Source organism: Sphingomonas pollutisoli (assembly GCF_029167165.1).
Taxonomy (GTDB): Bacteria; Pseudomonadota; Alphaproteobacteria; order Sphingomonadales; family Sphingomonadaceae; genus Sphingomonas; species Sphingomonas pollutisoli.
The window spans coordinates 399,529-455,953 of sequence record NZ_JARFNJ010000004.1; the positions used below are offsets into that span (position 1 = coordinate 399,529).

Sequence of the window (56,425 nt, forward strand, 5' to 3'; positions counted from 1 at the left end):
GCGCATGATCTCGTCGGTCGGCCTGCCCTCCCGCAGATGCGCGAAACGCTCTGATGTCGCCTCGATCCGCGCCATGATCTTCTGCACCCTGGCTTCGCGATCCTCCACCGGCTTGCGGATCACCGTTTCGCCCGCCGTGTTGCGGTCGAACTCGACGGGTTCGCCGGGCTTCAAACCTAGCGCATCGCGGACGTCCTTCGGGATCGTCACTTGCCCCTTTTGCGTGAGGTTGCTCAGCTTGCCCATGTCTCGAGTATTACCATCCAGAGGTAATACCTGTCTATCGGCGTCTTCGCCTGAACAATGGGTGGCGTTCTCGCTTAACCGGGCAAGGTGGCGGCAGCGGCGTATTTCGGCGACGCGCAGGAGCGTCATTACGGCGTTTCAGGAGCCGTTCCGCGACGATTTGGACGACATCCACAGCCAGTTCCAACAGGTCCGGCCAAATCGACACGGCGGCTGCCTACTCGCCGCTTACCACCACGCCTCCGGCCGCGCCACGAACCCCGCGCGCTGCTCGATCGCCAAGCCCGCGTTCAGAACACCTTGCTCGTCCAGCGGGCGGCCGATGATCTGCAACCCGAGCGGCAGCCCCTGCGCGTCGAGACCGCCCGGTACGCTCATCGCGGGTAGGCCGGCCAGCGAGGCCGGTACGGTAAACACGTCGTTGAGATACATCGCGATCGGATCGGCCTGCTTCTCGCCGAGCGCGAACGCGGCCGACGGCGCGGTCGGCGTGAGCAGGTAATCGCACTGTTCGAACGCCCGCTCGAAATCGCGCGCGATCAAGGTGCGGACCTTCGAGGCCTGGGTGAAATACGCGTCGTAGAAGCCCGCCGACAGCACATAGGTGCCGATCATGATGCGGCGCTTCACCTCGTCGCCGAAGCCGGCGGCGCGAGTCGCGGCGTACATTTCCTGCAGGTTCGCGCCCTCGGGCAGATCGCGCAGCCCGTAGCGCACGCCGTCATAGCGCGCGAGGTTGGACGAGGCCTCGGCGGGCGCGATGATGTAATAGGCCGGGAGCGCGTATCTGGTGTGCGGCAGCGACACTTCGATCACCTCGGCGCCGGCGTCCTTCATCCAGGCGATGCCCTGCTGCCAGAGCGCGTCGATCTCGGGCGGCATGCCCTCGACGCGATACTCGCGCGGGATGCCGATGGTCTTGCCGCGCAGATCGGCGGACAGGCCCGCTTCCCACGCCGGCACCGGCAGATCGAGCGAGGTCGCGTCCTTGGGGTCGAAACCGGTCATCGCCTCGAGCATGATCGCGCAGTCGCGCACGTCGCGCGCCATCGGCCCGGCCTGATCGAGCGAGGAGGCAAACGCCACCACGCCCCAGCGCGAGCAGCGGCCGTAGGTCGGCTTGATCCCCGCAATGCCGGTGAACGCAGCCGGCTGCCGGATCGAGCCGCCGGTGTCGGTGCCGGTCGCGCCCGGGCACAGCCGCGCCGAGACAGCCGCCGCAGAACCACCCGACGAGCCGCCCGGCGTCAGCGCGGCGTTGCCGCCATCGTTGCGCTTCCACGGCGAGATGACGTTGCCGAACGCACTCGTCTCGTTCGACGAGCCCATCGCGAACTGGTCCATGTTGAGCTTGCCGAGCATCCCCGCGCCCGCCGCGAACAACTTGCCCGAGACGGTCGACTCATAGGTCGGCGTGAAGCCGTCCAGGATCAGACTGGCGGCGGTGGCGGGGACGCCCTTGGTGCAGAACAGATCCTTCATGCCGATCGGCACGCCGGCCAGAGGCTTGGGCGTATCACCCGCCGCTCTGGCGGCATCCGTCGCGTCGGCGGCGGCGAGCGCATGATCGGGGGTTTCGACGAGGAAAGCGTTGAGCGGCTTGGCAGCGCTTACCCGCGCGATGAACGCCTCCGCGACGTCGCGCGCGGAAAACCCGCCCGCGCGTACCCCGTCGCGGATGGCGGCAACGCCGAGATCGGTAAGGTCGGTCATGCGAAGAAGTTCCCGGCAACATACGTCACCCCGGCGAAAGCCGGGGTCTGGTCATAACGGAGCGCGCCCCTGCGGCACGAGACCCCAGCTTTCGCTAGAGCGACGCGGGAGAGCGCCGTCACTCGATCACCTTGGGCACAGTGAAGAACCCATGCTCCGCCTGTGGCGCGTTCGCCAGCACGAGATCGCGCACGTTCCCATCGGTCACGACATCTTCGCGCAGGCGCAGATGGTTTGGGATCACGGCGGTCATCGGCGCGACATCGGCGGTATCGACCTCGCCGAGTTGCTCGATCCAGCCCATGATGTTGTCCAGCTCCGGCGCGAGCCGGGCGGCGTCTTCCTCGGTGATCGCGATGCGGGCGAGGCTCGCGATCTTCTTCACGGTGGCGATATCGACTGACATGGCCGTGCGGCTAGCATCGCCAGCGGAACCCATCAACCTCTACGCGGGCGATTGCGCCGCGCGCATCCTTGCGCCAACCCTTGGCCCCTTGCCAGCCGCAGCGCTCCGCTGCCCCGCTCGATGGAACGACACCGCCTGATGGCACGAAAGTTTCTGTACGCCTTCGCCGTCCTCATCATGCTGACGGTGGCCGGCGGCTTCGCCCTCAACGCCTTTCCGGTGCTGTTCATGCGGATGGCACTGGTGCCGGATGGCCGCGTCGACTCGCTGCCGCCGCCGCCATCCTATGACGATGCTGAAATGTGGCTCGCGCGGCCGGACAAGGCCGGCAACCCGGCCCTGTGGACGCCGCCGGGCTATACGCCGGGCACACGGCCGCACGCGGCGGTGTTCTTCATCCACCCGACGTCTTACCTCGTGCGCACCCATTGGAACGCCCCGCTCGACGATCCCGAGGCGAATGCGCGCGCGACGATCTTCCTGAAAGGACAAGCCAGCGCGTTCAACGGCGTCGGCGCCGTCTGGGCGCCGCGCTATCGACAGGCCGCGTTCGGCGCCTTCCTGACGTCTCAGGGCGATGCCCAAAAGGCGCTCGACTTCGCTTATCGCGATGTCGTCGCCGCGTTCGATGCGTTCGTGCGCGAAGCCGGCGACCGGCCGATCATCCTCGCCGGCCACAGCCAGGGCGGGCTGCATTTGTCGCGGCTGCTGCATGAGAAGATTGCCGGCACGCCGCTCGCGAAGCGGATCGTCGCGGCCTATGTCGTCGGTTGGCCGGTGTCCCGCACCGCCGATCTGCCGCTGATGGGGCTGCCCGAATGTACCCGCGCAGATCAGCCCGGCTGTATCCTATCGTGGCAGAGCTTCGCCGAGCCGGCCGACCCGTCGCTGATCCTCGATACGTTCGACGGGCCTCGACCGGCTACACGGGCGCGCGCCGCAACGGCACGGCGATGATCTGCACCAACCCGATCACCGGCACGCCTGACGCCACCGCGCCCGCCGCCGCCAATCTCGGCACGCTGCTGCCAACGAGCGACCTTAGCTCCGCCTCCATCAGCGCCGGGCAAGTCGGCGCGCGCTGTCAGGGGCGCGGCCTGTTGATGATCGGCACCCCGCCGCCGATGGGCGGATACGTGTTGCCGGGCAACAACTACCATGTTTACGATTACAGCCTGTTCTGGGCGAACGTCCGCGCCGATGCGGCGCGCCGGTTGGCAGCGTATCAGGCGCAGTCAGCCGCTCCTCCTAAGCTTGTCGAAGGACGTATTCCGGGGCACGTGCTTCGACAGGCTCAGCACGAACGGGTTCCTTTATGATCACCACCGACACCGCCGCCTTCCGCGAGGCGCTCCCGACCGGTGGCCGGCTGCTGGGGCTCGATGTCGGCACCAAGACGATCGGCACCGCTCTGTGCGACGCAGGCTGGTCATTCGCGTCTCCCGCGCTGCTGATCCGGCGCACGAAGTTCACCGCCGACAAGGTCGCGCTCGTCGCCATGATCGGCGAGCAGCACGTCACCGGCCTCGTGATCGGGCTGCCGATCAACCTCGATGGCACCGAAAGCCCGCGTTCGCAAAGCACCCGTGCCTTCGCGCGCAACCTCGCCGATCTCGGCCTGCCGATCCTGCTGTGGGACGAACGCTGGTCGACCCAGGCAGTGGAGCGGCAGATGATCGCCGAGGACATCAGCCGCGCAAAGCGCGCCGAGCGAGTCGACAAGCTCGCCGCCAGCTACATCCTGCAAGGTGCGATCGATGCGCTGGTGCGCGTCTGATCGCGTGTGCCGTCACGCGTGCCCGGTCTCGCCACAGAGCAAGCGCGGGTCGATGCCGATCCGCGTGAAGCCACGCTCCCAGCGCGCCTCGGCGGGATTGTCGAACAGCAGATCGGCGTCGGCGGGCGCGTTGAACCAGCCGTGGCGCGTGAGTTCACCCTCCAACTGCCCCGCTCCCCAGCCGGCGTACCCCAGCGCGACCAGCCACCGGCTGGGCCCCCCGCCCTCGGCGATCGCGCGCAGCACGTCGATCGTTCCTGTCAAAGACCAGCGCCCGGCGACATCGATCGTGTCCTGACCGCTCCATTCGGACGTGTGAAGCACGAAGCCACGTTGCGGCTCGACCGGTCCACCGAAATGCACCGGCGCGTCGGGGGCCTCACCAGGCTCGATCTCGAACTGTGCGAGCAGCGCGTGCAATCCGAGGTTGGCGATCACCGCACCGGTGCCCACCCCGATCGCGCCGTGCTCGTCATGCGCGCACATCGCGATGGCCGCGCGTTCGAAGCGCGGGTCGCCAATCCCCGGCAGCGCGAGCAACAATTGTCCCGTCAGGTACATTTCTGTCTCCATCGCGCCAATCATAGCCCGGCGTGACCATGCGTCACGCTTGAAATGGCACCCGGCAGCGGCGACTTAGGCAACGATCCACTGCGAGGAGATTTCCATGACGATCACCGTCGGCGACCGTATTCCCAGCGTCACGCTCACCAAGGTCACGGCCGATGGCCCGGATCAGATCAACTCCGACGACTATTTCGCGGGGCGCAAGGTCGCGCTGTTCTCGGTGCCTGGCGCCTACACGCCGACCTGCTCGGCGCGCCATCTGCCGGGCTATGTCGACAAGATTGACGCATTGAAGGCGAAGGGCATCGATGAAATCGCCTGCACCGCCGTCAACGATCCTTTCGTCCTGAAGGCGTGGAGCAAGGATTCGGGCGCTGAGGCGATCACCATGCTCGCGGATGGGAGCGCCGACTTCGTCACCGCGCTAGGCCTGACGATGGACGCGTCCAAGTTCGGCATGGGCACGCGCGGCCAGCGCTTCTCGATGCTCGTCAACGATGGCGTGGTCGAGCAGCTCAACGTCGAGGCGCCGGGCGAGTTCAAAGTCTCCACCGCCGAACACCTGCTCGAAGAAATCTGATCGATCATTGCGGTCATGGAACGCCGCCGCGCCCGATCCGTTGATCGGGCGACACAAGGAGGGTTGTTCCATGACCGACACCACCAAAACCGAAGACACCGGCAACACCAATACGCCGACCGCGGAATCGATCATCGATCAGGCGAGCGCGACCGCGCAGGAAGCCGCCAAGACCGTTGCCGATACGTCGGCTTCGCTGCTCGGCCAGGCCAAGGACGCGATCGGCCAGGCGGTCGAGACGACGATCGAAGCGGTGAAGGAGCATCCCGTTGCCGCGGCCGCGATCGGCGCCGGCGTTGCCGCGACCGTCGCGGGCGCCGCCTTCGGCGTCTCGAAACTGCTCGAAGAGGAAGAGGCGCCGGCAAAGGGCGCCAAGGGCAAGGCGAAAGCCTGACGCTCTGGAACGGCGTCGCTCGCGCTGTCTTGCCAGCGTAACGGTGCTGTTCTAGCCCCGGTGGATGACGACAGCACCCACCCCCGCCGCGAAAATCGTTGCCGAACTGGAGCGGCTCTATGCCGCTTCGGTGGCGCGGCTCCAGGCGGCGCTGAACGCATATCTTGAAACGGGCGCGGTGCCCGATCCCGCGAGCCGCCGCGATGGCAGCTTCGCCTATCCCGAGATCCACGTCCGTTATGACGGCGGCGCGACGACGGTGCCGCCCCGATCGTTCGGGCGGCTGGTATCGGCCGGGGAATATCGCATCAGCGTCACCAAACCGGCGATGTTCGCGGCATATCTGACCGAGCAGCTCACCCTGCTGATCGAGGATTATGACGTCTCGGTCGAGGCGGTCGCGGGGCGGCAGGAGATTCCGTTCCCGTATGTTCTAGATGCGGGCTATGCGCTGCGGCTCGACACCGTCTCCACCGCCGAGCTGGCGCGCTACTTCCCGGCGACCGAGCTCGCCCATATTGGTGACGAGATCGCGGACGGGCTGTACGCCATTCCGGACGACATCCGCCCGCTCGCGCTGTTCGACGGCCTGCGCACCGACTTCTCGCTCGCACGGCTGCGACATTACACCGGAACGCCGCCCGAGCATGTTCAGCGTTTCGTGCTGTTCACCAACTATCACCGCTATGTCGATGAATTCATTCGTTGGGCATTCGGCCAGCTTGGCGAAGGGTCGCGCTTCATCGCGGTTTCCGGCGCGGGCGGGGTGATGCTGCGCGCCGGCGATGACGTCGAGGCGTTCATGGCCGATACCAGCGCGTGGCGGCGGCACCAGATGCCAGCCTATCACCTGATGGCCGCCGACGGCACCGGCATAACCCTGGTCAACATCGGCGTCGGCCCGGCCAACGCCAAGACCATTTGCGACCATCTCGCCGTGCTGCGCCCGGAAGCCTGGCTGATGATCGGCCATTGCGGCGGCCTGCGGCCGAGCCAGCGGATTGGCGACTATGTGCTCGCCCACGCCTATCTGCGCGACGACCATGTTCTCGACGATGTGCTGCCACCCGAAATTCCGGTACCCGCGATCGCCGAGGTACAGCTCGCGATGGCCCGCGCGGCCGAAACGATTTCGGGCCAGTCGGGCGAGGAACTCAAACGCCGGCTCCGCACCGGCACGATCGTCACCACCGACGACCGCAATTGGGAACTGCGCTATTCGAAATCCGCCCTGCGCTTCTCGCTCAGTCGCGCGGTTGGCATCGACATGGAGAGCGCGACGATCGCCGCGCAAGGCTATCGCTTCCGCGTGCCCTATGGGACGCTGCTGTGCGTCTCGGACAAGCCGCTCCATGGCGAGTTGAAGCTGCCCGGCCAAGCGAACCGCTTCTACGAGCGCGCGATCGCCGAGCACCTCAAGATCGGCATCGAGGCGTGCGAGGAACTGCGCCGCGAGGGCGCTAAACTGCATTCGCGCAAGCTGCGCGCGTTCAACGAGCCGCCGTTCCGCTGAGCCGCAGGGAAACTCGCGGCCATCCGTGCGTTACGGGGGCTCAACGATTGCAGGACAGAGCGATGGCCGACGACACCACCAAGCCAGCAACCACCACCAAGACGACGGCGCGCAAGCCGGCGGCAGCCAAGGCGGCAGGGACGAAGCCAGCATCGACGAAACCCGCGGCGGCGAAGAAGACTGCCCCCAAGCCCGCCCGCGCCAAGGCTCCGGCCAAGCCTAAAGCGTCGGCGGCCAAGAAGGCCACCGCGAAGACCGGCTGGTCCGCCGCCGCCATCGCGGGCGGCGCGGCGGCTGCGGTGGCAGCCGCTGGCGCGGCGGTGTTCGCGCTGCGCAAGCCCAAGGTGGTCGAGGATGCAATCGACAAGGTCGAACAAGCCGTCGGCTTGGCCGAACCGACGACCGACGAAGCATAATCGGAGCGTCGCGCTGGCGGATGGGCGAGTTCGGCTCGCCGTTCGCCAGCGCGTGAAGGCGCTCAGCCGATCATGCCGTCGCCCGCGCCCTTGGCAAGCATCCGCCCGATCGCGTCAAACAGCGAATCCATCGCGACCGGCTTGAACAACACCTCGTCCGCGCCAGCGGCAAGGCACCGTTGACGCAGGTCGATCGCGGTGTCGGCGGTGAGCACGATCACAGGTAGGTCAGCCTTCGCGTCCTTTCGTCCGCGAATATGGCCAAGCGCGGTGAGGCCGTCCATGCCGGGCATCCGCAGGTCGAGCAGGACGATGTTGAAGTCATCTTCGTCGATCAAAGCCAGCCCGATCTCGGCGGACTCGGCGCCGATCATCGTGGCGCCCGCAACGTCGAGCATGTCGTTGACGACCCGCCGGTTCATCGGATCGTCTTCGACAAACAAGATCCTCATGGCCGGGGGCCGGCGACAGGATGGGAAAAGGACCGTCCACACTTCATAACAGGCTCACTACCGATCATGCCGCCCGCGTTACAAGCCCCCTTGCGGGCCGATTACGCTCACTTTGGCCGTATATCAGTTCGGTCAACCGCGCACCCGAAATTGGTTTGGCCACGAGCTGATCGATCACGGTATCTTCGGTTCGCCTATAAACCTGCACATTCGAGTCAGACCATAACAAAGTGGTCCGGGCGCCTACCGACACAGCGGCCCGTCCAATCTCCCGAAGTGCGGCATTCACATCCTGAGTGGCCTTGACCGTGGCGTCGTCAATCAACACCTGTGCAATGCCCCCTAAGGCGAGCCGCCCGGCTGCTTCCTCCGCGCTGGCCGCGAACGACACATCGCTGGCGTGCGGCGCCAGCACGGTGCGCAGCATCGCGCGCGTGATCGGGTTGCGATCGACGATCAGCAGGCCATTCGATCCCGGCTCGGCGGCACAGTCCGCCACCGCGACGCGAACCAGCGGCAGGTCGACCGTAAAGATCGACCCCTGCCCCTCAAGGCTCTCGGCCGAGACATCACCGCCCATCGCGCGCGCGAGATTGCGGCAGATCGAAAGCCCCAGCCCGGTGCCGCCGAAGCGGCGGGTCGTACCAGAGTCGACCTGTCGAAATGACTCGAAGATCAGGCCCAATTTATCGGCAGGAATGCCGATGCCGTTGTCAGCCACCGCGATCCGCACCCGCTCGCCAGCGTCTTGCGCGACGGTGGCGACGGTGAGCCGAATCGTGCCTGCGTCGGTGAATTTGATGGCGTTGGACAGCAGATTGAACACGATCTGCCGAAGCCGTGCCGCGTCTCCCTCGATACCGCGTGGCGCATTATCGAGGTTCAGGGCGAAACTCAGCCCCTTGTCGCGCGCCTGCGCCTGCCACAGCCGGCAAACATCGCGCAGCATCTCCTTGAGATCGAACGGCGCCTGCTCGATCGAGAGGTTGCCGGTCTCGATCTTCGCCACGTCGAGTATATCGTCGACCAGAGCGCGCATCGTCACGCCCGCGGAATGGACGATGCCGATTCGGTCGCGCAGCGCGCTTTCAAGTCTCGCATCGGCCAGCATCACCTGAGTCATGCCGAGGATACCGTTGAGCGGCGTGCGGATCTCATGGCTGGTGGTCGCGAGGAACTCGGTCTTGGCGGCGAGAGCCTTCGCGAGCGCGACGTTGCTCGCGGCGAGATCGACGTTGGCGGCCCGCACCTCGTTACGGCTCCGGCGGATCACGATCAGACTGGTCGCCAGCAGCGCGACGATGATGATGGCCACGATCGCGGCGCCCGCGAAGATCATCCGCTGCGTCTCGGCGCGACTGCGTTCGAAGGCATTCGTGCGCGCGAGGTCATCGTTGCGCAGCTTGGCGATGCGCAGTTCCTGATTGGCGAAATCGAACCGCGCGGCCGCGAGCGCCGTGTTGGTCGATGCGGCGAGCTTGGAGGTCTGGTCGTCCAGTTTCTTGAGCGCCTCGAGATGCGAAAGCGCCTGCTTCTCGTCACCTACGCGTTTGAAGGCTTGGTAGGCGGTCTCGTGCGCTTCACGGTCAGACAAAGTGGGGTGAGACGCATCCACCTGACCCAATGCGTGCGTGATGAGTGCCACCGAACGCTCCGCGTCCTCGCGCCGCAACGCGGACTGTGCCGCCAGCACCCAGAATTGGCCGGTCTCGGAAGCAGCCTCAGCGTGCCGGCGGTAAGCCAGCCCTTGGCTGATAGTACGGTCCGCCGCGTCGAGCTTTCCGGCGCGAAGCTCGCTGCGCGCGATATTGCTCAGTACGCGAGCTTCCAACGCCGGGCTGCGCATCGTCCTGGCGAGCGCAAAGGCCTCGCGAAACTGTTGCTCGGCCTGAGCGAATCGGCCGAGTTCCTTCAGGGCCATGCCGCGATTGTTGAATATCGAAAGCGACAATTGCGGATCGGCGCTGTATACGCCACGTGCCTGATCGGAATAGCGCAAGGCGTTCTGGTAGTCACCTGCCTCTTGGTACAACAGCGCAATGCTGAGCAGCGCGACTGCGCGGCTGCGCGTCTCGCCGAGGTCTCGAAAAAGGTTGTGAGCCTGCTGGTAATCGGCGAGCGCCGCAGCGACCTGAGCGGTGGCGGTGTGAAGCCCTCCCCTCGACAGCAGAATGTCACCGGTCAGCTTGGTCACGGGCCCCGCTGACGCCGTGGCGAACGCCTGGTCGATCAGCGGGCGGGCATGCACGACATCACCGAGCCGAAGATAGGCCTCTCCTTGGAGCCACTGCGCGGTGGCGACGCCGGTCGGGCGGCGGCTTCCGGGCAGCGCATTCGCGGCCTGTTGAGCAGCCTTGGCCTTGTCGATCGCCTGCGCCGGATTGACCAGCATCGCCGCCTTCGCGTCCGCCACGAGGCCGTCAAACTGATCGCCGACGCTGGCTGCCTGCGCCGTGCCCGGGTGCAGAAGCAATCCGCACCACAGTATAATCGCGCAGAGGAGGCGCTTAGCCCCGCGATTGAGGATGGCGATGCTCATCGTGCCGCCCTAGCCGATCATCGTTAATATGCCGCTAAATGCTCATTCCGCAGCCTGCAGAACCGCGTGCTCACCCGGTGCGCCAGAAGCTCGCCGGGCGCTTGAACATCGCTTCGCGGAGATCGCCGCCGAGTTGAAGGTTGTCATCGCGCAGGAACTGACGGAACGCCTCGATCGAGACGGGACGGCTAATGAGATATCCCTGCACCATGTCGCAGCCCATCACCGAAAGGAGGGCAAGCGCGGCCTGCGTCTCCACTCCTTCGGCGGTGACTTCCATCTCCAGCGCGTGCGCGAGATCGATCGTCGACCGCACGATAAGCGGATCGCGGTTGCTGCTGGTGAGTTGCAGGATGAACATCTTGTCGATCTTCAACTCCCGCGCCGGTAGCTGCTTGAGATAGGCCAGCGAAGAAAGCCCCGCTCCGTAATCGTCGATCGCGATAGTGATGCCGACGTCGTCGAATCGGCACAAATTGGCGATGGCGCTCTGCGGATCGCGGATCACCGCCGTCTCGGTGATCTCGAAGCCGATCCGAACGCCGGCTGCGCCGACCTTGCGACAGGCTTCGGCGACGAACTCGGCATCGCCAAGCAACTGGCCCGAGATGTTGATAAAGATGGTCAGGTCGCGGCCATCGCCACACAGCGTCTTTTGATCGGCGATCACCTGATCGAGCGTCCAAAGCGTCAGCGCGCTGATCTGGCGGGCTTCTTCCGCGATGGTGATGAAATCGCCCGGCAGGATCAAGCCACGGCGCGGGTGTTGCCAACGGATCAGCGCCTCCGCGCTCGATATCGCCTGACGCCGAACATGCACCTTGGGCTGGTATTGCAGGAACATCTCGCCATTGGCGATCGCCGCCGGCAATTCGCGAACCAGCGAGAGCCGATCAAATGCGGGGGTGCCGGCGGAGAGATCGCGAACGATCGGGCGAAGCTCGATACGCGCCTGTTCGAGCGCACCTTCGGCTTCCTCTACGAGCCGGACATCCTCGGTGCTGCCGGCCGGTGCCGCTGCGGCGGCGAGCACGATATCGACGCGGTGCAGCTCACCATCAAGGTCGAACGGTGTGTCGAACGCGGCGCTCAGTGCTTCCACCGTGGCCTCAATGGCCGCAAGATCGATCGCGCCGAGCTCGAGCTCCGCGATAGTCCGCCCGGCTCCGACCGAACGGATGCCAGGGACGCAATCTGACGCGCGACCGATGAGATCGAAAATCAGCCGATCGGCGCGGGGCCGGCCGAGGTGGCGGCGCAATCCGGCGAAGTTGGTGATCTCGGCCAGCACGATCATCTGCCACGGCAATGTCGCGGCCGGGATGTCCTCCCGTTTGCTACTCGGGCGCTGGTAGCTGCCGCCCGCGGCGTCCCCGGTCGCCGAGCCGAATGAGCGCGCCTCGCCGCGTTCGGAGAGCAAGCCGCCACGCGGAACGGGCGAGGCGCCGAAGACGTGCTGGATCTGGAGAGCTCGCGCCATGCGCGCAAACCTACGCCCGAGCCTTGAAGGAACCGTTAAGTACCACTCCCAACATATGGGAAAGCGCCGGAAACCAAATTGTGAAATGCTTAATTTTTCGTTAAGCATAACCCGGCCCAACTGGGCACAAATGGGAGAAAGCAATGCTGCGTTTCATTCTCGCGCTCGTCTACGGCGCAGGTATCCGTCCTTGGTAAATTTCTGACCCGGCCCGGCGAAACCCCGAAAAATTCCTGCATTCGGAATAGCTTAGGATTTCGCCGGGGCGGACTTGCAGTCGCCTGGCAGCGTCATTGACATGGGTCGATACGCGCAAGTCAGCTATATTTTCGCTTACCAGAGCTCTGGCGCCCGTGTGGCCCTGCGCTCGCAAGTCCATCAAATCGGCCAACCGAGGCCATGCTGCGCATCGAGATCGTGTCTCATTTCGGGAAACTTGAAACGGACCACCGGGCGGCACAGCCGCTCGATTGCTCGCTAAAATCAGGTATCCCCGACCTTATCTAAGCGCCTCGTCGAGCCGGGCCATGAACGCCACGCCGCGCTCGAATTGCGCAACCTCCAGATACTCGTCCGGCTGGTGTGCCTGCTCAATCGAGCCAGGACCGCATATGATGGTCGAAAAGCCGGCCTCCTGAAACTGGCCCGCCTCGGCCGCATAGGAAACCGCGCGCGGCGCGCCATTGTCACCCGCGAGGCGCCGCGCGAGCGCTTCGGCAGGACTGTCGGGCTGGAGCGCGAAGGATGGCGTCAACGAACGCCGCGTGACCACCACCCCGGCATCGGGGAAACGCGCACGCATCGCCACATCCTCAGCCGCGCACAGCGCCTCGAACGGCACGATGATCGCCTTGGGGTCGTGGCCTGCGGGCGTGCGAAGATCGAACATGAACACGCATTCGCGCGCAAGGATGTTCACGGCAGTGCCGCCGTTGATCATGCCGATCGTCAGCGTGGCATGCGGTGGATGATAGGGCGAGTGCGGATCGGCGGCGCGCTCGAGATCCGCCGCGATTTCGCCGAGCGCGTGCATCAGCTTCACCGCGACCATGTTTGCCGACAGGCCGAGATGGGTCAGGCTCGAATGCGCCTCGTGCCCACGCACCGTCACGATCCAGCTCGCGATGCCCTTATGGCCGCTCACCACCTCCATGTTCGTCGGCTCGCCAACGATCACCGCGAGCGGCGGCGGCAGATCGCGTACCAAGGCGCGGATCATCGACGGCGCACCAAGGCACCCCACCTCCTCGTCATAGGACAATGCGAGGTGCAGCGGCCGCGCGACGCTGCCGCGCGCCACCTCCGGCACGATCGCCAGCGCGAGCGCGATAAAGCCCTTCATGTCGCACGTGCCGCGCCCGTACAGCCGGTCTCCGCGCCGCGTCAGCGTGAACGGGTCGCTGGCCCAGTCCTGCCCGTCGACGGGAACGACATCGGTATGTCCCGACAGCACCACCCCGCCCTCGACCGCCGGACCGATCGTCGCATAGAGGTTGGCCTTGCGCCCATCGTCGTTGGCGACACGGTGCGATGCGACGCCATGTTCCCACAGGAAATTCTCGACATAGCCGATCAAGGCGAGGTTCGAATCGCGCGATGTCGTGTCGAACCCGATCAGCCGATCGAGGTGCGTGAGCGCGGCGGCGGCGATATGCGACGTGTCCATCGCGGTATCTTACCGGCTGTTCCGGGGAGGTCAAAACTCCGCCCGAGCGCTACGGCGCCGTCGGGGCCCCCTCATCCCAGCCGCCGCCAATCGCCTTGAACAACGACGCGGTATCCTCGCGCAATTGCATGTCGCTGGCGGCGAGTTGCTCGCGCGCCGAGGCGACCCGGATTTGCGCGTTGAGTAATTCGTCCTGCGCGACGAAGCCGGTGCGATAGCGCGCCTCGACCGAACGCGCGCTACGCTCCTCATCCTTGACCGCGCGCTTCAGCGCCGCGTTGCGGCGTCGTTCCGCGTCGATGCGGGCGAGCGGATCTTCGACGTCGCGCAGCGCGCCGAGCACGGTCGCCTTATACTGCGCATATGCCTCCTCGGCCTGCGCCCTGCGAATCGCGACAGTCGCCTTGCGGCGCCCCCAATCGAGCAGCGGAAAATTGACGCCGCCGGTCACGCTCGCCTGCAAACTGTCGCTGCTGAACAGATTTCCGAGCGATGTGGAAAGCAGCTCGCCCAGTCCGGTCAACTGGAATTTGGGGTATAGATCGGCGACTGCGACGCCGATATCGGCGGTCGCGGCGGCCAGATTGCGTTCGGCGGCGCGAATGTCCGGACGTCGGCGCAACAGATCGGACGGCAGCCCGGCCGGCACATCAGGCAAGCCCAGCACCGCGCCAGGCGCCGCGCTCAGCTCGGCGTCGAGCGTTTCGGGCGCCTCACCGATCAGAATGCCGAGCGCGTGAATCCGTGTGCGCACATCCGCCTTGAGCGGTTCGAACCGCGCCTCGAGCGTGGTCAGCGAACCACGCTGCCGGGTCACGTCGCTCTGGGGAACGAGGCCCGCGCGCGCGACATGGCCGGCGATCGCCAGTGCGCGCTTCTCGCGCGCGATCTCGTCCGTGACGATCGCGATCTGGGTCTGGTCCAGCCGCAGCGAAAAATAGGCCTGCGCCACTTCGGCGGCAAGCGTTACGGCCGCGTCACGCTGATTCCACACCGCTTGCTCGGTGCGGGCGACGGCGCCCTCGACCTGACGGCGACCGCCCCCGAACAAATCAATCTCCCAGCTCGCATCGAAGCCCGCAGCATAGGTGGTGATGCCGGTGCCGGGGAGCGCGATCCCGTTGTTCGAACCGCTGCCGCCAGACGAACCGCCCGAAAACAACTGAGCGATCTGCGAAATGCCGCTGTTCTTGCTCAACTCGATATGGCTGGCGTTCGCGGTGGCATCGACCGTCGGCCGTCCCACGCCACGCGCAGCCACTTCCGAGAGACGCGCCTGCTGGACGCGCGCGGCCGCGATGGCGATGTTCGGGCTGCCCTTCAGCGCGCGTTCCACCAATCCGTCGAGTTGCGGATCACCGAACGCGCTCCACCAGCGGGCCGGGTCCACCGCCGCGCCAGGCAGCTTCGCCTGCGCTTCGCCGAAGCTGGCGGGCACCGGCATATCGGGAGCATGATAATTCGGACCGACCGTACAGCCGCCCGCAAGTAGCGCCGCCGTCAAAGCGGTCAGCGTGGATTTCCGGATCAATGCGCCATTCCTCCGCCGCCACCGGTCTTGCTGGGGCGCATCAAGAACACCGCTGGCGAGACCACCAGCACGATAACCATCAGCGATCGAAACACGTCGAGGAAGCCAAGCATCGCCGCCTGCCGCTGGACCTGACTGTACAGCAGTGCGAGCGGGGTGGTCGTGTCGCCCACGCTGCCGACGGCGCTCTGCGCCTTGGCGAGCCAATCGGTATAGTTGAAGTCGAGCGGATTGAGCGTCTGCACCAATTCGCTCTGATGGCGCTGCATCGCGTTCGCCAACATCGACTGCGAACTCGCGATCCCGATCGTCCCGCCCAGATTGCGCGCGACGTTGAGAAGACTCGATGCTTGCGCCGTCTTGTTCTGCGGCAGCCCGGTGTAAGCGACCGCGCTCAAGGGCACGAACAGGAACGGCAGGAACATCGATTGATACAGCCGCGCCATCGCCGCGTCGAAGAAGCTGATGTCGGCGGTGAGGTGCGACATGTTCCATAGCGCGAAGGCTTGCCCGAGGATCGCCGGGAACAACAGGAAACGGACATCGACGACACCGCTCAGCCGCCCGGCGAACGGCACCATCACCAATGTCATGAACCCGCCTGCGGTCAGCGCCAGCCCCGCGTCGAACGACGTGTAGCCGATCACCTGCTGGAGCATCTGCGGGATCAATTGGGTCGTGCTGAACAGGATCATGCCAGTCAGCCCCATCACCAGCAGCGTTGCCGCGAAGTTGCGGTTGCGCATCAGCTTCACGTCGACGACCGGATCGTCGTGCTGGCTTTCCCACAGGATCAGCCCGATCAGCGATATGGCGGAGATGGCCGCGGTTGCGACGATGAAGCCGCTCGAGAACCAGTCCTCGCGCTCGCCGCGATCGAGCGTGATCTCGAGGAAGCCGAGCCCCAGTGCGACCAGCAGTACGCCGATATAGTCGATGCGGATGCCGCGCTTGAGCAGCTTCTCGCGGTCCTTCACGATCGTCTCCGGCTCATCGACGAAGATATTGACCGCGATGAGCGAGAGTATGCCAATCGGAACGTTGATGAGGAACACCCAATGCCAGGACCAAGTCTCGGTGATGTAGCCGCCGATGGTAGGGCCGAGCACCGGCCCCACCACGACGACGATGGCAAAAGCCGCGAACGCCATGCCGCGTTGCGCGGGTGGAAAGGTATCGGCGAGCATCGACTGCTCGACCGGCGCCAGCCCGCCGCCGCCGATCCCCTGAAACACGCGCGCGATGATCAGCGTCGACAGGTTCGGCGCGAGGCCGCACATGAGCGACGAGATCGTGAACAGCGCGATCGAGATCATGAAATAGCGTTTGCGGCCGATCACGTCCGACAGCCATCCGCTGATCGGGATGACGACCGCATTGGCGACGAGGTAGCTGGTGAGCACCCAGGTCGCCTGATCGCTCGAAATCGACAGGCCACCCGCGATGTGATCGAGCGAGACGTTGGCGATCGAGGTGTCGAGCACCTCCATGAACGTGGGCACGCTGATGAGCGCCACGATCAGCCACGGGCTATACGGACCCGCCGCCGAACGGGTCGGATCCCAGCCGTCCTTGCGCGGGGCGGCGCTCGCCACGCTCAGCGCACCTTGACGGTGGGAACGACCGACATGCCGGGGCCGATCGGATACTTGCGCGGATCCGGCGCGTCCTTGCCGCCACGGTCGAATTCGATCCGCACCGGCACGCGCTGCACGACCTTGACGTAATTGCCAGTGGCGTTCTGCGGCGGCAACAGCGCGAACGCCTGCCCGGCGCCGCGCTGGACCGAATCGACATGGCCGTGAAACTTGATGTCCGGATAGGCATCGACCTTGATCTCGACCGGCTGGCCGATCTTCATGTCGCGGAGCTGCGTTTCCTTGAAGTTCGCGGTGACCCAGACATGATCGGGAACGATCGCCATCAACTGCGTGCCCGGCCCGACATAGGAGCCGACGTTGACCTGGCGGTTGACCACCTGCCCCGCCACGGGCGCGGTCAGCCGGAGATATCCGATCGTGACATTGGCCTGCTTGACCTGGGCCTGACGCGCGCCGATCACCGCCTCGGACGCGGCGACCTGCCGCCTCGCGACCTCCACCTGCGCTTGCGCGCTGGTGATTTCGCGGCGGGCGGCATCGGCGGCGGCGGCGGCCGACCGCGCAGCGGCACGCGCCGCGTCAAGCTGTTGCCCAGCGATCGCCTGTGGGTCAATCCGCTGCAGCGCTTCATAGCGGGCGAGATCCTGCGCGGCCTTTTGGGCATCGGCGAGTGGACCCCGCGCCTGCTCCTCGGCCTTGGCGGCAGCGGCCTGTGCGGCGACGACCTGCGCGCGCGATTGCTCGGCCTGTGCCTGCGCCTGGCTGACGTTCGCCTGCGCTTCCGCGAGCGACGCCTCGGGCCCGTTGGGCTGGATCACCGCGAGGAGCCGCCCCGGCGTGACGTGGCGATTGTCGAGATCGGCGACCTGGATCAGCGTGCCGGCGACGTTCGGCGCAATCCTCACGATATGGGCATCGACGAAGGCGTCGTCGGTCGATTCATACTGCCGCGCGTCGAGGAAGTAGAAGGTGCCGACGATCGCGAACACCGCCGCCAGGCCGATGACGCCGAACCAGAACAAGGGGCTTTTGAGCAGAGACGGCTTCTGCGGTTTCTCCTCGCCGCTGGCCGCCTGTTCCGCCGCCCCATCCGCGCGGCGATGCTCGTCGCCCTCATCGTCTCCGGTGCCGGAGTGCGGGGCCTGATCTTCGGTCATGCGGTCTCCTGACATTCGGCGCGCGGCCGGTCGAACGTCGCGTCCGTGCGGATTTGATGTACGGGGAATCCGGTGAAAGCGTCGCTACGGCGCGGAGCGTTCTTGCGGCGGTCCCGGTGCACCGGCGATGCCATCGCCGCGCACGCCGAGATCACGTGCGGACGCGCGCCGGCAAGGCTGCGCTCGACCGACCCACGAATCGCCATATTGGAAAACCGCCCCTGAACCATCACCCCCCGCCCTAACCGTTCGACCGAACGCGGCAACGCTTTTGTGCAGTGCGGTAGGCTCGTGAACGCCTTTGCGCCGTCCGGGTTCCCGCCCAACTCATGACGCACCCCCGTTCCGGTTCGAGAATTCCAGCTCGCGACCCAGGCGGCCAAAGCGTAGCCCGAGCAGATCCGCCACATAATTCTGTCGCACGCGCCATGGCCGCCGATGCCCCTGCTTCGGCAGTTTGTCAGCGGCACGCATGATGTAACCCGAGCTGAAATCGACGAACGGCAGCGGCGAGACGGCCCCTCCGAGCCGTGGCGTGACCTGGCGCATACCACGCCGCCGCATCGCGTTGAGCACGCGACAGATATAGCCGCTGGCGAGATCGGCGCGCAGCGTCCATGACGCGTTGGTGTAACCGAATACCAGCGCGAGGTTCGGTACATCGCTGAACATCAGCCCCTTGTAGCTGTAGCATTTGGCGAGATCGACGGTTTCGCCGTCCACCGACAGGGCGACTCCGCCGAGCAGCAGGATTTCGAGTCCAGTCGCGGTGACGATAATGTCGGCCGGCAGTTCGTCGCCCGATTCGAGCGCCACGCCGGTCTGCGTCACGCGCACCAGCCGCCCGGTGACCACCGCCGCCGCGCCCGCCTTGATAGCCTCGAAGAGATCGCCGTCGGGTATGAGGCACATGCGCTGGTCCCACGGATCGTAGCGCGGGGTGAAATGCGTGGCGACATCATAGCCCGGTCCGAGCCGCGCTTGCGCCATTGCCGCGATCTTCGTGCGCGTGGCGGCGGGGCGCCAGCGCGCCAAACGATAGAACGCCATCTGCACCAGGACGCTGCGCGCGCGGATAACGCGGTGCGCGAGTTTGGCCGGCAGCCATGCGCGCATGCGTCGCGCGAAGCCGTCCTCCGAGGGCAGCGAGACGACATAGCTCGGCGAACGCTGGAGCATCGTCACGCGCGCGCCAGCACGTGCCAGCGCGGGGACCAGCGTCACCGCAGTCGCGCCGCTGCCGAGCACCACGACGCGGTTGCCCGCGACGTCGAGATCTTCCGGCCAGAATTGCGGATGGACGATCCGTCCCGCGAATGCGTGCGCCCCGGGGAGGTCCGGCGTGTGGCCGCGCGCGTAATCATAATAGCCGCTGCATGCGAGGAAGAAGCCGCACGTGAACGCGCGCGCGCCTTCGGGCGTGTCGACCTCGATCGTCCAGAGTGCCTCCGCGCTCGACCACGCGGCGCTGCGGATTCGATGGCCGTACCGGATGTACCGGTCGATCCCGAAGGCGCGCGCCGTGTCGCGGATATAGTCGCGGATCGAGGCGCCATCGGCGATGGCTTTGGCCCCCGTCCACGGCCGAAAACCGTAGCCGAGCGTGAACATGTCCGAATCCGAGCGGATGCCCGGATAGCGGAACAGATCCCACGTTCCGCCGATCGCGTCGCGCGCTTCCAAGATAACGTAGGAATGGTCCGCACATGCCGTCTGCAAGTGATAGCCCGCGCCAATCCCGGACAACCCCGCGCCCATCACCACCACGTCGAAATGTTCTATCGCCACGCCGGTCTCCCCGTGGGTGGCGATAGGTCATCGCGCGTCCATCAGAAATCCCTCTTGTAGCGCACGCTCACGTTCGAGCTGCCAAAGGTGCCCGCCTGCGACAGCGCGCTCAATCCCTTGGCGAGCGCGATCTCCAACTGCGTCGCGGTGAAGCCGCGCGCGTCGGTGATGATCTCCACATAGATGTTCTTGGTGATATACTTGCCCGCCGCGAGGCTGGTGCCCTGCCCGGTCGCCTTGTCGCCGCCAACGATGCGCAGCCGGTCGAACCCGGTCGCCGAGCGAAGCTTGCCGAGCGGATTGAGTCCGCCGCCCCCGCCCCGCAGTGAGTTGAGCGCCGCCGCCAACTGGATCGCCTCGGTCGCCGACAGATCGGTGACGGAGGTACCGAACAGTAACCGGCTGAGCACTTCGTCTTGCGGCAGCGTCGGCGTCGAGGTGAAGGTGATCTGCGGATGCTGGCCGGTGCCGCCGATCGCGATGATCGCCGAAACGGTATCGACCGTCGTCGTCGCGCTGATGTCGAGAGTCGGGTCGGACAGCGCGCCACCGTTGAAGCGCACGATGCCGTGATCGATATCGAAGCGCTTGCCCGAGAAGGTGTAGGTGCCGCGCACGATCTCAGCCTTGCCGACGATCTTGGGATTGGCCGAGCTTCCGCTGACACGCATGTCCGCCGACCATTCGGATTCGAGCCCCATGCCGCTGACGAAAAGCTGATCGGGCGCGCGGACGCGGATATCGAGCTGGAACAACCCGACTGGCGGGGCGGCGGGGGGCGCCTGCTCCGCGGCGGCGGCCTTCACCAGATCGCTCTTGCGCCGGATCCCGGTCAGTTCGAGCACCTCGGCCTGCCCCTGCGTGACGATCTCATAGCGCGCGTTGGGGATGCGGATGTCGCCGGTGATCCGGCCGCCGTCCGCCTTGCTGTTGGTGATCTTGAGCGTGCCGCTCGCGGTCGCGCCAAGCGCATCGCTCTTGGCGAGCTGCGCCTTGTTGAGCGTCGCCTGGATGTTGATCGGGAAACCCGAATCCGCCGCAAAACCGACCGAGCCTTGCGCCTGCACCGTGCCGTCGCCAGCCTTGGCGCTCATCTGCGTGATATCGAGCCGATCGTTGGTGAACCGCCCGGCGATCTTCATGTTGGTCAGCCGCGTGCCATACGTATCATTGTCGTAGGTGAGATTGTCGGCACGGATCAGGCCGTTGAGCTGCGGCGCCGAGACGCGGCCGGAGAAGTCCGCCGCGACAGCGATCGGCCCGCTCAACTGCTGGTCGGCGAGGCCGGCCAGCGAAAACAGCACCGCCGACGGGCCATTGTAGCGGATTCCGCCGGCAAGCGGCGCCGACATCAGCCGGCTGGTCCAGCTTCCCGAAGCGGAACCGAGCGGCCGCAGCGTCGCGACCATCCGGCCCACGGTGGTGCCGCCGCGCGTGACGATCGCGCGCGCGTCGCCTCCGTCGGGCAAGAGCTTGCCGACGAACACGATCCCGACCGGCTCGGAGACGGTGGCGAGGCTCGCGCGCGTGAAATTGGCGATGGAGAGGCGCGCGGTCGCCTGCGGGAAGCTCGCCCCCGAAGGCTGACTGAAGTCCACGCCCCCGGTCGCCGTGCCGCCGAGGCCGAGGTTCGGCACCAGCGCGTTGACCATCGTCAGGTCCATGCGGTCGAGCCGGGCCTGTACGGTCATACCCTTGCCGTAGCTGCCGGCGATCCGCGCCGATCCGCCGCTCGCCCCACCGAAATCGATCCGCGTCGGCTGGAGCGTGTAACTGCCGCCGTCGATCGCGATCCGCGCCGGGTTGGCGGTCTTGAAGTCGATTCCGTTCGCCTGGCCTTGTAGCGCCGCCAGCCACAGCTTGGGGCTAAGCTTGGCGTTCGCCGCGAGCCGGAACGGCACCCCGCTCGACCCATTGGCGAGCAACTGCGCGGTGCCGGCACCGCCAGCGTAGTTCACCTTGGCGCGCGCGGCGGTGATGACGGCGGCATCATAGCGCAGGTTGCCGATCTGCGCGTCGGCAATGACCTGCGGCGCCTTGGGGTACAGGATCGCCTGCGCCTTGATGATCGCCCGGCCGATCGTGAACGCGGTCTGGCCGGGGATCTTGGCGTTGGTGGCCGTCGCGGCGATGTCGGCGCGTTGGACCGCGCCTTGGGCGCCGAGCACCGCCGCGCCGGCGATGCCCGATCCGGCGAACTGTACGCGGCCGGCGAACGGCCCCGCGCGCATCTGTTGGACCTTGCCGCTCGCGACCACGCCCGCGAACTGGATACGGCGGATATCGACCGTCAACGCCGGGGCGGTCGCGGCGACCACGTCGGCGGTGAACGGGCCGTAATTGGTGCCGCCCTTGGCGACGATCGCGTAGGCGGAGCCGGTGCCGCGCACCTGCGCTTCGAGGTTGACGAGACCGACGCCGACACCTGGACGCGGCGCGCGCAGCAGCACGACCGGCTTGGCGATCGTGCCGGTCACGCGCGCGAACAGCGGGCCGTATTGCTTCGAATAGGCATCGGCGTTGACGGCGAGCGGCCCGGCCGGATCGTAGCGCCCCTCGCCGCGCGTCACCGAGAAATCGGGCGCGGCGAGCCTGAGGTTGCGGAAGGTAATGATCCCGGTCGGATCATAGCCGACGTCGGCCTTCACGATCGCGTTGCCGCCGAGGAAGTTGCGCGCGCCTTCGTTGAAGATCTGCGACGTGCGCGCGACGACATGGCCGGTGATGCCGAAGCCGCCCTTAGGCGCGGTCACCAGCTTGGCGTTTGTGGCGAGGCTGACGATGCCGAAGCCCTCGACCCGGTAGTTGTTGACCTTGCCGTTGAGCGCGCCGCGATACATGCCGGTCGAAAGATCGGCCACGACCAGCGCGGCCGCATCGATCTTGGACGAACGGATGCGCAGATTGTCCGATAGCACCTTGTCGCCCGATATCGCGAAGCTGCCGTTGATCGCGACGTTCTGGAGCAGACCGCCCGCCGCCGCGTTCAGCCCGACCACACGCGAAGCGCGCGCATTGACCGGGATCATGATGTGCTTGGCATCGACGGTCGCCAGCCCGGACGCATAGACGTTGTCGACGCGGATCGCGCCGAAGCCGATCTGCGCGCCCTGCACGACGTAATTGACCGTAGGCGTCGCGAACGGCCCGTCGAGCACCACGCTCGCCGCCACGTCGCGGCCGTTGAGGTTGGGCGCGATCGCGCCCGGCGTCAGCAATTTGGCATCGACCTTGAACTGGCCGAACTTGCTCGCGGCGAGATCGAGCCGCCCCTGCCCGGCCAGCGCGAGCGCGTCCGAGCGCAGCGTCAGCCTGGTATCGACGACGCGCTTGTTCATCACCGCGTCGAGCGCGATGTCGAGTTGCGGCGCGGTCAGCCGAGCGACCGGGTTGACCGGGGTCGCCTTGTCCTTGGGCGCGCCGCCCGGATACAGGCCGGGGTGCGCATTGCCGCGCAGCTTGAACGTACCGTCATTGGCGGTGAGGGTGAGGTCGGCGAGCGACGCGCCGCCGAGCGTGCCGGCGACCTTGCCATTCCACGCTTTCCAGCTTCCCTTGCCGCCGATCGTCAGGTCGAGCGGCGCGGCCAGCTTGCCGATCGTCGCGACCACGCCGCCGGCGGGCGCGTCGAGCTTCGCGTCGATGTCGAGCTTGTTGTCGTCGGGCACCGCGTCGAGCTTCACCGCGAGCCGGTCGCCGCCGGCGATGCCGCGCCCGGCCAGCGCCACGACGTTCGCGCTCACTTGCGCGCGCCGGTCAGCGATATGCGCGAGACCATCGACCGCGATGATATGCGCCTGCCCCGTGACGAGTTTGCGCATCACGAACCGGTCGATCTTGAGCCGGCCGACATCGATGTCGAGGCTCGGCAGCGTCGGCGCGTTGGGGTCCACCGGCGTCGGCTTCAACACCGGCATGCGGGTCATGGTGATGAGACGCGCGGTGGCGCTCTTCACGTCGGCGTGATTGTTGACGAACGCGAACGGCCGCCAATCGACCGCGATGGCGGGCGAGGTCAGGAACACGCCCTGCTGATCGCGCACGCGCACGTCGCGCAGCACCATCGCGCCGTAGATCGAGCCGTCGATCCGCCCCACCGTCACGTTCAAGCCGGAGGCGAGCGTGTAGCCACCGATCGTGTTGGCGAGGAAGCGGCGCCCCGGCTGGGTGTTGATGCCGAACACCAGAGCGACCGCGAGCAAGGCCAGCGCGACGAGGGCGATGCCCACCCATTTGAGCACGCGCTGCCACAGCGGCGCGCGCACGATGACGACCTGCTCGGAGGGGGCTTCGCTCGCCATCAGAACGCCTGCCCGATCGAAATGTAGAGTGCGATCAAACCGTCGCCCTTGCGCTTGTTGATCGGCGTCGCGACGTCCAGACGCAGCGGCCCGAAATTGGTGTAGAAGCGTCCGCCAATGCCCGCGCCGAAGCGCAGATCCTGCCCCTTGGGCAACACGCTTTCATAGCTGTTGCCGCCGTCGAAAAACGGCACGATGCCGAAATTGCCGAACCGGTAACGCGCCTCCAGCGAGAATTCGTTGAGGCTGCGCCCGCCGACCGGATCGCCCTTGGGATCGAACGGCCCGAGCCGCTGATAGCCATAGCCGCGCACCGATCCGCCCCCGCCGCCATAATAGCGCCGCGACGGCGCGAGATCGTCACGCGCGATGCCCGCGATCGACCCGGCCCGCACGCGGCCGGCCAGCACGATGCTGTCGCTCACCGGATAATAGCCGCTCACCTCGGCGATCGAGCGGACATAGGGGCTCGCCTTGCCCTGAACCGACGTCTCCGGACTGAGGCTGATCTTGGCGCGATAGCCACGCGTCGGGTTGAGCAGGCTGTCGGTGGTATCCCACTGCGCCTGGCCAGGCAGCGCGGCGATGAAATAGGTCCGCCGCACGTTGCCGGGCTTACCGAAATCATACACGCTTTCGTTGGTGCCGGTCAGTTCGACCCCGAGCGCCCAAGTGAACTTCTTCTGCCAGATCGGCGTAGAATCATACGACATGCGCGCGAACACCGTGCCGGTGAAGGCGTTGTACGCATCATAGTTCGAATGATCGGCGGTGATGCCCGCGCTGAACGTGCGGTCGCGCTTGCCGGCGTTCGCCCGTTTGAAGGTCGCGCCCGCGCCCTGCTCCTGCGAGCCGCCGGTCACGTTGAGGATCAGCGCGCCTTCGGGCGGGAACAGATTGCGGTTCGTGAAGCTGCCTTCGAGCTTGAAGCCCTCGCCCGTCGAATAACCGCCGCTCACCGACAGCGAGCGCTTCGGACCGGCGACCTGCCGCACGAGCAGATCGACCTGTTCGGTGCCGTCCGGCCCCGGCTTGCCGGTCCGCACCGGCTCGACCGAGGCGGTGGAGAACAGTCCGGTCGCGATCAGCGCCTGGCGCAGATCATCGACCTTGCGGCTGTCGTAGATCTGCCCCGGCTTGAAGCGCGCCAGCACGCCGACATGATGCGCGTCGAACGCGAGTCTGCCGGTGGTCGTATAGCCGCCGAACGAGGCGCGCGGCCCGGTATCGAGCGGAAGCGTATAGTCGCCGGTCGTGGTCAGTTCATCGAGCAGGATGTCGCGCTGGCCGACCTTGACGAAGGGATAGCCGTTCTGCGGCAGCACGGTCGCGATATTGGCTTCGGCGCCCTGCACGCGGCCAGCCTCGATCGGATCGCCGGTCTTGAGCGCGAGCGCATTGGCGATCAGGTCCGGCGGGACGGTGGGCTGCGCATCGACCTTGACCGTACCGAGATGATAGAGCTTGCCGGGCGTGGCGTTGATGCGCGCACGCACCCGGCCGGGTTCGTTCGGCACCGTCTCGATCGTGCCGACGGCGGTGCCATCATAATAGCCCGCCGCGCGCATGACGCGCCCGGCGAGTTCCTCATCCTCATGCGCGCGCGCTGAAACGACCGCGGCGTTCTCGGCCTTGCCCTTGCTCTTGAGCACCCAATGCGCCTTGAATTCGTCTTCGAGGCCGACCGCATCGAGCCCGGTAACGACCGCTTCGTAGCGAATCTCGGGGGTCTTCTCCGCCTTGTCCGCCACGGTGACGAGCGGGGTCGCATCGAAGCTGGCGAGTGGCGGCAGCGGCTGATCGAGGTCCGCCGGGGCGGGAACCGCGGTCGCGGGCGTCGCTGCAGGCGGGGTCGTACCGGGCGTGATGGCTGGCGACGGCGTCACGGGCGGCACCGCCGTTGCCGGAGCCGTTGCTTGGGCCGCCGCCGGGGGCGGCGTGCCGACCGGCTCGAGCGTCATCGGTTCGAGCGGCGCGTTGATATCGCTGCTCAGTGGCGGGAGCGCCTTGTCGAACTCGGCGTCGGGCACGATCGGCTGCTCGGCCGCACGCTCATCAGCCTGAGCGACCGGCGCGGCCGGGGCGGGCTGCCCGGACGGAACCTGTTGCGGTGCGGCGCCCATCACCGCAATCGCCAACCAACTCGTCGAGAAACCCGGTGCAATCAAACGGTTCTGCCCCCATTTCGAAGCAGACCGTTACGGTTCCACCCCATTGACCGGCCAACGCGCCGAACGGGAATTGGTTTCACGCCGAGATTGGTGCGACGCGGCGAAAGGGCGCTTCGCCGCGCGCGCGGCTTATTCCTTGGCGGCAGTGGCGCTCTTGGTCGCCGCCGATACCCCGGCCGTCGCAAGCGCGGTGAGCACGCTCAGGACGAGCTTGCCCGCCGTGTCGCTCGCCGCCGCCCGGCTGAGCCCGATGCCGGCGAGTTCCGCCTTGCCCGCATCTTTCGCCGCCTCGACCGCGCCGCGGGCGGTGTCGGTCAGCTTGCGACCGACCGGCTTGAGCAGCTTGGTCTCGCTCTCGCCGCGCGGGATGAGCGCACCGGCGAGCACGCCGAGTGCGACACCGCCGACCAGCACCGACAGCGGATTTGCCTCGATGCCCTCGGCGGTCTTGCGCGCGGCCTCCCGCGCGGCCTCGCTCGCCGTCAGCAGCGCGTTGTTCGCGGATTCCTTGGCGGTATCCAGAGTCGCCTCGATGGTGTCGCGGATGGTCGCTTTCGCCGGCGTGGCGTCCGACACTTCCGCGGTCAGCGCGTCATCGGTCTGGGTCATTGCGGCTTTCCTTTCGCGCCCTCGCGGGCAGTGTGAGTGATAGAATGCTTGGCCCCGCCCGCCGTATCCCCGCCTGCCGTGTCCTTACCGCGCCGCCGAAACAGCGCCAGCACCGGCCGGCGCGCGATCAGCAGACCGGCGACCGCGAGCGTACCGGCGACGATGCCGGGGTTGCGCCGCGCCACCGCCGCCGCCGCCTCGGCCTGCTCGCGCAAGCCTTCGGCGGCGTTCCTGGCGACCGTGCGCGGATCGACACGCTCGCGCAGGGCGGCCGCCGATGTCTCCAGCCGCGCGCGCGCGATCCGCGCCCGCTCCTCCGCAGCCGCTACCGGATCGACCGTGCCGCTCATCGTACCTTGCCTTTCGCGCTGACGATCGACACCGCGATCCACACCAGCACTCCCGCGACCAGCAGCGTGGCGCCGACCGTGATGACCGTCGCCCAGACCGGCCCGAGCGCCTGCGCGATGCTCAGGATGACACCGACCAGCAGCGCGATCAGCGCGGCGTGCGCGAGGATCAGCGCGGCGAAACCCAGGATCGCGGCGGCGCGATATTCGGCCACCGCCTTGCGCAGGCGGGCGCGATACACGTCGATCTCGGCGAGCGCGAACGCCTTGGCGTCCTCGATCAGCCGCGAGATCAGCGTGCCGATGCCGTCATCGGTGGTATCGTCGGCCATGCTTCCCCCGGAACCGTGATCGCCGATCAGGCCTGATCGACCGTGTCGGGCGTCAGGCCCGAGGCGACCAGCCGCGCCAGCACGAAGCCGATCGCCGCCGCCGTGCCGATCGCGACCGCCGGGCTCTTCTGGACGAACCCGCGCGCGTCCTCGATCAGATCTTCGAGCTGCTTCGCCTTGAGCTGCTCGGAGAAGCCGCCGAGCGTCTCGGCCGCGCTGCGCGCATATTGGCCGTATTGCGGGCCGATCTTCTCATCGACGGTGTCGGCCGCGTCGGAGATCATCTTGGTCAGCTCGTCGAGCGCGCCGCCCGCCCGCGCCTTGCCGTCTTCGGCGAAGGTGCGCGCCCGGTCGGTGGCTTCCTTGGCGAGCTTCGCCGCGCCGTCCTTGAGCGTCTGCGTCACGTTCGGCGTTTCCGCCTCGCCGGACGCGTTCGCGGTCGACTCGCCGTCCGCCGGCGTGTCGATCGGCGCGTCGTTCAACACGTTCGGGGTCGGTTCGTTTACGGTCTCATCGGCCATGACATGCCCTTTCCAAATCCATTGCGGCCTCAACCGGCGGGGCAAGGCGCGGTTCCATACGGCAACGAATTGCCGCCCGTGGCGATTGCCGATACAGGCCGCGCCAAGCACGCCTGACGCCAACGATAGAAGGATCGTTTCGTGACCGCAATCATCGACATTCACGCTCGCCAGATCATCGACAGCCGCGGCAACCCGACCGTCGAGGTCGATGTCATGCTCGAGGACGGCAGCTTCGGCCGCGCCGCCGTGCCCTCGGGCGCATCGACCGGCGCGCATGAGGCGGTCGAGCGCCGCGACGGCGACAAGAGCCGCTGGTCGGGCAAGGGCGTCCAGGGCGCGGTCGATGCCGTCAACGACGACATCGCCGACGAAGTCGTCGGCCTCGACGCGGAGGACCAGGCCGACGTGGATGCCGCGATGATCGCGCTCGACGGCACCGAGAACAAGGGCCGGCTCGGCGCCAACGCCATCCTCGGGGTCAGCCTCGCGGTCGCCAAGGCGGCGGCGGACGCGCGCGGGCTGCCGCTCTACAAATATGTCGGCGGTGTTTCGGCGCATGTGCTGCCGGTGCCGATGATGAACATCATCAACGGCGGCGAACATGCCGACAACCCGATCGACTTCCAGGAATTCATGATCGTGCCGGTCGGCGCGGACTCGATCTTCGAGGCGGTGCGCTGCGGGTCGGAGATCTTCCACACGCTCAAGAAGGGCCTGCACGACAAGGGGCTCGCCACTTCGGTCGGCGACGAGGGCGGGTTCGCGCCCAACATCGCCAGCACCACCGACGCGCTCGACTTCATCATGTCGTCGATCGAAAAGGCCGGCTACACGCCGGGCGACGACGTGATGATCGCGCTCGATTGCGCCGCGACCGAATTCTACAAGAACGGCAAGTACGACATCTCGGGCGAGGGCAAGATCCTCGACAGCCACGAGATGGCCGCCTACCTCGGCGACCTCGTCGCGCGCTACCCGATCTTCTCGATCGAGGACGGCATGGGCGAGGACGATTGGGACGGCTGGAAGGCGCTGACCGACCTGATCGGCGACAAGTGCCAGTTGGTCGGCGACGATCTGTTCGTCACCAACCCGAAGCGCCTCAAGCGCGGCATCGAGGGCGGCTATGCCAACTCGCTGCTCGTCAAGGTCAACCAGATCGGCACGCTCACCGAGACGCTCGAGGCCGTGTCGATGGCGCAGCGCGCGCGCTATACGGCGGTCATGTCGCACCGTTCGGGCGAGACCGAGGATTCGACGATCGCCGACCTCGCCGTCGCCACCAACTGCGGCCAGATCAAGACCGGCAGCCTCGCGCGGTCGGACCGGCTCGCCAAGTACAACCAGCTCATCCGCATCGAGGAAGAACTGGGCGACGCGGCGGTCTATGCCGGCCGGGGTGTGCTGCGGAAATAGTTACGCCATATTGACGGAATACCGCTAATTCGGGGTTGATCCGCGAGTCGCGATGCGCGAGAATCGCGACATGGTAAAGCGTACAACCCCGAAACGGACGTCGTTCCGGACGGTCCTTCGAAAAGCGGGGCCGCCAGCGGCCCTGCTGACCGTGGGCGCCTTTTTCGGCGCCTACGCGATCATCGGCCCGAACGGGGCGCTGGCTTACGGCGATATCGAGAAGCATCTCGAACGCAAGCGCACCGAACTGGCGCTGCTCACCAAGCAGCGCGAGGTACTCAAGAACCGGGTCGCGCTGCTCGACCCGAAGAACGCCGATCCCGACATGGTCGACGAACTGGTCCGCAAGGATCTGAATGTGGCGCACCCCGACGAAGTGATCGTTCCGCTGAAATAACCGTCGCCCCGGCCTGCGCCGGGGCGACGTGTGGCCGCATCATCGAAACCAACTCCCCTCCCTGCCAGGGAGGGGAGCGAGAAAGCGCGGACGTTACGGCACGATCGGCGCGAGCTGCGGGTGGAGGAACTGCTCGCGCTGGATTTCCTCCTCGATCGTCGTCGCCTCGTCGATCGTCGGCGTGTGGCCGAGGAAGGTCAGCAGGTCGCGCGTGAAGCGATCGCTCTCGGTGATCGTCAGCGCGTGCGGCGCGCCGTCATATTCGACGAGCTGCGACTGGCCGATCGCCTTGGCGGCGACACGCGCGGTCGCATCGATCGGCACGGTCTTGTCGGCGGTGCCGTGGACGATCAGCGTCGGCACGCGGAATTCGGCGAGATCGGGCCGGAAATCGGTGAAGCTGAACGCGTCCGCGCACGCCAGGATCGGCTTGAGCCCCGCCAGGTTGGCGGTCTGCTGCGCCCATTCGACCGTCTCGTTGCTGACCGGCGACGAGATGAAGCCGACCCCGAAGAACTGCTTGAAGAACGTCGCGAAGAAGCCGTGACGATCCTGCTTGATGCCCTCGACGATCGCGCTGAGCTGCTCGATCGGCACGCCGTGCGGGTTGTCCTCGCCCTGCGGCATGTACGGCACCACCGACGAGATCAGCCCGGCGCCGATCACGCCCTGCCCGCCGTGCCGGCTCATGTAGCGGGCGACCTCACCGCCGCCCATCGAAAAACCGATCAGCGTGGCATCACGTGCCCCGGTCGCGTCCAGCACGTCGGCGAGATCGTCGGCGAGCGTGTCGTAATCATAGCCCGAGAACGGCTGGCCCGAGCGGCCGAAGCCGCGCCGGTCATAGGCGATCGCGCGGAACCCGGCATTGGCGAGCGCGAGCGCCTGCGCGTCCCAACTGTCCGACGACAGCGGCCAGCCGTGGATTAGCACCACGGGACGGCCTTCGCCCCAGTCCTTCACATACAGATCGGTTCCGTCGCGGGTCTTGATATACGGCATCGGTCTTCTCCATCGGATCGGAGACAAAAACGATCCGGCGGGAGCCGCGTTCCCCCGGGGCTGGTGCGCGCGCGTGCAAGCTGCCAGCATTCGCGCAGATCGAATCGGAGTGCCTATGCGTACCATCTGGCTGGCCAGCGCCGCCGCCCTCGCGCTCGCGGGATGCACCACCAAGTCCCCCGCCCCATCCGCCACGACCACGCTCGCGCCGCTGCCGACCGGAAACTGGCCCGCGTTTCGCGATGCGTTCATCGAGGGCTGGTTCAAGGTCTCGCCCGCCGACGCGGTCTATCAGGGACGCCATGATTTCGATGGTGGCCTCGGCGACTGGAGCGCGGCGGGGCTGAAGCGGCAAGGCGACTTCCTGCGCGACGCGGTGGCCAGGGCGAAGGCGTTCGATCCCGCCAAGCTCGACAAACAGGCCGCGTTCGAGCGCGACTATCTGGTCACCGTCGCGCAGGGCAAGCTGTTCTGGCTCGAGGATGCCGACCAGCCGCACCGCAATCCGGCGTGGTACGTCAACAGCGGGCTCGACCCCAACGTCTATATCGCCCGCAACTATGCCGATCCCGCCACGCGGATGCGCGCGATGATCAAATTCCTCCACAAGATCCCGCAGGCGGCCGCCAACATCCGCGCGAACCTCAAGACACCGATGCCGGCGAGCTATATCGATTTCGGCGTCGCGGCCTTCAAAGGCTTCGCGGACTATTACAGCAACGACGCGAAGAAGGCGTTCGCGGGCGTGAAAAGCCCCGCGTCGCAGGATGAATATGCGCAGGCATCGGTAGCCGCCACCAAGGCGATGAACGACCTCGCCGCGTGGCTTCAAAGCCAGCGCCCGGCGGCGACGCAAGACTTCGCGCTCGGCGCCGATCGTTTCTCGCGCATGCTCAGCATGACCGAAGGCGTCGACGTGCCGCTGGAAACGCTGGAGGCCGCGGGCAAGGCCGATCTGGACCGCAACCGCAAGGCGCTCGTCGCCGCGTGCGCGGATTTTGCGCCGGGTGCGACCGTGCCCGCCTGCATGACCAAGGCCAACGCCGACAAGCCCGCCAACAACGATCCCGTTGCCGAAGCGCGCAAGCAGATCCCCGAGCTGCGCGCGTTCGTGCTGACCCACAACATCGTCTCGATTCCCGACAATGAACAGGCGCTGGTCGAGGAAAGCCCGCCCTACAACCGGCAGAACTCGGCGTACATCGATCCGCCGGGACCGTTCGAGAAGGGCATCCCCTCGGTCTATTACATCTCGCCGCCCGATCCTTCGTGGAGCAGGCAGGTCCAGCTCGATTTCATTCCGGGCAAGAACGACCTGCTGTTCACCACCGTGCATGAGGTGATGCCCGGCCATTTCCTCCAGTTCCGCCACGCCAACCATTCGCCTTCGGTGTTCGGGCGGCTGTTCGTCGGCTACGCCTTCGCCGAAGGCTGGGCGCATTATGCCGAGGAAATGATGTGGGACGCGGGCCTCCACAAAGGCGATCCCGAAACGCACATCGGCGAGCTTTCCAACGCCTTGCTCCGCGACTGCCGGTTCCTCTCGGCGATCGGTCTGCACGCGCGCGGGATGACGCAGGAACAGTCGCGGAAAATGTTCGTAGAGCAATGCTATCAGGACGAAGGCAATGCGCGGCAGCAGTCCGCGCGCGGCACCTACGATCCGGCGTATCTCAACTACACGATGGGCAAGCTGATGATCCGCCGGTTGCGCGACGACTGGACCGCGAACCACGGCGGCCGCGCCGGCTGGAAGGCGTTCCACGACACCTTCCTCAGCTTCGGCGGGCCGCCGATTCCGCTCGTGCGCAAGGCGATGCTCGGCGGCGACGGCAAGGCGGTGTTCTGAGGCGCGCTCGGGCGGCGTGAGCCGCCCGAAGCTCAGCGCCAGCCAAGTGCTGGTGCGACGTGGGTCAGGACGGCGTCGAGCACGTGCGCGTTGTAATCGACGCCGAGTTGATTGGGCACCGTCAGCAGCAGCGTATCGGCCTCGGCGATCGCCTCGTCCTCGCTAAGTTGCTTGACGAGCGCGTCCGGTTCGGCGGCGTAGGAGCGGCCGAACACCGCGCGCATATTGTCGATGATGCCGATCTGGTCGCTGCTGTCGCCGCGTCCGAAATAGGCGCGGTCGCGGTCGTTCATCAGCGCGAAGATCGAGCGTGACACCGAGACGCGCGGCTCCCAATCGTGTCCGGCCGCCTTCCACGCCTCCCGGTACAGCCGGATTTGTTTCGCCTGCTGGACGTGGAACGGCTCACCGCTTTCGTCGGCCTTGAGCGTCGAGCTTTGCAGGTTCATGCCGTGTTGCGCGGCCCAGAGCGCGGTGGCGTTCGCGCCAGACCCCCACCAGATCCGCCGCCGCAGCCCCGCCGAATGCGGTTCGAGCCGGAGCAGCCCCGGCGGGTTGGGAAACATCGGGCGCGGGTTGGGCTTGGCGAAGCCCTTGCCGTCGAGCAGATCGAGGAACACCTCGGCGTGGCGGCGGCCCATGTCGGCATCGCTCTCGCCCTCGGCGGGGGCATAGCCGAAATGCCGCCAGCCCTCGATCACCTGCTCGGGCGAGCCACGGCTGATCCCGAGCTGGAGCCGCCGGCGCGAGATCAGATCGGCCGAGCCGGCGTCCTCGATCATATAGAACGGGTTTTCGTAGCGCATGTCGATCACGCCGGTGCCGATCTCGATCCGGCTGGTCTTGGCGCCGACCGCCGCGAGCAGCGGGAACGGCGACGCGAGCTGTTGCGCGAAGTGGTGGACGCGGAAATAGGCGCCGTCCGCGCCGAGTTCCTCCGCCGCGACGGCGAGGTCGATCGATTGCAGCAGCACGTCCGAGGCCGAGCGTGTCGCCGATTGCGCGGAAGGCGACCAGTGGCCGAACGACAGAAAACCAATGCTCTTCATGGCAGATGTCCTTGCGTGTCGCGCATCAGGTCGCCTCTCGCGCGCGCCGGCGCAACCCCGCTATTTGAGCGATAACGGCAACCCTGCGGTGACGAGAACGACCGCATCGGCGGCGGCGGCGATCCGCTGGTTGAGCAGCCCGGCATGGTCGCGGAAGCGGCGCGCGAGCGCATTGTCCGGGACGATCCCCAGCCCGACCTCGTTGGCGACGAGGATCACCGGGCCTGGTGCGGTGGTGACGGCGCGTTCCAGCGCGGCGCTCGCGGCATCGACGTCGTGCTCGCCCAGCAGAAGGTTCGAGGTCCACAAGGTCAGGCAATCGACCAGCAGCACGCGGCCGGGCGCGCTGTTCGCGACGATCGCCTCGGGCAGCGCGAGCGGCGCCTCGACCGTCCGCCACCGCGCGTCGCGGTCGGCGCGGTGGCGCGCTATGCGATCCGCCATTTCGGCGTCGAACGCCTGGGCGGTGGCGATGTACACCAGCTCGCCCGGCATCGCCTCGGCGCGCGCCTGCGCATAGCGGCTCTTGCCCGAGCGGGCGCCGCCGATCACGAACAGCGTGGTCATGCCGCTTCCCGCGCCAGCGCGAGGATCGCGTCGATATCGAGGTGGCGTTCCAGTTCGGCGGCGATCTCATCGAGCGCGGCATCGACGCTGGCGTGGTAATCGCACCCGCTCGCCTTCGCGCCAAGCCGCGCTAGCAGCGCGGCGCGCTGCTGCGGATCGGCGAGCAGACCGTGGACATAGCTGCCCATCACGCGTCCGTCCGCGCTGACGGCGCCGTCGGTGCGGCCATCGTCGAAGCGTGCGAACGCGCGGGCGGTGTCGGTGCCGTGCGTCTCGCCCAGATGCATTTCATAGCCGTGGAAGGGCGCGCCGAGCGCGTGGCCGCGCACTGGGCGGAGCGCCTTGTCGCGCGTGAGCACCGTCTCGATATCGAGCAGCCCGAGCCCAGCCGCCTCACCCGCCGGGCCTTCGATCCCGTGCGGATCGCGAATGCGGTGGCCGAGCATCTGATAGCCGCCGCACAGCCCCAGCACCGCGCCGCCGCGTCGGTGATGCGCGAGAAGGTCGATGTCCCACCCTTCGCGACGCAGCGCAGCGAGATCGGCGATCGTCGCCTTCGATCCCGGCAGGATCACGAGGCTGGCCTCGGCTGGGATCGGCGTGCCGGTGGACACCATCAGCAGGTCGATCGCGGGTTCGAGCTTGAGCGGATCGAGATCGTCGAAGTTCGAGATGCGCGGCAGGACCGGGCACGCGACCAGCGGCTTGCCGGAAGCGCGGGCGGTGGCCTGTTCGAGCACGACCGCATCCTCGCTCGGCAGCCGCGCGGTGGCGGTGAGCCACGGCACCACGCCGAACCCGCGCCATCCAACCAAGGCCTCGATCTGGCGATAGCCATCCTCGAACAGCGCCGGATCGCCGCGAAACTTGTTGATGACGAAGCCGCGGATCATCGCCGCGTCGGCGGGGCCGATCACCGCGCGCGTGCCCACGATCGCGGCGATCACCCCGCCGCGATCGATGTCGCCGATCAGCACCACCGGGACGGCGGCGGCGCGCGCGAAGCCCATGTTGGCGATGTCGCCAGGGCGCAGGTTGATCTCGGCGGGCGAGCCGGCGCCCTCGACCACGACGATGTCGCACGCGGCGCGCAGGCGATGGTAGCTCGTCGTCACCGCGCCGAGCAGCGCCCCCCGCGCCTCGCGGAAATTGCCCCCGCCGATCGTGCCGGCCACCCGCCCGTGGACGATCAACTGCGACGTGCGATCGGCCTGGGGCTTGAGCAGCACCGGGTTCATGTCGGTGTGCGGTTCGATGCGACAGGCGAGCGCCTGGAGCGCCTGCGCGCGGCCGATCTCGCCGCCATCGACCGTGACCGCGGCGTTGTTCGACATGTTCTGCGGCTTGAACGGCCGCACGCGCAGACCGCGGTTGGTAAGTGCCCGGCACACGCCCGCGACCAGCACCGACTTGCCGACATCCGAACCGGTGCCCTGGAACATCACAGCAGCCATGCGACCCCTCCGGCGATCAGCCACAGCGCAAGACACGCGCGGACGTAAAGGGCGAGCGCGCGGCCGATGTCGCGCGCATCGGCCTCGCGGCGGCCGTCGCCGATCCAGGGCTTGAGAGCCACCACGGTGTCGTAGGCGATGGGCCCAGCGAGGCTCAGGCCGAGCGCGCCGGCCATCGCCGCCTCGGTCCATCCGGCGTTGGGCGACGCATGCTTGCCGGCGTCGCGCCACAGCACCCGCCAGCCGCGTGCGCCGACCACGCACAGCAGCACGCCGCCGAGCCGCGCCGGGATCAGGTTGAGCGAATCGTCGGTGCGCGCCGCCGCCCAGCCAAACGCGCGCCAGCGTGGTTCGCGGTGGCCGACCAGGCTGTCGGCGGTGTTGACCGCCTTGTACACCCATAAGCCGGGCAATCCGGCGACGAGCAACCAGAACAGCGGTGCGGCGACGGCGTCGCAAAAACTTTCGGCGAGGCTTTCGATCGCGGCGCGTGCCACGCCGGCGGTGTCGAGCGCGTGCGTGTCGCGCCCGACGATCATCGCGACCGCCCGGCGTGCCGTGTCGAGATCGTCGTTCCGCAGCGCGATCTGCACGGCGCGGACATGATCGAACAGGCTACGCTGGGCGAGCCCCGGCGCAGCCAGCAGCGCGCAGACCAGCCAGCCCCACGCGCCGGTCAGCGCGGCCGCGCGCTGGAGCGCGAACGCGCCCCCGCCCACGATCGCGATGAGCCCCAGCATGACGAGCACGCCGGCCGCACGACGCACCGCGAACGACCAGAACGGGCGGTTCCACGCAGCCTCCCCCGCCGCGATGATCGCCGCGAACGCGCCGACCGGGTGGCCGATCCGCGCGTACACCGCCGTCGGCCAGCCGACCGCCGCCTCGACCGCGAGCGCGACCAGCGCGACCGGCTCAGCCATCCGCCAGCGCCTGTTCGAGCCGCTCGAGCGCGGCAGCGCTTCCCGGCAGGCCGATGCGGAGCCAATGCGGATCATAGTCGAACGGCCGCGTCAGGATCGCCCGGCGCGCGAGCCGCGCAAACGTGGCGCCAGCATCGGGCACATCGACCAGCCGGAACAGCGAACATGCTCCGATCGGCGCGAGGCCGCGCCGCACCAGCATCGCATCGAGATCGGCAGCACCCTGCACAAGCCGTTCGCGCATCGTCGCGATCCAGCCGGTTTCGCGATAGGCAGCGGTGCCGATCGCGATCGCGGCGGCCGAGACGGGCCACGCACCGACCCGCGCACGCACCTGCGCGATCACCGGCGCGGGCGCGATCACGAAGCCGAGCCGCACCCCGGCCAGCCCGAAGAACTTGCCGAACGAGCGGAACACGATCAGCCGAGCATCGTCGGCGACATGCGCCGCGACGCTGATCGGCGCTTTCGTCACGGCCGCGTCGGCGAAGGCTTCGTCGACCACCAGCCAACCGCCGCGTGCGCGCAAACGATCATGCGTCGCGAGTAGATCGTGTGGCGAAAGCAGGCGGCCGTCGGGATTGTTGGGGTTGGCGAGGATCAGCGTGCCGTCCCGAACCTCGGCAAGCGAAGCCGCAGCGACACTTCCCGCGACCATCTCGCCGTGGGTGCGGTAGGTCGGGGCGAGGTATCGTACCGGGCCGGCAAGCATCGGCCCGACCATCCTCAGTCCGATCTCGGTGCCCGGCAGCGCTGCGACGTGCCCCTCACCCACGCCGAAATAGGCTGCGGCGGCCGCCTCGAGCACGCGCAGTTCACCTTCGTCCGGCAGCCGCGCCCAGTCGATCGACACTCCGCCGACGCCCGGCCAGGCATGCGGGTTGATGCCGGTCGACAGGTCGAGCCACGGCGCCGCGCCCTCGCCATATTTTGCCCGCGCCTCGGCGAGCCGGCCGCCGTGCTGCGTCCAACTCACAGCGTTGCCGCCACCAGCAGGGCGGTCTCGACCAGTTCGATCCCGGCGCCATGGCCGTCGCCCGAAATCCCGCCGAGCGCGCGCCGCAGGTATAGCGCCCATCCGACCAGCAACACGGGTGTGACCAGCACCCCGACCCACACCAGCCCCGCGCCCGCCGAAACCGCAGCCCAAACGACGATGTCGATGCGCCGCACCGCCGTGCGGAACCGTGAGGCCAGCCCGGCGTGCAGCGGCGGCAGCCAGCGAGTCCACACCAGCGGCCCGAGCCGCGCCGCGAAGGGAATCAGCACGAGCGGCCCCCACTGTCCCGCACCGATCAGGGTATGTAGCAGCACCAGCTTGGCGATGATCTGCAGCACCAGCGCGACCACGCCGAAGCTGCCGACATGCGGATCGGCAAGAACCGCAAGCAGCCGCGCGCGATCACCATGCGCCGCGCCGCGCGCATCGGCGAGATCAGCAAGGCCGTCGAGATGAAGCGCCCCGGTCACGCCGATCCACACCGCGAGCGCGGCCAACGCGCCGATCCACGCGTCGCCCCGCCCCAGCCAACCGGCACTCGCGACCAGCGCGCCGATCAGCAGCCCGACCAGCGGGAACCAGCGGATCGACGCGGCAAACGCGGTTTCGTTGGCGGCAACCGCTGGCGTCGGCAGCCGCGTGAGGAACTGGATGGCGAGCAGCAACCCGGTCACGCCCGCAGCGCCAGGATTTGAGCGGTGCGCGGCGTGCCCGGCCATATCTTGAGGCTGAGCATTGCCGCATACGGAAGGTCGAAAGCCCATAGCTGGCGCGTCCCGAACCCGCAGAGCAGCGCGAGCGCCGCACGCATCGCGCCGCCATGCGTGACGACCAGAGTCGCGCGCGGCGGCAACGCCGCGATCGCCGCCCCGACCCGCGCCAGCAGCGCCGACCAGCGCTCGCCGCCCGGCGGCGGGGCAGCGTCGGGGTCGTCCCAGAAGCGGCTGAGCGCAGCCGGATCGATCGCGCTGGTCGCGAGTCCGTCCCACGCGCCGAAATCGAGCTCGCGCCAGCGCGGGTCGACCACGACGGGCACGCCGAGATCATCGCCGATCGCCCGCGCCGCAAGCCGGGCACGCGCGAGGTCGGAACTTACCACCCCCGCCACATCCAGATCGCTGGCCTGATCGCGGCACGCAAGGATGCCCTCGGGCGTGGGCGCGACATCGCTTCGCCCGATCAGCAGTCCGGTCTGCTCGGGCGCGCCGTGGCGGAGCAGGTGGAGGACGAACGGCGTCATCCCGCGCCGAATACGCCGGCCTCGGCGAAGGTCGCCATCTCATCGTGCGCGGCAATGGCCGCGCGGACGATCGTGGCCGCCACCGCCGCGCCGCTCGCCTCGCCAAGCCGCATGTCGAGGCGGAGGATCGGCTCCAACCCAAGCGCGGCGAGCACCCGCCCGTGCCCCGGCTCGAGCGAGCAATGCCCCGCGAGACAATGCGCGATCGACGCGGGCGCCGCAGCCGCGAGCGGTGCCACCGCCGAACAACAGATGAACCCGTCGAGCAGCACTGGCACGCGCAGGTGCCGCGCGCGCAACACGGCGCCCGCGATCGCGGCGATTTCGCGTCCGCCGACCCGGCGCAACGTCTCGAACGCGGTCATCGGCGCACCGGCGTGAAACGCCAGCGCGCTGTCCACCACGGCGACCTTGCGCGCGACGCCGGCGCCATCAACCCCCGTGCCTGGTCCGACCCAGTCGGTCCCGCTGCCGCCGAGCGCGCGCGCGCATAGCGCGGCGGCGGCGGTGGTGTTGCCGATCCCCATCTCGCCCAGCACGAGCAGGTCGAGCCCCGGCTCGACGCTCGCGGCGCCGGCGGAAAGCGCGGCGAGGCATTCCGCCTCGCTCATTGCCGGCGCGGCCGTGAAGTCGGCGGTCGGCCGATCGAGATCGAGCGCGACCACCTTGAGGTCGAGCCCCGCCGCGCCTGCGAGCGCGTTGATCGCCGCGCCGCCGTGTTCGAAATTCGCGACCATCTGCGCGGTGACCGCCGGCGGGAAGGCGCTTATGCCGTGCGCGACGACACCGTGATTGCCCGCGAATACGACAGCATGGGCGCGGTCAATCCGTGGGCGCGAGCGCGCCTGCCAGCCGGCGAAGAACACCGCGATGTCTTCGAGCCGCCCGAGCGAACCCGGTGGTTTGGTGAGTTGCGCCTGCCGCGCACGCGCCTCTCCAATCGCGTCCGCGTCGGGCGTGATCGGCGCCGCCAGCGCCGTCTCGAAATCGTGAAGCGTCGCGAAGGTCATTCCGCGACGAACCCGGCCGGCGGGGTGCGGGTGATGAAATGCCCCTTCACCCCCTGCGGCCAGCGCGCGAAGGGCACGCGGCCATGCTCGCTCGCGGCATATTCGACCGCATAGTCGAGGATCGCGCGCGCCGCCTCGGCGTCTGGCGTGAAGCGGCCGAGCACATAGCCGACCTTGTCGGGCGCGCGCAGGTGGACGGTGCAGAACTCGGTGCAGGCGAACAGGCAGGGCATTTCCTGCACGGAGACCGCCTGATAGCGCGCATCCGACGCCTGTACCGCATGCAGCGCGGCGACCAGCCGCGCGCCGCCGCGCACGCCCGCCGCATCCTCGCGCACATCGGTGGCGTGGCGGCAGGTGTTGCACGCAACCACCGCCGGACCATCTTCGACTCGCCTGAGCATCAGACGCCCACCGCGCAGAGGCACGAACGAACAACGACAAATTGCGACATAGCACCGGCACCCACGACACGGGCCGCGCGCGGTGCGCCATGTCCACGACACGGCGCACCGCGAACCGCGGTCCAACCATGTCGCCTCTCGGGTTCACCCCCGTCCGCCCGGCACACCCTGTCCGCACGAAGGACGACCGCGACGGGCAGGTCTCCTGGCTCGCGGGTCAATGCCGTTCCGCGCCGCCTTCTCGGGGGCTTACGCTCCCAATGGCCTGTGGCGCGGTGGCTCGCCGCTTACAGTTGCAGGGGCAGCCGGGGTTTTCCCGTTCCCTTTTCATCCCCGTCGCCGGGGAACCTGTCGCAGGCGGCGGGGTAATCGCGCTGGCGCGGCGCGTCAATATGCGCGCGCGACCGGCACGATCATGGTGGCTCCGCCATGCCGTTCTATGGCGGCGGTGATCCCGTACACCGCGCGCAGCCGCGCCGGGGTGAGCACGTCGAGCGGGGCGCCGTCGGCGACAATCGCGCCGGCATCCATCAGCAGCAGACGGTCGCAGTACCGCGCCGACATCGTCAGGTCGTGCAGCACCGTCACGACCAGCGCGCCGCCGCGCGCCTCGGCGCGGAGCAGTTCCATCACGTCGATCTGGTGGCCGGGATCGAGCGAGGCGAGCGGCTCGTCGGCGAGCAGCGCGGGGGCCTCGACCGCGAGCGCGCGGGCGAGCAGGACGCGCGCGCGCTCGCCGCCCGACAGCTCGGTGGCGATCCGGTCGCGCAGCTCTGCGACACCGGCGCGCTCCAGCGCTCGCGCCACCGCCGCCGCATCGACGTCACCCAGCCGCGACATCGGCGCGAGATGCGGCAAGCGGCCCAGCGCGACGAGCCGTTCGACCGTGAGCGGCCAGTGCAGCGTCTGGCCCTGCGGCAAATAGGCGAGCGTCCGCGCGACCGCGCCGCGCGCCATCCTCGCGAGCGGAACATCATCGATGCGCACGCTGCCGGTCGCCGGAGCCAGCCCGAGCATCGCGCGCAGCAACGTCGATTTGCCCGCGCCATTCGGCCCGACGATCCCGACCAACGTGCCGGGCGCCAGCACCGCGCGCACGTCACGCACCACCGCTCGTCGCCCGAGCGCCACGCCGACACGGTCGAGCGCGATCGTCACCATAGCCGTCGCTCGCGGATCAGATAGGCGAGGAACACCGGCACGCCGAGAAACGCCGTCACCACCCCGAGCTTGAGCTCGCTGGTCGCCGGGATCAGCCGCACGCCGATATCCGCGCAGGTCAGCAGCACCGCGCCGGCCAGCGCCGATGGCAGCAGGATCGCCGAGGGGCTGCGGTCGGTCAGCGGACGCACCAGATGCGGCACGATCAGCCCGACGAACCCGATCGATCCCGACACCGCGACCGCGCCGCCCACGCCGATCGCGACGCCAAGCAACAGCCGCAGGCGCGTCGCGCGCAGATCGGCCCCGAGCGCCCGCGCGCCATCCTCGCCCAGCGTGAGCGCATCGAGCGCGCGCGCGTCGAACAGCAGCAACGCGCTGCCGGCGGCGATGCACGGCAGCGCGATCCAGACATGCTGGAACGAGCGGTTTTCAAGGCTGCCGAGCAGCCACGTCATGATCTCCATCGCCGCGAACGGATTGGGCGAGAGGTTGAGTGCGAGGCTGATCGCCGCCCCGGCGAGCGTCGAGACGGCGATGCCGGCGAGGATCAGCGTGAGCGGGCTTTCCGAGCGCCCCGCGATCGCGAACAGCAGCACCAGCGACACGAGGCCGGCCGCGATCGCCAGCACCGGCAGAACCACCGGGTGCAGGTCCGCCAGGCCGAAATAGATCGCGGCAACGGCGCCAAGCGCCGCCGCGTTGGACGCACCGAGCACCGAAGGCTCGGCGAGCGGGTTGCGCAGATAGCCCTGGAGCGCAGCCCCAGCCAATCCGAGCATGGCGCCGACGGCCAGACCGAGGATGGTGCGCGGCAAACGCAGTTCGAGCACGATCGCGCTGGCGACCGCATCACCGTGCCCGCCGAGCGCCGCGAGCACGCGCCCCGGGGCAAGCGGGACCGTTCCCAGCGCGAGCGAGGCGATGCTCGCGACGATCATCAGGACGACGAGGCCGCCGATCAGAGCCGACCGCCGGCCACACGGATGGGTGGTCATCGTCTGCCCGCCTGGATCGCGGCAACGTTTGCGCGGCGCTTGTACCGGCGGACTGTTAGCGTATTGGCAAGGCAATGACACGCCGCCTCCTGCCGATCCTGCTCGCGCTCGGACTGACGGCAGCCGCGCCGCCGGCGCACCCGCCGCGCCGGATCGTCTCGCTCAACCTGTGTGCCGATCAGTTGCTGGTCGAACTCGCTGATCGCGGCCAGATCGCTGGGCTGACGCGCAACGCGCCCGACGCGGAGATGTCGGCGGTGGCGGCGCGGACGCACGGGTTGCACATCCTCGGGCAGTCCGCCGAGGAAATTCTTGCGATCGGCCCCGATCTGATCGTCGGCGCGCCCTCCCCGCAAGGCGGCATGGCGGCGGTGCTCGCGCCGCACCGGTATCCGGTGGTCGATCTCGCGTGGGCGAACAGCTATGCCGATATCGTCGCGCAGATCCGCCAGATCGCGCGCGCGGTCGGGCATCCGGCGCGTGGGGAAGCGCTGATCGCGCGGATGAACCGCGAGCTTGCCGCCTTGCCGCGCGCCCCCGGCCATCCGGTCGCGGCCTATTACCAGCGGCGCGGATACATGACCGGCACCGGTACGCTGGTCGACGACATCATGACGCGCGTCGGACTGACCAACCTTGCCGCCAAGCTCGGCAAGCCCGCGCTGTCGCAGGTCTCGCTCGAAGAGATGATCGCCGCGAAGCCGGATTATCTCATCGTCGAGACCGGCGCCGAGCGCGTCGTCGACCAGGGCACCGAGATGCTCCACCACCCGATCCTCGACCGCATCCCGCGCCTGCGCCTGCCCGAAGCGTGGACCGTATGCGGCGGCCCGGCCTATGTGTTGGCCGCGCAGAGCCTCGCGCGGCAGATCGCCGCCACCCGCTGAACCTCGATCCGTCCCGGCGTCGCTCGACACGAACGGACGGGTCAAAACTCCACCCCCGCCTGCGCCTTGACGCCCTGCTCGCGGAACGGGTGTTTGACCAGGGTCATCTCGGTGACGAGGTCCGCCACGTCGATCAGTGGCTGCGGCGCGTTGCGGCCGGTAATGACGACGTGCGTCATCGCCGGCTTGGCCGCGAGCGCCGCCAGCACCTCCTCGACCGGAAGATAGTCGTAGCGCAGCACGATATTGAGTTCGTCCGCGACCACCATCGCATAGCTCGGATCGGCCATCATGCGCTTCACCTCTTCCCAGGCGGTGCGCGCGACGGCGATGTCGCGCGCGCGGTCCTGCGTGTCCCAGGTGAAGCCTTCGCCCATCGGCTTGAACGCGACAAGATCGGGGAAGCGATCGAACACCGCTTTCTCGCCGGTGGTCATCGCGCCCTTGACGAACTGGACCACGCCCACCTTCTGACCGTGCCCGATCGCGCGCACCACCATGCCGAGCGCAGCGGTGGTCTTGCCCTTGCCGGTGCCGGTGTGGACGATGACGAGCCCCTTCTCGATCGTCTTGGCGGCAACGATCTTGTCGTGCGCGGCCTGGCGCTTGCGCATCTTGTCGGCGTGCTCGGCCTCGGTGCGCGCGCGCATCAGATCCGCGCCTTGATGCCGCCGTAGCCGGCACGACCGGGGCTGCGGAAGCCGACGTTTTCGCGGTAGTCGGTGTCGAGCAGGTTCTCGACGCGACCGAACAGCGAAAGGCCGCGCGCGATCGTCACGTCGGCGCCGATGTTGACGAGCGTATAGGCCTTCAACGTCTCGGTCGCGAAGGTGGCGAAGTTGGAGTCGCGGGCTTCGCCATTGTAGCGCACCGTCACGTTCGCGCCGTAGCGATCGGTCTTCGCGCGCCACGCGAGATTGGCGCTGCCGATGTGCGACGGGCGGCGGATCAGCGTGACATCGGCTTCGTCATGCGCGTCGAGATAGGTGTAGCTGCCGTCGAACCGGAACCCCGCCGGCAGGTCGAAATTGGCCGATACCTCGACGCCGCGATGCGGCGACGATCCGGTCGCGTTGATGACGGTATAGACGGGCGAGAAGGTGCTGACGATCTTGTGGCGCAGCACCGAATCGAAATAGGTCACGTCGATCCGGCCGTGGCCGCCGAGGAACGCCTGCTCGACGCCTGCCTCCCAGCCGGTCGATTCCTCGGGCTTGAGGTTGGGATTGCCGACGAAGCCGCTGGTCGGCGCATAGCCGAACAGTTCGGAGAACACCGGCGCCTTGACGCCGGTGCCGCCCGCCGCGTGGAGGCGCGTGCCGCTGTCGAAGCGGTAGCTCGCTTGCAGATGCCAGGTCGTCGCGTCGCGAAACCGCTGGTTGATGTCATGGCGCACCGCCCCACCCAGCCCGAGGCGCCTGTCGATGGTGAGCTGATACTGGCCGACCAGCCCCCAATTTTCGGTGCTGTTGAACGGGTTGCTGCCGGTGATGAACGCCGAGGTGCCACGATAGGACTCATGCTCGTAATCGACCGCGCCGGTGATGACGTGGCTGACCCTGTCGTCGCCAAGTTTGAGCGCGGAGACGAACGACACCTTTTTGCGCCGTCCGGTGTCGCCGGTCGTCTCGGTGCCGGTGTCGTCCAAATAGCGGCGCCGCGAATCCTGCAGTTGCGCGCTGAGATCGTTGCTCCAGCGCCCATCGGCGGTGTCGTAATGCGCGCCGACCAAGGCATAGACGGCGTCGTTCAAATAGCTGCCGCCCGAATCGATCGCGTTGCCGGTGAGCGCATAGTCCTGATCGTTCACGTCGGCGTCGGTATGCGTGTAGCGCACCACGCCCCGCAGCGCGAAGCCGCCCGAGCGATAGCCGAACTTGCCGTTGACCGTGCCGATCTTCGAACCGATCGGCCGCGAGCCCTCCGGCGCGACGACATAGCCGCCGATCCCCGAATAGGAGCCGCCGACCGCATAGTCGACATCGCCGACCGTCCCGGCGCCCCGCACCGCGCCGTTGACGGTGTTGAACGATCCCGCCTCGATATTTCCGGCGAAGCCCGGCATCTCGCGCCCGGTCGCGGTGATATAGTTGATGACCCCGCCGATCGCGTCCGATCCGTAGAGCGCGCTCTGCTCGCCGCGCAGCACCTCGACCCGCGCGCCGGGATCGGCGAGCAGCGAGGCGAAATCATATTCGCCGTAATAGGGATCAGCGGCCTCGATGCCGTCGATCAGCACGAGCGTGTGGTTGCTCTCCGCGCCGCGGATGCGCACCTGGGTGATACCGCCGACCCCGCCCGTGCGGTTGACCGACACGCCGGGCACATCGCGCAGCACGTCCGAGACGATCACGGTCTGGCGATCGGCGAGATCCTCCGCCGACAGCACCGTCGCCGAAGCGCCGAGCGTCGCCGTCGAAATCCCGCCGGTGCCGCGCGCGGCGGTCACCACGACGGTGTCGGTCGCGGTCCCTGCGCTGGTGTCGTCCGCCGTGGGCTGCGCGAGGGCCGGTGTGGCAACCGTCAGCGCGGCCATTGCAATCATCGTATTCTTCATCGTCCTACCGCCGGGCGTCGAGCGAAGACGCGGCTGGGGCGAGCCGTCCGCGCGCGGACGACCGATCGCGTGCCACACAGACGGACGCCGATCGACGCCTGACGCCACGCGACCCTTGCGGCCCCGCCGCAGGGTTCGGGCATCCGGCGGAGTGTCGCTTCGCCGGAACCCGTTCGTCGCTCAGACGGAGGACCGTGCCACGGCCTGTTCCTGGACCTTGGCAAGAGCGACCACGACGCCGGCAGGTCTCCTGGCTCACGGGTCTGGGCTTGATGCACGCCTTCCCAGCGGATGCTTTGCCGCATCCCCCAGTGGCCGCCCGGATGGACCGGACCCGTGCATCGCGCTCGCCGCTCACAGTTGCAGGGACAGCTATGGATTTGGGCCGCTAGAGCCCGCACCATATTCCCGTTTTCAGCCCCTTTCGGGGCACCGACGCGATCTTGGGCGGCTCGTCACCAAGCCCCCCGCCGCGGCGCTTAGGACAGATCGCCCGTGTCGCCAACCGGAATCGCGGCGCACGGAACCGAACCCCGCCTGCCCCGTCTTACCGGCAGCAAGGAGCGACACGATGGCGATTCGTCTGAAGAAAGGCGACAAGGTTTCGTGGAAGAGCCACGGCGGCACCGCGCACGGCACGGTGGTGAAGAAGCAGACCACCGAAACCACGATCAAGGGCCACAAGGTCGCCGCCAGCAAGGACGCGCCACAGTTCATCGTCGAAACCGAGAGCGGCAAGCAGGCCGCGCACAAGGCCGAGGCGCTCAGGCGCGACTAGGCCGGGCCGGACGCTCGTACAGCGCCGTCGCGATCGCCTGTTCCACCATTCGCCCGGCGGTGCGAACCCGGTTGGCGGCGAGCAACGGCCGCTCCGCCCGCGACCGCGCCAGTACTTCGGCCGGATCGAGGTCGCGAAACCCAACGCTCTGCAAGCCGGGATGGCGCGCGATCTCTTCGCACATCGCGCGAAAGCGACGCATCACCATTCGGTTGGGGCGTTCGCGGTCGCGTGAGAGCATCTCGAAACTGTGCGTCACGATGACGAACGGCGCTTCGCCCGCCGCCGCGTGACGCAAAGCCGCGCGCATCTCCCAGCCCGACAGCGCGCAAATCTGCGCCGGGCGGAAATGCCCCGGCCGGTCGAGCAGACCCGATACCGGCAGTTCGACCACACCGCCGAGATCGACGGGCGCGTGCGTCTTGCGGCTGACGCGGCAGCTATCGTCGGGGCAGCCGATATTGACGCTGCTGTCCCACCTGATGCCCAGAGTCGCCAGCGCGGCGATGGTGCGATCATCCGCGCCATAATTTCCCGCACGGAACGCGGTCGGGCGCGGCGCACCGGCGCTGGTCAGCAGGTCGCGGGCGAGCGTCAGCACCGTGATCTGCTCGGCCAGATCGAAATCACCGATGTTGCGCGCGCGTCCGCCGACCGGCGCATGCGACGCCCATTCGAGCCACTCGGTATGACTATGCAATTGCACCTCATGGCCGCGTGCGAGCATGGGGGCGATCATCGGCGCGAGGAAATCGGAGCCGTGCGCGAGCGCGGGCATCGGATCGACGAAGAACACGGCTTTCAAACCGGCGCGCTCCAGCATGTCCATCTGCCAGCCGACGCCGTAAGCGGCGTCACCGGCCTTGCCGGCGATCGAGCGTGCGAGATTTTCGCCAAGGCTTGCGCCATGGCGGTGCAGGCGCGAGGACAATTCGGTGTCGATCGTGACGAGGACTTCGGCCATGGCGCCGCACCGATGCCAGCACGGCGTTAACATCGCGTGTGCGCTTATGCGCTCCTTAACGCCTCGCCGGTATCGGCCGAGCTGATATGGACATGATCGACTCTCGTTATGGCACGTTTCGCGGGCTGATCAGGCTTGCGCTGACGCGTGCCGAGCTCGTCACCGGCGACGGCGGGGTGTCGCTGCCCGACCGGCGCGCGATCCGGCGGCTGGTGTTCGTATGCCACGGCAACATCTGCCGCAGCGCCTTCGCCGACGTGCTGGCACGCGCCCACGGCCTCCACGCCGCGTCGTTCGGGCTGTCGACCGAGACCGGCAAGCCCGCGCATCCCCCCGTCTGCGCGGCGGCGGCGGCGATGGGGCATGATCTGGGCGCGCACCGATCGCTGCGTGCCCAGGATTACGCGCCCGCCGAGGGCGATCTGCTGCTCGCGATGGAGACCCGCCATCTGCGCAGGCTCGCCGCCGATCCGGCGCTGGCGGCGGCGCCGCGTACCCTGCTCGGCCTCTACACACGACCCGCGACGCCGCATCTGCACGACCCCTATCAACTCGGCGACGCCTATACGCGCCTCTGCCTGGAACGGATCGCGACCGCGATGCCGGTTCTGGCCGCCGCCTTCCCGGGCGCGATCGCGGCGGCATCTTCGCCCGGCGCCGTTCGCGCTGAGCACCCTACCGCTTCAGCTTAGCGAGAACGCCCGCCACGTCGCGCAGCAGCGGCTTGGGATCGGACCATGACCATATGTAATAGCCGGTACGCGGATTGAGGAACTCGGCGAGGTACGATGCCGCCTCGCGCGAGCGGCTGAACGGCGGTCGTCCCGCACCGGCGATATCGGGATCGCGCACGATCTGGACGAGCCGCTTGGTGTCCGGGATCGCGTAGCGCGCGCGGCGCGGACGATAGGCGATGCGCGCGTCGGCGGGTTCGCCGAGCACGGCATGGCGATATTGCTCCCACGCGAAATACGCGCCCGCCTGGCTGGCGAGCGGCAGGCTCCCCCAGAAGCGCCCGTTGATCTCCATCAGCCAATAGCGGCCCGTCGCGGGATCGTGGCGATATTCGACCATCGCCGGCCCCTCCCAGCCGATCCCGGTGAGCAACGCCTCGGATTTGGCCATTTGTTCGCGGTGCTGATCGGCCGGCACCGTCGCGCACAGGGTGGATACGCCGCCGCTAGCGGGGAACTCCCGCACGCGCCGATGCTGGAAGCGCAGCCGCGCCACGCCGTCCGCCATCATCAGCATCTGGCCGAAGCCGTAGCCGCCGACCCAGGTCTGCACGAGCGGATATGCCCCAAGCGCTTCGTAGCGCGCGAGCCGTCCGAGCAGCTCGTCCGGCGTGCGTGCATATTCCGCCTTCTCGAACGCGATGCCGGCGGCGTCGAGCCGTGCGAACATCGCGGGCGGGTCGCCCCATTTCAGCACCACCGGATAGGCGAGCGCCGCCGCGCGCTCGGCCAGTGGTTCGCCGGGTTGCGGTTGCCAGCTTTCGGGCGTGAGGATGCCGACTGCGCGGGCGGCTTCCAGCGTCTTCAGCTTGTCCAGCACGATGTCGAGCTTCGCCTTGCGCGGCGTGAGCACGCGGCACGAGCCGATCCGCTCGGGCAGGTGCGACAGATCGAGCAGATCGCCCTCGCTGATCGCGAACAGCGCGGCGGCGCCGGTCTCCGCGATGAGATCGGGCAGCCAGTCCGCCGGCGCGCGATCTCGCGGGCGCGACACGAACCGCGTGCAATAGCGGGATGCGCCCCCGACCGAATATGCCGATCGCCCGATCGCGACCCCCGGGACACCGAACCGCCCCAGCTCGCGCACGACGGTCAGCCCGATCGCGGTATCCACCCCCAGGACGATCGCGGGCGGGAGAGGATACGGGCGGGTCATCGCGGGCGACCCTGCCGCCGGTTCGCAGGCTTGGCAAGCGGACGTTGGCACGGCCACGGCTGGGTGGCCGGTCATGGTCGGGGAGACAGGATTCGAACCTGCGACATCCTGCTCCCAAAGCAGGCGCGCTACCAGACTGCGCCACTCCCCGACGCGAGAGGCGCCCCTTTAGGCGAAGCCGTTCCCGAAGCGCAAGCGTTCACTCGTGAACGCTTGCGCTTCCGGCCAGCCGGTTACTGCGCGGCGCTGTCGGCGGTGCGCGCCGCCGAATCGCCGACCTTCTTGGCGCTGTCGCCGATATCCTTCGCGGCGCCCGAGACGGCATCGGTGCGGATCGTGTCGTTGCGGCTCTTGTTCGTCAGGAACATCGCACCGATCACCAGCCCGACGGCCAGGACGATCGCGATCAGCCATGTCGCGCCGCTGCCGCGGCGCTCAATGATCGTCGTGTGCGGGGTGTCGGTCACGCGGTCGTCGCTCATCACTCGGCTCCTCGTTCTGATGGGTCGCAAAACGAGGAGGCGCGCGCGATGGTTCCCAACCGGACCCAACCGATCAGAACGGCAGCTTGAAACCAGGCGGGAGCGGGATGCCGCTCGTCATCTTCGCCATCGCGTCGCCCGAGGCCGCATCGGCCTTGGCGCGGGCATCGTTGAAGGCGGCGACGATCAGATCCTCGAGCATCTGCTTCTCACTGGCGGCGAGCAGCGAATCGTCGATGTCGATGCCGATGATCCGGCCCTTGGCCGACGCGCGCACCTTCACCAGACCGCCGCCGGCCGCACCCTGAACTTCGATCGAGTCGAGACCGGCCTGCGCCTTTTCGAGCTCGGCCTGGACGTTCTGCGCCATGGCCATGATGTCTTCGAGATTGTTCATGCTTCACTCCGTTGTAGCGCTATGATCCGATCGAGTTCGTCGGGCGGAAGTTCCGCGCCGGGAAACGCATCGAATGCCGCTTTTACCACCGGCATCGCGAGGATTTCGAGACGCCGTTTCTCCTTGTCGGCATCGTCCTGTTCGCGCAGCGTCGGCGCGCCCGGCACGTCGGCGGTCGTCACCTTCCAGACCTTGCCGGTCAGCCGCTTCAACTCGATGTTGAGATCGCGCACCAGATCTGCCGAGATCGGCCGAGCCGAACTGAGCACGATTTCCGGCGCGGCGAAATGCACGACGCTGGCGCTGAAATAGACCTTCGATGCGAGCGCCTGCTCGCCATTGTCGTCGAGATAGGTTCTCAGCGCGGCGATCGTGTCCGGCAGCGCGGCCTGGGCGGCCGGGGCGGGCGTCGGCGCGGCGGCGGGCGCGGCCGGTGCCGCCATCGACACGCGGCCTTCCGCCAGCATCTTGGCGAGTTCACCCGGATCGGGGAGGGTCGAGGCATGGACGAGCCGGAGCAGCGCCATCTCGCACGCCTCGATCGGCAAGGCGGCGCGACCGACCTCCTCATGCGCCTTGAGCAGCAATTGCCAGAGCCTGTGCAGCACCGCGAACGACAGCCCGCTCGCCCACCGCGCCAGCGCCTCGCGCTCCTCGACCGATTGCCCCGCGTCGATGCCGGCGCCGAGCTTCACCAGCGTCGTGCCGTGAACGGTTTCGAGCAGCGCGCGCAGCACGCTCAGCGGATCGACGCCGAGATCATATTGCCGCCGCAACGCGGCCAGCGCGCCCGCGCCGTCGCCCGCGAGCAGCAGCGCGAACAGGTCGCGTGTCGCGCCGCGATCCGACAGGCCGAGCATGTCGCGCACCGCGTCCGCGCGAACGCCGCCGCCTTCCTGCCCGGCGTGCGCGATCGCCTGATCGAGAATCGACAGGCCATCGCGCGCCGACCCTTCCGCCGCGCGCGCGATCAGCCCCAGCGCCTCGGGTTCCGCCTCGACGCCCTCCGCCCGCGCAACATAGGCAAAATGTTCGGCGAGCTTCTCCGCCGGAATGCGCCGCAGGTCGAAACGCTGGCAGCGCGACAGAACCGTCACCGGCACCTTGTTGACCTCGGTGGTGGCGAACAGGAACTTCACATGCGCGGGCGGCTCCTCCAGCGTCTTCAACAGCGCGTTAAAGGCGTTCTTGGAGAGCATGTGGACTTCGTCGACGATGTAGATCTTGAACCGCGCCGACACCGCCGCATAGCGCGCCGCATCGATGATCTCGCGCACGTCATCGACGCCGGTGTGACTGGCGGCGTCCATCTCGATCACGTCGATATGGCGGCCCTCGGCGATCGCGCGGCAGGGTTCGCAGACGCCGCACGGGTCGATCGTCGGCCCGCCCTGCCCGTCCGGCCCGATGCAGTTGAGCGCCTTGGCGATCAGCCGCGCGGTCGACGTCTTGCCGACCCCGCGCACGCCGGTCATCAGGAACGCATGCGCGAGCCGGTCGCGCTTGATCGCGTTGCCGAGCGTTTGCACCATGGCGTCCTGGCCGATCAGTTCGGCGAAGGTCTGCGGCCGATATTTGCGCGCGAGGACGCGGTACGCCTCGGCTTTGGGCTGCGGGGGTTCACCAAGATCGAAGGAGTCGGACATGGGGGCTATGTAGGCACGGCGGGGTGCGTTGTCGAAGCTTTGGTAGCGCCGGTGATGGTCTTCAGCGTCCCCGTGCCGCCGGCCTCAACATTCGACGACGTTGACGGCGAGGCCGCCGAGCGACGTTTCCTTGTAGCGTTCGGACATGTCGAGCCCGGTCCGGCGCATCGTCTCGATCACCTGGTCGAGGCTGACGCGGTGCGTGCCGTCGCCGAGCATCGCCAGCCGCGCCGCCTCGATCGCCTTGATCGAACCGACGGCGTTGCGCTCGATACACGGCACCTGCACCAGCCCGGCGACGGGATCGCACGTGAGGCCGAGATTGTGCTCCATGCCGATCTCGGCGGCATTCTCGATCTGCTCGGGCGTCGCGCCAAGCGCCGCCGCAAGCCCTGCCGCCGCCATCGAGCAGGCGACGCCGACCTCCCCCTGGCAGCCGACCTCGGCGCCCGAAATCGACGCGTTTTCCTTGAACAGAAAGCCGATCGCGGCGGCGGTGAGCAGGAAATCCTCCACCCCGCGCGCCGTCGCGCTCGGCGCGAAGCGTTCGTAATAGCGCAGCACCGCCGGAACGATCCCGGCCGCGCCGTTGGTGGGCGCCGTCACGACTTTGCCGCCGGCGGCGTTCTCCTCATTGACCGCGAGCGCCCACAGGTTGATCCAGTCGATCACCGTCAGCGGATCAGCGAGCGCGCGTTCCTGCCGGGCGACCAGCGTGCGGTGAATGCCGGGCGCACGCCGCTTGACGCGCAGGCCGCCGGGAAGCTCGGCGATATCGGAACGGATGCCGCGATCGATACAGGCCGCCATCGCGTCGCGGATCTCGGCGAGCCGCGCCGAGACGTCTTCGGGAGCGAGGGAGGCTTCCTCGTTTTCGCGCATCAGGTCGGCGATCGTCTTGCCGCTCCGCTCGGCGAGCGCGAGCAGTTCGTCGCCCGAGCGGAAGCGGTTGGGCACGTCCCAGCCGCCTTCGGGCGCCGCGTTGCGGCCGATCTCGTCCTGATCGAGCACCGCACCGCCGCCGATCGAATAATAGGTGCGGCGCAGCGTCTCGGCGCCGCTCGCGTCGAAGGCGGCGAAGGTCATCGCGTTGCTGTGGAAATCAAGACGTTCGCGCGGTCGGAACAGCAGGTCACGCGCTTCGTCGAACGGGATCGCGCGGGTGCCGCCGAGCATCAGCGCCCGCTTGGCGCGGATCGCGGCGACCTCGGCATCCGCGACATCCGGGTCAATCGACGCGGGCACGTGCCCGGCGAGGCCGAGCAGGATCGCGCGATCGGTGGCATGTCCCTTGCCGGTCAGCGCGAGTGAGCCGAACAGCAGCACTTCGACCCGCGCCGTACCCTCGTCCGCGCGGCGCGCGAAATCGGCGGCGGCGCGCATCGGCCCCATCGTGTGCGAACTCGACGGACCCACGCCGATCTTGAACAAGTCGAAGGTGCTGCTGACCATGGTGCGGCCTATCACCTTGGCGCGGCGCAATCTTGCCCTTTTTTCGAGGTAACGATCGAGCCAACGATCAGTGCGTGTCCGCGGGCGTCTCCATGATCTCGGTCAGCACGCCGCCCATGTCCTTGGGATGGATGAAGAATACCAGCGTCCCGTGAGCACCGATGCGCGGTTCGCCGAGCACGCGCGCGCCCTTGCCCTCGAACCAGGATTTCGCGGCGTGGATGTCAGGCACCTCGTAGCAGACGTGATGCTGCCCGCCGGCCGGGTTCTTGGCGATGAAGCCGTGGATCGGCGACGCCGCGCCGAGCGGCTCGATCAATTCGATCTGCGCGTTCGGGGTATCGATGAAACACACTTTGACCCCCTGGGCGGGCAGATCGAAGGGTTCGCCGATCGTCGTCGCGCCTAGCACGTCGCGGTAGAGCGCGATCGAGGTCTCGATCGACGGGGTGGCAACGCCGATGTGGTTCAGCCGTCCGAGTTTCATGCGTCTCTCTCCACGTCATCAGCGATCGGCATAGGGATCGCTTGCAAAATCAAACCGTTCGCATTGGGCGCACGCGAAGCACGAACCGAGCCGGGTGTTCGGCGCCCAGCGATCAATTCTCCGCGTCATCCGCCTTCGGCGCGGGCGGCGGCGGCGGTGGCGCGGGCATCTGCCCGAACACATAGCCGCACGACTCGACCGTCTGGCGGATCGGCGCCTCGCTCCCCGGCCCGGCGAACACCGCGTCGACGGGCATATTGGCGGGATCGATCGCGCGCACCTTGATCGACTTGGCATGGGCAATCGCGACGGTCAGCGTCGTCACCACGGCATCTTGCGCGGTGTAGGCGCCGCCGCCGGGGAACTCCCAGTTGATCCCGAGCGCGGGGCCATTGTCGGCGGTGATCGTCACCGGGCGCGGCGTCGCCTTTGCGAACGGCGGCTTGGGGATGAACTGAACCGAAACCGCGTTGGTGCCGGGCGCGCTGCGATCGCAGCGCACCACCAGCCGCGCCTTGCCATCCGCGCTGTACGCCGACACCGAGGTCGAGCCGAGATGCGTCGCTGGATCGATCTTCGCGACGGTGGACCACCCGGCGGGCGCCGGCACGGCGGCCTGGAGCAGCAGCATCAGGATCATGGTTCGCCCTTTCGTTCCCCGGCGATGACGGTGGCGCACGCTTGGCAAATGCGCCGCGCCAAGACAAGACCGGCGCACAAGCGGCTGCTTGCAACGCCGCCGCCGCATCGGCAAAGAACGGAGCAGGAGATCGGTATGTCGGAACAGAGCCTATACCCCGTGCCAGCAGAGTGGGCGAAGCACGCGCGAGTCGACGCGGCGGGGTATGAAAAGCTCTATGGCCGCTCGCTCGCCGATCCGGGCAGCTTCTGGCTCGAACAGGCGCGTCGGCTGGACTGGATCAAGCGGCCCGAAATCGCCGGCGACTGGTCGTTCGACGAGGCCGATTTCCACATCCAATGGTTCGCCGACGGCAAGCTCAACGTCGCGGCCAATTGCATCGACCGGCATCTCGCCGAGCGCGCCGAGCAGATCGCGCTGATCTGGGAGCCCGACGAGCCCAACGCCGAGCCGCGCCGGTTCACCTATGCCGAACTGCACGCCGAAGTCTGCCGCTTCGCCAATGTGTTGAAGGCGCAGGGCGTCGCCAAGGGCGACCGGGTGACCGTCTATATGCCGATGATCCCCGAGGCGGCGTTCGCGCTGCTCGCCTGCGCGCGGATCGGGGCGATCCATTCGGTGGTGTTCGGCGGCTTCTCGCCCGAGGCGCTGGCGGGGCGCATCACCGATTGCGACAGCCGCATCGTCATCACCGCCGACGAAGGCCGGCGTGGCGGCAAGACCGTACCGCTCAAGGCCAATGTCGATGCCAGCGCCGCCCATGCGCCGGCGCTCGAACAGGTGATCGTCGTGCGCGCGACCGGCGGCGCGGTGACGATGCAGCCGGGGCGGGACATATGGTATCACGAAGCGGCCGCGACCGTCTCGACCGCCTGCCCGGCGGAGCCGATGAACGCGGAAGACCCGCTGTTCCTGCTCTACACCTCCGGCTCGACCGGCCAGCCCAAGGGCGTGCTGCACACCTCCGGCGGCTATTTGCTATGGGCGAGCCTGACCCACGAACTGGCCTTCGATTATCGCGCGGGCGATGTGTGGTGGTGCGCCGCCGATATCGGCTGGGTCACAGGGCATAGCTATATCCTCTACGGCCCGCTGGCCAATGGCGCGACCACCCTGATGTACGAGGGCCTGCCCAACTGGCCCGACGCCAGCCGCATCTGGCAGGTCTGCGACCGGCATCAGGTCCACACGGTGTACACCGCCCCCACCGCCTTGCGCGCGCTGATGAAGGACGGTGACGACTATGTCGCCAGGACCAGCCGCAAGTCGCTCAAGCTGCTTGGCACGGTCGGCGAGCCGATCAACCCCGAGGCGTGGCGCTGGTATCACGACGTCGTCGGCGAGGGGCGCTGCCCGATCATCGACACCTGGTGGCAGACTGAGACTGGCGGCGCGATGATCGCGCCCCTGCCCGGCGCGACCGATCTGAAGCCCGGTTCCGCGACCACACCGATGCCCGGCGTCGATCTCCAGATCGTCGATGCCGAAGGGACGGTGCTGACCGGCGCGACCGAGGGCAATCTCGCCATCGCCCGGAGCTGGCCGGGACAGATGCGCACCGTCTGGGGCGATCACGCACGCTTCTTTCAGACCTATTTCACCACCTATCGCGGCAAATATTTTACCGGCGACGGCTGCCGCCGCGACGAGGACGGCTATTAC

At 67.8% G+C, this 56,425-nt stretch carries 53 protein-coding genes, 1 tRNA gene, 1 pseudogene and 2 riboswitches (2 of these 57 running past the window's edge); of the genes and pseudogenes, 13 read left to right on the top strand and 42 right to left on the bottom strand.

Translation table 11 applies throughout. The features are described 5' to 3' along the window. From PX554_RS11165 to gatC, 3 genes are all read right to left on the bottom strand, one after another. Positions 1–375, bottom strand: partial view of an AbrB/MazE/SpoVT family DNA-binding domain-containing protein gene (locus tag PX554_RS11165; protein WP_256326019.1) — the 5' portion only. Its footprint begins 33 nt before the window's first position; 375 of the gene's 408 nt are visible here — the first part of the coding sequence; the start codon lies at positions 373–375; the stop codon falls past the left edge of the window. 99 nt (positions 376–474) lie between these two features. Continuing rightward, the gene (gene gatA / locus PX554_RS11170; RefSeq protein WP_093219891.1) at positions 475–1,959 is read right to left on the bottom strand and encodes an Asp-tRNA(Asn)/Glu-tRNA(Gln) amidotransferase subunit GatA; all 1,485 of its coding nucleotides are present in this window, start codon (positions 1,957–1,959) and stop codon (positions 475–477) included. 118 nt (positions 1,960–2,077) lie between these two features. After that, positions 2,078–2,365, bottom strand: a complete 288-nt coding sequence (gatC, locus tag PX554_RS11175; protein ID WP_093219894.1) for an Asp-tRNA(Asn)/Glu-tRNA(Gln) amidotransferase subunit GatC — start codon at positions 2,363–2,365, stop codon at positions 2,078–2,080. Between the two features lie 138 nt (positions 2,366–2,503). Here gatC and PX554_RS11180 point away from each other — a divergent pair. After that, positions 2,504–3,684: pseudogene (locus PX554_RS11180) on the top strand (DUF3089 domain-containing protein). Further along, the gene (gene ruvX, locus PX554_RS11185; protein WP_275501723.1) at positions 3,681–4,142 is read left to right on the top strand and encodes a Holliday junction resolvase RuvX; all 462 of its coding nucleotides are present in this window, start codon (positions 3,681–3,683) and stop codon (positions 4,140–4,142) included. Before PX554_RS11180 ends, ruvX begins: the two are co-directional and overlap by 4 nt. Positions 4,143–4,154: 12 nt before the next feature. On the opposite strand, the gene PX554_RS11190 is transcribed toward ruvX, so the two are convergent. Further along, a complete protein-coding gene (locus PX554_RS11190) occupies positions 4,155–4,715 on the bottom strand; it encodes a YqgE/AlgH family protein (protein WP_093221695.1) in 561 nt (186 codons plus the stop codon). A 94-nt stretch (positions 4,716–4,809) separates the two neighbouring features. Between PX554_RS11190 and PX554_RS11195 the strand changes: the two genes are divergently transcribed. The 4 genes from PX554_RS11195 (at position 4,810) to PX554_RS11210 (ending at position 7,612) form a co-directional block, all read left to right on the top strand. Next, positions 4,810–5,289, top strand: a complete 480-nt coding sequence (locus tag PX554_RS11195; protein WP_275501728.1) for a peroxiredoxin — start codon at positions 4,810–4,812, stop codon at positions 5,287–5,289. A 70-nt stretch (positions 5,290–5,359) separates the two neighbouring features. Further along, a complete protein-coding gene (locus PX554_RS11200) occupies positions 5,360–5,683 on the top strand; it encodes a hypothetical protein (RefSeq protein ID WP_275501730.1) in 324 nt (107 codons plus the stop codon). 64 nt (positions 5,684–5,747) lie between these two features. Next, positions 5,748–7,196 (top strand): AMP nucleosidase, encoded by a 1,449-nt coding sequence (locus PX554_RS11205; protein WP_275501732.1) that lies wholly within the window; start codon positions 5,748–5,750, stop codon positions 7,194–7,196. A 62-nt stretch (positions 7,197–7,258) separates the two neighbouring features. Further along, positions 7,259–7,612, top strand: coding sequence for a hypothetical protein (locus PX554_RS11210; protein ID WP_275501735.1), 354 nt, complete (start codon positions 7,259–7,261; stop codon positions 7,610–7,612). Positions 7,613–7,674: 62 nt separating this feature from the next. On the opposite strand, the gene PX554_RS11215 is transcribed toward PX554_RS11210, so the two are convergent. From PX554_RS11215 to PX554_RS11285, 15 genes are all read right to left on the bottom strand, one after another. Next, positions 7,675–8,064 carry a response regulator gene (locus PX554_RS11215; RefSeq protein WP_093219913.1) on the bottom strand — a complete coding sequence of 130 codons (390 nt, stop codon included), beginning with the start codon at positions 8,062–8,064 and terminating at the stop codon, positions 7,675–7,677. Positions 8,065–8,128: 64 nt separating this feature from the next. Continuing rightward, positions 8,129–10,603, bottom strand: coding sequence for an ATP-binding protein (locus tag PX554_RS11220; protein WP_275501739.1), 2,475 nt, complete (start codon positions 10,601–10,603; stop codon positions 8,129–8,131). Between the two features lie 70 nt (positions 10,604–10,673). After that, entirely contained in the window at positions 10,674–12,083 is a 1,410-nt protein-coding gene (locus tag PX554_RS11225; RefSeq protein ID WP_275501741.1) for an EAL domain-containing protein, read from the bottom strand. A gap of 499 nt (positions 12,084–12,582) precedes the next feature. Further along, positions 12,583–13,749: an acetylornithine deacetylase gene (argE, locus tag PX554_RS11230; protein ID WP_275501742.1), complete on the bottom strand. Its 1,167-nt coding sequence runs from the start codon at positions 13,747–13,749 to the stop codon at positions 12,583–12,585. Between the two features lie 49 nt (positions 13,750–13,798). After that, complete coding sequence (locus PX554_RS11235; protein WP_275501744.1) at positions 13,799–15,280, bottom strand: efflux transporter outer membrane subunit; 1,482 nt, start codon at positions 15,278–15,280, stop codon at positions 13,799–13,801. After that, a complete protein-coding gene (locus PX554_RS11240) occupies positions 15,277–16,875 on the bottom strand; it encodes a DHA2 family efflux MFS transporter permease subunit (protein ID WP_275501745.1) in 1,599 nt (532 codons plus the stop codon). Before PX554_RS11240 ends, PX554_RS11235 begins: the two co-directional genes overlap by 4 nt. A 2-nt stretch (positions 16,876–16,877) precedes the next feature. Beyond that, positions 16,878–18,038 (bottom strand): HlyD family secretion protein, encoded by a 1,161-nt coding sequence (locus tag PX554_RS11245; protein ID WP_275501747.1) that lies wholly within the window; start codon positions 18,036–18,038, stop codon positions 16,878–16,880. Then, entirely contained in the window at positions 18,035–18,268 is a 234-nt protein-coding gene (locus tag PX554_RS11250) for a hypothetical protein (RefSeq protein ID WP_275501749.1), read from the bottom strand. The genes PX554_RS11245 and PX554_RS11250 overlap by 4 nt, the downstream gene beginning before the upstream one ends. Before the next feature lie 97 nt (positions 18,269–18,365). Then, positions 18,366–19,826, bottom strand: a complete 1,461-nt coding sequence (locus PX554_RS11255; RefSeq protein WP_338061585.1) for an NAD(P)-binding protein — start codon at positions 19,824–19,826, stop codon at positions 18,366–18,368. A 41-nt stretch (positions 19,827–19,867) separates the two neighbouring features. Beyond that, positions 19,868–24,127 carry a translocation/assembly module TamB domain-containing protein gene (locus PX554_RS11260; protein ID WP_275501751.1) on the bottom strand — a complete coding sequence of 1,420 codons (4,260 nt, stop codon included), beginning with the start codon at positions 24,125–24,127 and terminating at the stop codon, positions 19,868–19,870. Beyond that, positions 24,127–26,250 (bottom strand): autotransporter assembly complex protein TamA, encoded by a 2,124-nt coding sequence (locus tag PX554_RS11265; protein WP_275501753.1) that lies wholly within the window; start codon positions 26,248–26,250, stop codon positions 24,127–24,129. Before PX554_RS11265 ends, PX554_RS11260 begins: the two co-directional genes overlap by 1 nt. A gap of 177 nt (positions 26,251–26,427) precedes the next feature. Then, entirely contained in the window at positions 26,428–26,907 is a 480-nt protein-coding gene (locus PX554_RS11270) for a hypothetical protein (protein WP_275501755.1), read from the bottom strand. Further along, positions 26,904–27,257 (bottom strand): hypothetical protein, encoded by a 354-nt coding sequence (locus PX554_RS11275; protein WP_275501757.1) that lies wholly within the window; start codon positions 27,255–27,257, stop codon positions 26,904–26,906. The genes PX554_RS11270 and PX554_RS11275 overlap by 4 nt, the downstream gene beginning before the upstream one ends. Continuing rightward, positions 27,254–27,589, bottom strand: coding sequence for a phage holin family protein (locus tag PX554_RS11280; protein WP_275501759.1), 336 nt, complete (start codon positions 27,587–27,589; stop codon positions 27,254–27,256). The genes PX554_RS11275 and PX554_RS11280 overlap by 4 nt, the downstream gene beginning before the upstream one ends. A 26-nt stretch (positions 27,590–27,615) precedes the next feature. Next, positions 27,616–28,110, bottom strand: a complete 495-nt coding sequence (locus PX554_RS11285; RefSeq protein ID WP_275501762.1) for a hypothetical protein — start codon at positions 28,108–28,110, stop codon at positions 27,616–27,618. 141 nt (positions 28,111–28,251) lie between these two features. Between PX554_RS11285 and eno the strand changes: the two genes are divergently transcribed. Both eno and PX554_RS11295 read left to right on the top strand, forming a co-directional pair. Next, positions 28,252–29,529 carry a phosphopyruvate hydratase gene (gene eno, locus PX554_RS11290; protein WP_275501763.1) on the top strand — a complete coding sequence of 426 codons (1,278 nt, stop codon included), beginning with the start codon at positions 28,252–28,254 and terminating at the stop codon, positions 29,527–29,529. Positions 29,530–29,581: 52 nt separating this feature from the next. Further along, the gene (locus PX554_RS11295) at positions 29,582–29,926 is read left to right on the top strand and encodes an FtsB family cell division protein (protein ID WP_256326022.1); all 345 of its coding nucleotides are present in this window, start codon (positions 29,582–29,584) and stop codon (positions 29,924–29,926) included. Positions 29,927–30,019: 93 nt separating this feature from the next. Here PX554_RS11295 and PX554_RS11300 read toward each other — a convergent pair whose 3' ends face one another. Next, positions 30,020–30,928 (bottom strand): alpha/beta fold hydrolase, encoded by a 909-nt coding sequence (locus PX554_RS11300; RefSeq protein ID WP_275501769.1) that lies wholly within the window; start codon positions 30,926–30,928, stop codon positions 30,020–30,022. 115 nt (positions 30,929–31,043) lie between these two features. On the opposite strand from PX554_RS11300, the gene PX554_RS11305 reads away from it, so the two are divergent. Continuing rightward, positions 31,044–32,777 (top strand): DUF885 domain-containing protein, encoded by a 1,734-nt coding sequence (locus PX554_RS11305; protein ID WP_275501771.1) that lies wholly within the window; start codon positions 31,044–31,046, stop codon positions 32,775–32,777. Between the two features lie 32 nt (positions 32,778–32,809). Here the strand turns inward: PX554_RS11305 and PX554_RS11310 are convergent, their stop codons facing one another. The 11 genes from PX554_RS11310 to PX554_RS11360 all read right to left on the bottom strand — a co-directional run bounded on the left by PX554_RS11310 (position 32,810) and on the right by PX554_RS11360 (position 42,583). Then, positions 32,810–33,826 (bottom strand): LLM class flavin-dependent oxidoreductase, encoded by a 1,017-nt coding sequence (locus PX554_RS11310; protein ID WP_275501773.1) that lies wholly within the window; start codon positions 33,824–33,826, stop codon positions 32,810–32,812. A gap of 60 nt (positions 33,827–33,886) precedes the next feature. Further along, positions 33,887–34,393: a bifunctional adenosylcobinamide kinase/adenosylcobinamide-phosphate guanylyltransferase gene (gene cobU / locus PX554_RS11315; RefSeq protein WP_275501774.1), complete on the bottom strand. Its 507-nt coding sequence runs from the start codon at positions 34,391–34,393 to the stop codon at positions 33,887–33,889. Beyond that, positions 34,390–35,847 carry a cobyric acid synthase gene (locus tag PX554_RS11320; protein ID WP_275501776.1) on the bottom strand — a complete coding sequence of 486 codons (1,458 nt, stop codon included), beginning with the start codon at positions 35,845–35,847 and terminating at the stop codon, positions 34,390–34,392. Before PX554_RS11320 ends, cobU begins: the two co-directional genes overlap by 4 nt. Beyond that, positions 35,835–36,770 carry an adenosylcobinamide-phosphate synthase CbiB gene (gene cbiB, locus PX554_RS11325; RefSeq protein ID WP_275501778.1) on the bottom strand — a complete coding sequence of 312 codons (936 nt, stop codon included), beginning with the start codon at positions 36,768–36,770 and terminating at the stop codon, positions 35,835–35,837. The genes PX554_RS11320 and cbiB overlap by 13 nt, the downstream gene beginning before the upstream one ends. Beyond that, the gene (locus PX554_RS11330; RefSeq protein WP_275501781.1) at positions 36,763–37,746 is read right to left on the bottom strand and encodes a threonine-phosphate decarboxylase; all 984 of its coding nucleotides are present in this window, start codon (positions 37,744–37,746) and stop codon (positions 36,763–36,765) included. The genes cbiB and PX554_RS11330 overlap by 8 nt, the downstream gene beginning before the upstream one ends. After that, a complete protein-coding gene (locus PX554_RS11335) occupies positions 37,743–38,444 on the bottom strand; it encodes an adenosylcobinamide-GDP ribazoletransferase (protein ID WP_275501784.1) in 702 nt (233 codons plus the stop codon). Before PX554_RS11335 ends, PX554_RS11330 begins: the two co-directional genes overlap by 4 nt. Further along, a complete protein-coding gene (locus PX554_RS11340) occupies positions 38,441–39,010 on the bottom strand; it encodes a histidine phosphatase family protein (protein WP_275501786.1) in 570 nt (189 codons plus the stop codon). The genes PX554_RS11335 and PX554_RS11340 overlap by 4 nt, the downstream gene beginning before the upstream one ends. Further along, complete coding sequence (cobT, locus tag PX554_RS11345) at positions 39,007–40,020, bottom strand: nicotinate-nucleotide--dimethylbenzimidazole phosphoribosyltransferase (protein ID WP_275501789.1); 1,014 nt, start codon at positions 40,018–40,020, stop codon at positions 39,007–39,009. Before cobT ends, PX554_RS11340 begins: the two co-directional genes overlap by 4 nt. After that, on the bottom strand, positions 40,017–40,424 hold the full coding sequence (locus tag PX554_RS11350) for a DUF1636 domain-containing protein (RefSeq protein ID WP_275501792.1): 408 nt from the start codon (positions 40,422–40,424) through the stop codon (positions 40,017–40,019). Before PX554_RS11350 ends, cobT begins: the two co-directional genes overlap by 4 nt. Before the next feature lie 178 nt (positions 40,425–40,602). Continuing rightward, a riboswitch (cobalamin riboswitch) is annotated at positions 40,603–40,791 on the bottom strand. Between the two features lie 20 nt (positions 40,792–40,811). Then, positions 40,812–41,585: an ABC transporter ATP-binding protein gene (locus PX554_RS11355; RefSeq protein ID WP_275501794.1), complete on the bottom strand. Its 774-nt coding sequence runs from the start codon at positions 41,583–41,585 to the stop codon at positions 40,812–40,814. Then, on the bottom strand, positions 41,579–42,583 hold the full coding sequence (locus PX554_RS11360; protein WP_093219974.1) for a FecCD family ABC transporter permease: 1,005 nt from the start codon (positions 42,581–42,583) through the stop codon (positions 41,579–41,581). The genes PX554_RS11355 and PX554_RS11360 overlap by 7 nt, the downstream gene beginning before the upstream one ends. Before the next feature lie 74 nt (positions 42,584–42,657). Here PX554_RS11360 and PX554_RS11365 point away from each other — a divergent pair, with 74 nt between their 5' ends. Further along, the gene (locus tag PX554_RS11365) at positions 42,658–43,470 is read left to right on the top strand and encodes an ABC transporter substrate-binding protein (protein ID WP_093219976.1); all 813 of its coding nucleotides are present in this window, start codon (positions 42,658–42,660) and stop codon (positions 43,468–43,470) included. Between the two features lie 41 nt (positions 43,471–43,511). Here PX554_RS11365 and cobO read toward each other — a convergent pair whose 3' ends face one another. Together cobO and PX554_RS11375 are read right to left on the bottom strand one after the other, a co-directional pair. Then, positions 43,512–44,120, bottom strand: coding sequence for a cob(I)yrinic acid a,c-diamide adenosyltransferase (gene cobO, locus PX554_RS11370; RefSeq protein ID WP_093219979.1), 609 nt, complete (start codon positions 44,118–44,120; stop codon positions 43,512–43,514). Then, the gene (locus PX554_RS11375) at positions 44,120–46,027 is read right to left on the bottom strand and encodes a TonB-dependent receptor plug domain-containing protein (protein ID WP_275501796.1); all 1,908 of its coding nucleotides are present in this window, start codon (positions 46,025–46,027) and stop codon (positions 44,120–44,122) included. Before PX554_RS11375 ends, cobO begins: the two co-directional genes overlap by 1 nt. A gap of 223 nt (positions 46,028–46,250) precedes the next feature. Further along, a riboswitch (cobalamin riboswitch) is annotated at positions 46,251–46,479 on the bottom strand. 119 nt (positions 46,480–46,598) lie between these two features. Here PX554_RS11375 and PX554_RS11380 point away from each other — a divergent pair. Beyond that, a complete protein-coding gene (locus PX554_RS11380; protein ID WP_275501798.1) occupies positions 46,599–46,805 on the top strand; it encodes a hypervirulence associated TUDOR domain-containing protein in 207 nt (68 codons plus the stop codon). Here the strand turns inward: PX554_RS11380 and PX554_RS11385 are convergent. Next, positions 46,792–47,769: a polysaccharide deacetylase family protein gene (locus tag PX554_RS11385; RefSeq protein ID WP_093219986.1), complete on the bottom strand. Its 978-nt coding sequence runs from the start codon at positions 47,767–47,769 to the stop codon at positions 46,792–46,794. The genes PX554_RS11380 and PX554_RS11385 overlap by 14 nt on opposite strands. Positions 47,770–47,861: 92 nt before the next feature. On the opposite strand from PX554_RS11385, the gene PX554_RS11390 reads away from it, so the two are divergent. Then, positions 47,862–48,461 (top strand): arsenate reductase/protein-tyrosine-phosphatase family protein, encoded by a 600-nt coding sequence (locus PX554_RS11390; RefSeq protein ID WP_093221706.1) that lies wholly within the window; start codon positions 47,862–47,864, stop codon positions 48,459–48,461. Here the strand turns inward: PX554_RS11390 and PX554_RS11395 are convergent. The 8 genes from PX554_RS11395 to PX554_RS11430 all read right to left on the bottom strand — a co-directional run bounded on the left by PX554_RS11395 (position 48,445) and on the right by PX554_RS11430 (position 54,763). After that, positions 48,445–49,659 carry a carboxylate--amine ligase gene (locus PX554_RS11395; RefSeq protein WP_275501804.1) on the bottom strand — a complete coding sequence of 405 codons (1,215 nt, stop codon included), beginning with the start codon at positions 49,657–49,659 and terminating at the stop codon, positions 48,445–48,447. The two genes, PX554_RS11390 and PX554_RS11395, sit on opposite strands and share 17 nt — an antisense overlap. Positions 49,660–49,733: 74 nt before the next feature. Beyond that, positions 49,734–49,810 (bottom strand) — tRNA-Pro (locus tag PX554_RS11400). A gap of 82 nt (positions 49,811–49,892) precedes the next feature. Then, positions 49,893–50,141, bottom strand: a complete 249-nt coding sequence (locus tag PX554_RS11405) for a hypothetical protein (protein WP_093219991.1) — start codon at positions 50,139–50,141, stop codon at positions 49,893–49,895. 73 nt (positions 50,142–50,214) lie between these two features. Continuing rightward, the gene (locus PX554_RS11410; RefSeq protein WP_093219993.1) at positions 50,215–50,538 is read right to left on the bottom strand and encodes a YbaB/EbfC family nucleoid-associated protein; all 324 of its coding nucleotides are present in this window, start codon (positions 50,536–50,538) and stop codon (positions 50,215–50,217) included. Beyond that, complete coding sequence (locus PX554_RS11415) at positions 50,535–52,184, bottom strand: DNA polymerase III subunit gamma/tau (RefSeq protein WP_275501808.1); 1,650 nt, start codon at positions 52,182–52,184, stop codon at positions 50,535–50,537. Before PX554_RS11415 ends, PX554_RS11410 begins: the two co-directional genes overlap by 4 nt. An 84-nt stretch (positions 52,185–52,268) precedes the next feature. Then, entirely contained in the window at positions 52,269–53,636 is a 1,368-nt protein-coding gene (locus tag PX554_RS11420; RefSeq protein ID WP_093220000.1) for an L-serine ammonia-lyase, read from the bottom strand. A 67-nt stretch (positions 53,637–53,703) separates the two neighbouring features. Next, positions 53,704–54,123, bottom strand: coding sequence for a methylmalonyl-CoA epimerase (gene mce, locus PX554_RS11425; RefSeq protein ID WP_275501812.1), 420 nt, complete (start codon positions 54,121–54,123; stop codon positions 53,704–53,706). 112 nt (positions 54,124–54,235) lie between these two features. Then, on the bottom strand, positions 54,236–54,763 hold the full coding sequence (locus tag PX554_RS11430) for a hypothetical protein (RefSeq protein WP_093220007.1): 528 nt from the start codon (positions 54,761–54,763) through the stop codon (positions 54,236–54,238). Positions 54,764–54,898: 135 nt separating this feature from the next. On the opposite strand from PX554_RS11430, the gene acs reads away from it, so the two are divergent. Beyond that, positions 54,899–56,425, top strand: the 5' portion of a protein-coding gene (gene acs, locus PX554_RS11435) for an acetate--CoA ligase (RefSeq protein ID WP_275501814.1). 414 nt of this gene lie beyond the right edge of the window; only the first 1,527 of its 1,941 coding nucleotides appear in the window; its start codon is at positions 54,899–54,901; its stop codon lies beyond the right edge, outside the window.

Excerpts from the sequence above, each read along its gene's own strand:
- cobU (WP_275501774.1), bottom strand. The coding sequence starts at position 34,393 with ATGACCACGCTGTTCGTGATCGGCGGCGCCCGCTCGGGCAAGAGCCGC.
- argE (WP_275501742.1), bottom strand. The coding sequence starts at position 13,749 with ATGGACACGTCGCATATCGCCGCCGCCGCGCTCACGCACCTCGATCGG.
- ruvX (WP_275501723.1), top strand. The coding sequence starts at position 3,681 with ATGATCACCACCGACACCGCCGCCTTCCGCGAGGCGCTCCCGACCGGT.
- mce (WP_275501812.1), bottom strand. The coding sequence starts at position 54,123 with ATGAAACTCGGACGGCTGAACCACATCGGCGTTGCCACCCCGTCGATC.
- PX554_RS11410 (WP_093219993.1), bottom strand. The coding sequence starts at position 50,538 with ATGAACAATCTCGAAGACATCATGGCCATGGCGCAGAACGTCCAGGCC.
- PX554_RS11300 (WP_275501769.1), bottom strand. The coding sequence starts at position 30,928 with ATGCCGTATATCAAGACCCGCGACGGAACCGATCTGTATGTGAAGGAC.
- PX554_RS11420 (WP_093220000.1), bottom strand. The coding sequence starts at position 53,636 with ATGGTCAGCAGCACCTTCGACTTGTTCAAGATCGGCGTGGGTCCGTCG.
- PX554_RS11200 (WP_275501730.1), top strand. The coding sequence starts at position 5,360 with ATGACCGACACCACCAAAACCGAAGACACCGGCAACACCAATACGCCG.
- PX554_RS11295 (WP_256326022.1), top strand. The coding sequence starts at position 29,582 with ATGCGCGAGAATCGCGACATGGTAAAGCGTACAACCCCGAAACGGACG.
- PX554_RS11270 (WP_275501755.1), bottom strand. The coding sequence starts at position 26,907 with ATGACCCAGACCGATGACGCGCTGACCGCGGAAGTGTCGGACGCCACG.
- PX554_RS11360 (WP_093219974.1), bottom strand. The coding sequence starts at position 42,583 with ATGACCACCCATCCGTGTGGCCGGCGGTCGGCTCTGATCGGCGGCCTC.
- PX554_RS11260 (WP_275501751.1), bottom strand. The coding sequence starts at position 24,127 with ATGGCGAGCGAAGCCCCCTCCGAGCAGGTCGTCATCGTGCGCGCGCCG.
- PX554_RS11280 (WP_275501759.1), bottom strand. The coding sequence starts at position 27,589 with ATGGCCGACGATACCACCGATGACGGCATCGGCACGCTGATCTCGCGG.
- PX554_RS11430 (WP_093220007.1), bottom strand. The coding sequence starts at position 54,763 with ATGATCCTGATGCTGCTGCTCCAGGCCGCCGTGCCGGCGCCCGCCGGG.
- PX554_RS11380 (WP_275501798.1), top strand. The coding sequence starts at position 46,599 with ATGGCGATTCGTCTGAAGAAAGGCGACAAGGTTTCGTGGAAGAGCCAC.
- PX554_RS11195 (WP_275501728.1), top strand. The coding sequence starts at position 4,810 with ATGACGATCACCGTCGGCGACCGTATTCCCAGCGTCACGCTCACCAAG.
- PX554_RS11220 (WP_275501739.1), bottom strand. The coding sequence starts at position 10,603 with ATGAGCATCGCCATCCTCAATCGCGGGGCTAAGCGCCTCCTCTGCGCG.
- cobT (WP_275501789.1), bottom strand. The coding sequence starts at position 40,020 with ATGACCTTCGCGACGCTTCACGATTTCGAGACGGCGCTGGCGGCGCCG.
- PX554_RS11355 (WP_275501794.1), bottom strand. The coding sequence starts at position 41,585 with ATGGTGACGATCGCGCTCGACCGTGTCGGCGTGGCGCTCGGGCGACGA.
- PX554_RS11395 (WP_275501804.1), bottom strand. The coding sequence starts at position 49,659 with ATGACCCGCCCGTATCCTCTCCCGCCCGCGATCGTCCTGGGGGTGGAT.
- PX554_RS11215 (WP_093219913.1), bottom strand. The coding sequence starts at position 8,064 with ATGAGGATCTTGTTTGTCGAAGACGATCCGATGAACCGGCGGGTCGTC.
- PX554_RS11305 (WP_275501771.1), top strand. The coding sequence starts at position 31,044 with ATGCGTACCATCTGGCTGGCCAGCGCCGCCGCCCTCGCGCTCGCGGGA.
- cobO (WP_093219979.1), bottom strand. The coding sequence starts at position 44,120 with ATGCGCGCGCGCACCGAGGCCGAGCACGCCGACAAGATGCGCAAGCGC.
- PX554_RS11375 (WP_275501796.1), bottom strand. The coding sequence starts at position 46,027 with ATGAAGAATACGATGATTGCAATGGCCGCGCTGACGGTTGCCACACCG.
- PX554_RS11320 (WP_275501776.1), bottom strand. The coding sequence starts at position 35,847 with ATGGCTGCTGTGATGTTCCAGGGCACCGGTTCGGATGTCGGCAAGTCG.
- PX554_RS11225 (WP_275501741.1), bottom strand. The coding sequence starts at position 12,083 with ATGGCGCGAGCTCTCCAGATCCAGCACGTCTTCGGCGCCTCGCCCGTT.
- PX554_RS11415 (WP_275501808.1), bottom strand. The coding sequence starts at position 52,184 with ATGTCCGACTCCTTCGATCTTGGTGAACCCCCGCAGCCCAAAGCCGAG.
- gatA (WP_093219891.1), bottom strand. The coding sequence starts at position 1,959 with ATGACCGACCTTACCGATCTCGGCGTTGCCGCCATCCGCGACGGGGTA.
- PX554_RS11190 (WP_093221695.1), bottom strand. The coding sequence starts at position 4,715 with ATGGAGACAGAAATGTACCTGACGGGACAATTGTTGCTCGCGCTGCCG.
- PX554_RS11365 (WP_093219976.1), top strand. The coding sequence starts at position 42,658 with ATGACACGCCGCCTCCTGCCGATCCTGCTCGCGCTCGGACTGACGGCA.
- gatC (WP_093219894.1), bottom strand. The coding sequence starts at position 2,365 with ATGTCAGTCGATATCGCCACCGTGAAGAAGATCGCGAGCCTCGCCCGC.
- PX554_RS11205 (WP_275501732.1), top strand. The coding sequence starts at position 5,748 with ATGACGACAGCACCCACCCCCGCCGCGAAAATCGTTGCCGAACTGGAG.
- PX554_RS11210 (WP_275501735.1), top strand. The coding sequence starts at position 7,259 with ATGGCCGACGACACCACCAAGCCAGCAACCACCACCAAGACGACGGCG.
- PX554_RS11265 (WP_275501753.1), bottom strand. The coding sequence starts at position 26,250 with ATGGGCGCCGCACCGCAACAGGTTCCGTCCGGGCAGCCCGCCCCGGCC.
- PX554_RS11405 (WP_093219991.1), bottom strand. The coding sequence starts at position 50,141 with ATGAGCGACGACCGCGTGACCGACACCCCGCACACGACGATCATTGAG.
- PX554_RS11310 (WP_275501773.1), bottom strand. The coding sequence starts at position 33,826 with ATGAAGAGCATTGGTTTTCTGTCGTTCGGCCACTGGTCGCCTTCCGCG.
- PX554_RS11275 (WP_275501757.1), bottom strand. The coding sequence starts at position 27,257 with ATGAGCGGCACGGTCGATCCGGTAGCGGCTGCGGAGGAGCGGGCGCGG.
- PX554_RS11340 (WP_275501786.1), bottom strand. The coding sequence starts at position 39,010 with ATGACGCCGTTCGTCCTCCACCTGCTCCGCCACGGCGCGCCCGAGCAG.
- cbiB (WP_275501778.1), bottom strand. The coding sequence starts at position 36,770 with ATGGCTGAGCCGGTCGCGCTGGTCGCGCTCGCGGTCGAGGCGGCGGTC.
- PX554_RS11250 (WP_275501749.1), bottom strand. The coding sequence starts at position 18,268 with ATGGTTCAGGGGCGGTTTTCCAATATGGCGATTCGTGGGTCGGTCGAG.
- PX554_RS11385 (WP_093219986.1), bottom strand. The coding sequence starts at position 47,769 with ATGGCCGAAGTCCTCGTCACGATCGACACCGAATTGTCCTCGCGCCTG.
- PX554_RS11350 (WP_275501792.1), bottom strand. The coding sequence starts at position 40,424 with ATGCTCAGGCGAGTCGAAGATGGTCCGGCGGTGGTTGCGTGCAACACC.
- PX554_RS11245 (WP_275501747.1), bottom strand. The coding sequence starts at position 18,038 with ATGACCGAAGATCAGGCCCCGCACTCCGGCACCGGAGACGATGAGGGC.
- PX554_RS11285 (WP_275501762.1), bottom strand. The coding sequence starts at position 28,110 with ATGGCCGATGAGACCGTAAACGAACCGACCCCGAACGTGTTGAACGAC.
- PX554_RS11390 (WP_093221706.1), top strand. The coding sequence starts at position 47,862 with ATGATCGACTCTCGTTATGGCACGTTTCGCGGGCTGATCAGGCTTGCG.